This is a genomic window from Parasutterella sp. (assembly GCF_057870745.1).
The window spans coordinates 1-56,639 of sequence record NZ_DBMALT010000006.1; the positions used below are offsets into that span (position 1 = coordinate 1).

53 protein-coding genes and 1 other RNA gene (1 of these 54 running past the window's edge) are annotated in these 56,639 nt (G+C 51.9%); 36 read left to right on the top strand and 18 right to left on the bottom strand.

Features of this window, described 5'->3' with window-relative positions; translation table 11 throughout:
• Positions 1–233 precede the first annotated feature (233 nt).
• From ACZND6_RS02630 to lptG, 8 genes are all read left to right on the top strand, one after another.
• Positions 234–1,826, top strand: coding sequence for an ABC transporter substrate-binding protein (locus ACZND6_RS02630; protein WP_293737165.1), 1,593 nt, complete (start codon positions 234–236; stop codon positions 1,824–1,826).
• 60 nt (positions 1,827–1,886) lie between these two features.
• On the top strand, positions 1,887–2,867 hold the full coding sequence (locus ACZND6_RS02635; RefSeq protein WP_293737166.1) for an ABC transporter permease: 981 nt from the start codon (positions 1,887–1,889) through the stop codon (positions 2,865–2,867).
• Between the two features lie 3 nt (positions 2,868–2,870).
• The gene (locus ACZND6_RS02640) at positions 2,871–4,088 is read left to right on the top strand and encodes an amidohydrolase (RefSeq protein ID WP_293737167.1); all 1,218 of its coding nucleotides are present in this window, start codon (positions 2,871–2,873) and stop codon (positions 4,086–4,088) included.
• Positions 4,089–4,137: 49 nt separating this feature from the next.
• A complete protein-coding gene (locus ACZND6_RS02645; RefSeq protein ID WP_293737226.1) occupies positions 4,138–5,013 on the top strand; it encodes an ABC transporter permease in 876 nt (291 codons plus the stop codon).
• An 8-nt stretch (positions 5,014–5,021) separates the two neighbouring features.
• Positions 5,022–6,059, top strand: a complete 1,038-nt coding sequence (locus tag ACZND6_RS02650; RefSeq protein WP_300875728.1) for an ABC transporter ATP-binding protein — start codon at positions 5,022–5,024, stop codon at positions 6,057–6,059.
• Positions 6,053–7,081 carry an ABC transporter ATP-binding protein gene (locus ACZND6_RS02655; protein ID WP_489524373.1) on the top strand — a complete coding sequence of 343 codons (1,029 nt, stop codon included), beginning with the start codon at positions 6,053–6,055 and terminating at the stop codon, positions 7,079–7,081. The genes ACZND6_RS02650 and ACZND6_RS02655 overlap by 7 nt, the downstream gene beginning before the upstream one ends.
• Positions 7,082–7,201: 120 nt before the next feature.
• Positions 7,202–8,356, top strand: a complete 1,155-nt coding sequence (gene lptF, locus ACZND6_RS02660; protein WP_293737169.1) for an LPS export ABC transporter permease LptF — start codon at positions 7,202–7,204, stop codon at positions 8,354–8,356.
• Positions 8,353–9,489 (top strand): LPS export ABC transporter permease LptG, encoded by a 1,137-nt coding sequence (gene lptG, locus ACZND6_RS02665; protein ID WP_293737170.1) that lies wholly within the window; start codon positions 8,353–8,355, stop codon positions 9,487–9,489. The genes lptF and lptG overlap by 4 nt, the downstream gene beginning before the upstream one ends.
• 64 nt (positions 9,490–9,553) lie before the next feature.
• Here the strand turns inward: lptG and ACZND6_RS02670 are convergent, their stop codons facing one another.
• From ACZND6_RS02670 to ACZND6_RS02680, 3 genes are all read right to left on the bottom strand, one after another.
• Positions 9,554–10,069, bottom strand: coding sequence for a MarR family winged helix-turn-helix transcriptional regulator (locus ACZND6_RS02670; RefSeq protein ID WP_008864922.1), 516 nt, complete (start codon positions 10,067–10,069; stop codon positions 9,554–9,556).
• 125 nt (positions 10,070–10,194) lie between these two features.
• Positions 10,195–15,765 carry an excinuclease ABC subunit UvrA gene (uvrA, locus tag ACZND6_RS02675; protein ID WP_489524374.1) on the bottom strand — a complete coding sequence of 1,857 codons (5,571 nt, stop codon included), beginning with the start codon at positions 15,763–15,765 and terminating at the stop codon, positions 10,195–10,197.
• A 249-nt stretch (positions 15,766–16,014) separates the two neighbouring features.
• Positions 16,015–16,326, bottom strand: a complete 312-nt coding sequence (locus tag ACZND6_RS02680; RefSeq protein ID WP_008812244.1) for an HPF/RaiA family ribosome-associated protein — start codon at positions 16,324–16,326, stop codon at positions 16,015–16,017.
• A gap of 438 nt (positions 16,327–16,764) precedes the next feature.
• Here ACZND6_RS02680 and glpK point away from each other — a divergent pair, with 438 nt between their 5' ends.
• From glpK to argC, 5 genes are all read left to right on the top strand, one after another.
• Positions 16,765–18,264, top strand: a complete 1,500-nt coding sequence (glpK, locus tag ACZND6_RS02685) for a glycerol kinase GlpK (RefSeq protein WP_293737172.1) — start codon at positions 16,765–16,767, stop codon at positions 18,262–18,264.
• A gap of 2 nt (positions 18,265–18,266) precedes the next feature.
• Positions 18,267–19,733, top strand: a complete 1,467-nt coding sequence (locus ACZND6_RS02690) for a glycerol-3-phosphate dehydrogenase/oxidase (RefSeq protein WP_418941298.1) — start codon at positions 18,267–18,269, stop codon at positions 19,731–19,733.
• 230 nt (positions 19,734–19,963) lie between these two features.
• Entirely contained in the window at positions 19,964–20,392 is a 429-nt protein-coding gene (rplM, locus tag ACZND6_RS02695) for a 50S ribosomal protein L13 (protein ID WP_008812240.1), read from the top strand.
• Positions 20,393–20,395: 3 nt separating this feature from the next.
• A complete protein-coding gene (gene rpsI, locus ACZND6_RS02700; RefSeq protein WP_008812239.1) occupies positions 20,396–20,788 on the top strand; it encodes a 30S ribosomal protein S9 in 393 nt (130 codons plus the stop codon).
• A 174-nt stretch (positions 20,789–20,962) separates the two neighbouring features.
• The gene (gene argC / locus ACZND6_RS02705) at positions 20,963–22,021 is read left to right on the top strand and encodes an N-acetyl-gamma-glutamyl-phosphate reductase (RefSeq protein WP_489524375.1); all 1,059 of its coding nucleotides are present in this window, start codon (positions 20,963–20,965) and stop codon (positions 22,019–22,021) included.
• Between the two features lie 63 nt (positions 22,022–22,084).
• Here the strand turns inward: argC and ACZND6_RS02710 are convergent, their stop codons facing one another.
• Genes ACZND6_RS02710 through tyrS form a run of 3 tightly spaced genes read right to left on the bottom strand, consistent with a single transcriptional unit; the run spans position 22,085 to position 24,448 of the window.
• Positions 22,085–22,738: a YbhB/YbcL family Raf kinase inhibitor-like protein gene (locus tag ACZND6_RS02710; protein ID WP_370748116.1), complete on the bottom strand. Its 654-nt coding sequence runs from the start codon at positions 22,736–22,738 to the stop codon at positions 22,085–22,087.
• A 5-nt stretch (positions 22,739–22,743) separates the two neighbouring features.
• On the bottom strand, positions 22,744–23,196 hold the full coding sequence (gene dtd / locus ACZND6_RS02715) for a D-aminoacyl-tRNA deacylase (RefSeq protein ID WP_489524376.1): 453 nt from the start codon (positions 23,194–23,196) through the stop codon (positions 22,744–22,746).
• Between the two features lie 7 nt (positions 23,197–23,203).
• A complete protein-coding gene (gene tyrS / locus ACZND6_RS02720) occupies positions 23,204–24,448 on the bottom strand; it encodes a tyrosine--tRNA ligase (RefSeq protein WP_293737177.1) in 1,245 nt (414 codons plus the stop codon).
• Between the two features lie 184 nt (positions 24,449–24,632).
• On the opposite strand from tyrS, the gene ACZND6_RS02725 reads away from it, so the two are divergent.
• The gene (locus tag ACZND6_RS02725; protein WP_293737178.1) at positions 24,633–25,961 is read left to right on the top strand and encodes a peptidoglycan DD-metalloendopeptidase family protein; all 1,329 of its coding nucleotides are present in this window, start codon (positions 24,633–24,635) and stop codon (positions 25,959–25,961) included.
• 48 nt (positions 25,962–26,009) lie between these two features.
• Entirely contained in the window at positions 26,010–27,116 is a 1,107-nt protein-coding gene (locus ACZND6_RS02730; protein WP_293737179.1) for an anhydro-N-acetylmuramic acid kinase, read from the top strand.
• Between the two features lie 52 nt (positions 27,117–27,168).
• Here the strand turns inward: ACZND6_RS02730 and erpA are convergent, their stop codons facing one another.
• Positions 27,169–27,540: an iron-sulfur cluster insertion protein ErpA gene (gene erpA / locus ACZND6_RS02735; RefSeq protein WP_008812232.1), complete on the bottom strand. Its 372-nt coding sequence runs from the start codon at positions 27,538–27,540 to the stop codon at positions 27,169–27,171.
• 233 nt (positions 27,541–27,773) lie between these two features.
• On the opposite strand from erpA, the gene glyA reads away from it, so the two are divergent.
• The 10 genes from glyA to ACZND6_RS02785 all read left to right on the top strand — a co-directional run bounded on the left by glyA (position 27,774) and on the right by ACZND6_RS02785 (position 35,695).
• Positions 27,774–29,042, top strand: coding sequence for a serine hydroxymethyltransferase (glyA, locus tag ACZND6_RS02740; RefSeq protein WP_300875719.1), 1,269 nt, complete (start codon positions 27,774–27,776; stop codon positions 29,040–29,042).
• A gap of 21 nt (positions 29,043–29,063) precedes the next feature.
• A complete protein-coding gene (gene nrdR / locus ACZND6_RS02745; protein WP_300875716.1) occupies positions 29,064–29,537 on the top strand; it encodes a transcriptional regulator NrdR in 474 nt (157 codons plus the stop codon).
• Positions 29,534–30,625, top strand: coding sequence for a bifunctional diaminohydroxyphosphoribosylaminopyrimidine deaminase/5-amino-6-(5-phosphoribosylamino)uracil reductase RibD (ribD, locus tag ACZND6_RS02750; protein WP_373216120.1), 1,092 nt, complete (start codon positions 29,534–29,536; stop codon positions 30,623–30,625). The genes nrdR and ribD overlap by 4 nt, the downstream gene beginning before the upstream one ends.
• A gap of 17 nt (positions 30,626–30,642) precedes the next feature.
• The gene (locus ACZND6_RS02755; protein WP_022100506.1) at positions 30,643–31,251 is read left to right on the top strand and encodes a riboflavin synthase; all 609 of its coding nucleotides are present in this window, start codon (positions 30,643–30,645) and stop codon (positions 31,249–31,251) included.
• A 101-nt stretch (positions 31,252–31,352) separates the two neighbouring features.
• Entirely contained in the window at positions 31,353–31,853 is a 501-nt protein-coding gene (ribH, locus tag ACZND6_RS02760; RefSeq protein ID WP_149879759.1) for a 6,7-dimethyl-8-ribityllumazine synthase, read from the top strand.
• The gene (gene nusB / locus ACZND6_RS02765) at positions 31,843–32,322 is read left to right on the top strand and encodes a transcription antitermination factor NusB (protein WP_008864904.1); all 480 of its coding nucleotides are present in this window, start codon (positions 31,843–31,845) and stop codon (positions 32,320–32,322) included. The genes ribH and nusB overlap by 11 nt, the downstream gene beginning before the upstream one ends.
• A complete protein-coding gene (thiL, locus tag ACZND6_RS02770; protein ID WP_293737183.1) occupies positions 32,315–33,349 on the top strand; it encodes a thiamine-phosphate kinase in 1,035 nt (344 codons plus the stop codon). Before nusB ends, thiL begins: the two co-directional genes overlap by 8 nt.
• Positions 33,346–33,879 carry a phosphatidylglycerophosphatase A family protein gene (locus tag ACZND6_RS02775; protein ID WP_293737184.1) on the top strand — a complete coding sequence of 178 codons (534 nt, stop codon included), beginning with the start codon at positions 33,346–33,348 and terminating at the stop codon, positions 33,877–33,879. The genes thiL and ACZND6_RS02775 overlap by 4 nt, the downstream gene beginning before the upstream one ends.
• Complete coding sequence (locus tag ACZND6_RS02780) at positions 33,876–34,376, top strand: CinA family protein (protein ID WP_293737185.1); 501 nt, start codon at positions 33,876–33,878, stop codon at positions 34,374–34,376. The genes ACZND6_RS02775 and ACZND6_RS02780 overlap by 4 nt, the downstream gene beginning before the upstream one ends.
• Positions 34,373–35,695, top strand: coding sequence for a hemolysin family protein (locus tag ACZND6_RS02785; protein ID WP_293702445.1), 1,323 nt, complete (start codon positions 34,373–34,375; stop codon positions 35,693–35,695). The genes ACZND6_RS02780 and ACZND6_RS02785 overlap by 4 nt, the downstream gene beginning before the upstream one ends.
• A 91-nt stretch (positions 35,696–35,786) precedes the next feature.
• On the opposite strand, the gene ACZND6_RS02790 is transcribed toward ACZND6_RS02785, so the two are convergent.
• From ACZND6_RS02790 to dacB, 4 genes are read right to left on the bottom strand one after another with little or no spacing between them, the layout of a single operon-like run.
• Entirely contained in the window at positions 35,787–36,167 is a 381-nt protein-coding gene (locus ACZND6_RS02790) for a hypothetical protein (RefSeq protein WP_293737186.1), read from the bottom strand.
• On the bottom strand, positions 36,154–36,603 hold the full coding sequence (locus ACZND6_RS02795) for a phage holin family protein (protein ID WP_293737187.1): 450 nt from the start codon (positions 36,601–36,603) through the stop codon (positions 36,154–36,156). Before ACZND6_RS02795 ends, ACZND6_RS02790 begins: the two co-directional genes overlap by 14 nt.
• A 27-nt stretch (positions 36,604–36,630) precedes the next feature.
• The gene (locus ACZND6_RS02800) at positions 36,631–36,933 is read right to left on the bottom strand and encodes an ElaB/YgaM/YqjD family protein (protein ID WP_022100498.1); all 303 of its coding nucleotides are present in this window, start codon (positions 36,931–36,933) and stop codon (positions 36,631–36,633) included.
• Between the two features lie 47 nt (positions 36,934–36,980).
• Positions 36,981–38,408, bottom strand: coding sequence for a D-alanyl-D-alanine carboxypeptidase/D-alanyl-D-alanine endopeptidase (gene dacB / locus ACZND6_RS02805; RefSeq protein WP_293737189.1), 1,428 nt, complete (start codon positions 38,406–38,408; stop codon positions 36,981–36,983).
• A gap of 222 nt (positions 38,409–38,630) precedes the next feature.
• Between dacB and ACZND6_RS02810 the strand changes: the two genes are divergently transcribed.
• From ACZND6_RS02810 to pyrF, 4 genes are all read left to right on the top strand, one after another.
• Positions 38,631–38,918 (top strand): co-chaperone GroES, encoded by a 288-nt coding sequence (locus ACZND6_RS02810; protein ID WP_008812212.1) that lies wholly within the window; start codon positions 38,631–38,633, stop codon positions 38,916–38,918.
• 40 nt (positions 38,919–38,958) lie between these two features.
• Positions 38,959–40,602 carry a chaperonin GroEL gene (groL, locus tag ACZND6_RS02815; RefSeq protein WP_022100496.1) on the top strand — a complete coding sequence of 548 codons (1,644 nt, stop codon included), beginning with the start codon at positions 38,959–38,961 and terminating at the stop codon, positions 40,600–40,602.
• A 197-nt stretch (positions 40,603–40,799) separates the two neighbouring features.
• Positions 40,800–42,002, top strand: a complete 1,203-nt coding sequence (locus ACZND6_RS02820) for an MFS transporter (RefSeq protein ID WP_489524377.1) — start codon at positions 40,800–40,802, stop codon at positions 42,000–42,002.
• A 136-nt stretch (positions 42,003–42,138) separates the two neighbouring features.
• Entirely contained in the window at positions 42,139–42,954 is an 816-nt protein-coding gene (pyrF, locus tag ACZND6_RS02825) for an orotidine-5'-phosphate decarboxylase (protein WP_293737192.1), read from the top strand.
• Here the strand turns inward: pyrF and ACZND6_RS02830 are convergent.
• Positions 42,951–43,916 carry a LysR family transcriptional regulator gene (locus tag ACZND6_RS02830; RefSeq protein WP_293737193.1) on the bottom strand — a complete coding sequence of 322 codons (966 nt, stop codon included), beginning with the start codon at positions 43,914–43,916 and terminating at the stop codon, positions 42,951–42,953. The two genes, pyrF and ACZND6_RS02830, sit on opposite strands and share 4 nt — an antisense overlap.
• Positions 43,917–44,082: 166 nt before the next feature.
• Between ACZND6_RS02830 and ACZND6_RS02835 the strand changes: the two genes are divergently transcribed.
• From ACZND6_RS02835 to ACZND6_RS02845, 3 genes are read left to right on the top strand one after another with little or no spacing between them, the layout of a single operon-like run.
• Positions 44,083–45,513 carry a lyase family protein gene (locus ACZND6_RS02835; RefSeq protein WP_300875690.1) on the top strand — a complete coding sequence of 477 codons (1,431 nt, stop codon included), beginning with the start codon at positions 44,083–44,085 and terminating at the stop codon, positions 45,511–45,513.
• A gap of 2 nt (positions 45,514–45,515) precedes the next feature.
• A complete protein-coding gene (gene dcuC / locus ACZND6_RS02840; protein ID WP_293737195.1) occupies positions 45,516–46,886 on the top strand; it encodes a C4-dicarboxylate transporter DcuC in 1,371 nt (456 codons plus the stop codon).
• 45 nt (positions 46,887–46,931) lie between these two features.
• Positions 46,932–47,741, top strand: coding sequence for an SGNH/GDSL hydrolase family protein (locus ACZND6_RS02845; RefSeq protein WP_300875687.1), 810 nt, complete (start codon positions 46,932–46,934; stop codon positions 47,739–47,741).
• Positions 47,742–47,790: 49 nt separating this feature from the next.
• On the opposite strand, the gene ACZND6_RS02850 is transcribed toward ACZND6_RS02845, so the two are convergent.
• The 6 genes from ACZND6_RS02850 to ACZND6_RS02875 form a co-directional block, all read right to left on the bottom strand.
• Entirely contained in the window at positions 47,791–48,087 is a 297-nt protein-coding gene (locus tag ACZND6_RS02850; protein WP_293737197.1) for a hypothetical protein, read from the bottom strand.
• A gap of 76 nt (positions 48,088–48,163) precedes the next feature.
• Complete coding sequence (locus ACZND6_RS02855) at positions 48,164–48,859, bottom strand: serine/threonine protein kinase (RefSeq protein WP_370748109.1); 696 nt, start codon at positions 48,857–48,859, stop codon at positions 48,164–48,166.
• A gap of 102 nt (positions 48,860–48,961) precedes the next feature.
• Complete coding sequence (locus tag ACZND6_RS02860) at positions 48,962–51,040, bottom strand: protein-disulfide reductase DsbD family protein (RefSeq protein ID WP_293737199.1); 2,079 nt, start codon at positions 51,038–51,040, stop codon at positions 48,962–48,964.
• 25 nt (positions 51,041–51,065) lie between these two features.
• A complete protein-coding gene (gene hemL, locus ACZND6_RS02865; protein WP_293737200.1) occupies positions 51,066–52,358 on the bottom strand; it encodes a glutamate-1-semialdehyde 2,1-aminomutase in 1,293 nt (430 codons plus the stop codon).
• A 458-nt stretch (positions 52,359–52,816) separates the two neighbouring features.
• Positions 52,817–52,978 carry a hypothetical protein gene (locus tag ACZND6_RS02870; RefSeq protein ID WP_293737201.1) on the bottom strand — a complete coding sequence of 54 codons (162 nt, stop codon included), beginning with the start codon at positions 52,976–52,978 and terminating at the stop codon, positions 52,817–52,819.
• Positions 52,979–53,319: 341 nt separating this feature from the next.
• Entirely contained in the window at positions 53,320–54,492 is a 1,173-nt protein-coding gene (locus tag ACZND6_RS02875; protein WP_489524378.1) for an outer membrane beta-barrel protein, read from the bottom strand.
• A 181-nt stretch (positions 54,493–54,673) separates the two neighbouring features.
• Here ACZND6_RS02875 and rnpB point away from each other — a divergent pair.
• The 4 genes from rnpB to ftsL all read left to right on the top strand — a co-directional run.
• An RNA gene (gene rnpB / locus ACZND6_RS02880) (RNase P RNA component class A) lies at positions 54,674–54,978 on the top strand.
• A gap of 153 nt (positions 54,979–55,131) precedes the next feature.
• The gene (mraZ, locus tag ACZND6_RS02885; RefSeq protein ID WP_008812197.1) at positions 55,132–55,560 is read left to right on the top strand and encodes a division/cell wall cluster transcriptional repressor MraZ; all 429 of its coding nucleotides are present in this window, start codon (positions 55,132–55,134) and stop codon (positions 55,558–55,560) included.
• A 17-nt stretch (positions 55,561–55,577) separates the two neighbouring features.
• A complete protein-coding gene (gene rsmH / locus ACZND6_RS02890) occupies positions 55,578–56,546 on the top strand; it encodes a 16S rRNA (cytosine(1402)-N(4))-methyltransferase RsmH (RefSeq protein WP_300875484.1) in 969 nt (322 codons plus the stop codon).
• Positions 56,543–56,639: the start of a cell division protein FtsL gene (gene ftsL / locus ACZND6_RS02895; protein ID WP_293737204.1), read on the top strand. Its footprint extends 206 nt past the window's final position; the window shows 97 of its 303 coding nt (coding positions 1–97); it begins with the start codon at positions 56,543–56,545; the stop codon falls past the right edge of the window. The genes rsmH and ftsL overlap by 4 nt, the downstream gene beginning before the upstream one ends.

Sequence of the window (56,639 nt, forward strand, 5' to 3'; positions counted from 1 at the left end):
GAACAGGACAGTGAAACGCCTCCACGCCGATGATAGTGAGTTGTATTTCTTGCGAAAGTAGGTAGTCTCCGGGCTCTCCATAAAAGACAAACCTCTTGGACTTAACCGTTCAAGAGGTTTTGTTTTGTCCGGCGCAAGAAAACCCCCTTAAATTTCTTTCCTCAAAGCGGTTTTTGCGCCTGCCTCATGATATAAATTTTCTATTGTTGTCTACTTTTCATAGGAGATTTGTCATGAGACGACTCGTAGCAATTGCAATGACTTGTGCCGCAATGGGAATCGGTATTTCTTCAGGGGCTTACGCCGCTACTTTCAAATGGGCCAGCCAAGGGGACATATTAACTTTTGATCCTCATGCGCAAAACGAAGCATTTAACAATACCGCTAACTCTTACGTCTACGAAGCATTACTAAATCTCAACAAAGGAAAAGTACAGCCATGTCTGGCAGAAAGCTGGACTTCGGTTCCCGAAGGTTTTGTATTCAAGCTGCGCAAAGGTGTGAAATTTCATGAGGGAGAACCTCTGACAGCTGAAGACGTGGCCTTCTCAATCAATCGTGCCCTCCATCCGATTTCTCAGTTCAAAACATTTACCGCAGGTATTCTTGGCGCTGAAGCGCTGCCCAACGGCGATGTTTTGATCAGAACTATTAATCATTCTCCCGTACTTCTCAATCAGCTTGCCTACCTCAGAATTTTGAATAAAGCCTGGGCTGAAAAGCATGGTGCAGCAGCGCCGCAGAATTTTGTTGCTAAAGAAGAGGCTTATGCAGCAAAGCACGCAAACGGCACCGGTCCTTTCAAACTTCAGTCTCGTGAAGTCGATATCAAAACAGTTTTTGTTGAAAATCCTGATTGGTGGAATAAAGCCAATAAAGTCGGAAACGTCACAGAAGGGATATATACCCCGATTAAATCTGCGGCGACCCGCATGGCTGCTTTATTGTCCGGAGAAGTGGACTTTGTCCCAGACCCGGCAACACAAGATATTCAGCGTCTAAAGAACAATCCTAAGGTTAAGCTTCAGTCCGGTCCTGAGCTGCGCGTGCTCATGATCTCTTTGGACCAAATGCGCGACGAATCTCCTTACGTCTTCGTGGACGGTAAGAAAACAGATAAAAACCCGTTTAAAGACATCCGAGTTCGTCAGGCTTTGTATCAGGCCATTGACATTAAAACGCTCCAGCGTGCGGTGATGAGAGGCTTCTCTATTCCGAACGGATCCATTATTTCATCCGAGACGAACGGCTGGAGCGCTAAGGCAGCCGAGCGCCTTCCGTATGATCCTCAAGCAGCTAAAAAGCTCCTTGCTGAAGCCGGCTATCCTAACGGTTTTGAATTTACGCTTGACTGCCCGAATAACCGCTATATCAACGATGAGGCCATCGGTAAGGCTCTGGCCGGAATGTGGGCTAAGATCGGCGTGAAGGTAAAAGTAAACGCGATTCCACGCGCAAATTATTTCCCGAAAGTTCTGCGTTATGACTCCTCTGTCGGCATGGTTGGTTGGGGTGCATCTACTCAGGACGCTTTGTTCCCGCTTCAGTCTCTCGTCGAAACAGTTGACGTTAAAAAAGGCAATGGCCTCTCAAACATCGGTAGAGTCTCGGATCCTGAGCTGGATGCTTTGATTGAAAAGATCAAGCAAGAGGAAAATTTTGATAAGCGCAATGAACTGATTGAACAGGCTCTGCTCCGCGTCAATAAGAACATTTATGTGCTTCCTCTTCATACACAAGTCATCAACTGGGCTCTGAAGAAAAATATAGAAGCTCCCTTACGTGCGGACGATCGCTTGGAACTCGATAAAGTAATCGTGAAGTAATTCTCTTAGTGGCCGAGAATTACCTTCTCGGCCTTTCGACTCCCGAAAGGATGCCGACAGATGTTCTCGTTTGTTATAAAACGTCTGCTCCAGGCAATATTGGTCATGTTGATCGTGACCATGATTGCATTTCTGTTGTTCCAATTCGTAGGTGACCCTGTAACGCAAATGCTGGGCCAAGAGGCTACTGAGGCCGATCGGCTTGCCCTGACGCATGAGCTGGGGCTGGATCAGCCTATTTGGAAACAGTTCGGAGCGTTTATTGCTAATACTCTCCACGGTGACTTTGGAATGTCATTACGCCAAGGTACACCGGTTGTTGATTTATTTAAGGAAAAAATGCCTGCGACGCTCGAGCTCGCATTTTTCTCTGCCATGGTGGCTACGCTCATCGGAATTCCTCTGGGTGTGTTCGTCGCTTTGAAGAGAAATTCGATTTGGGCAAGCTGGCTAATGGGGCTTTCGCTCGTGGGGATCTCGCTGCCGACCTTTTTTATCGGTATTTTGCTGATCCTCGTATTCTCCGTTTGGCTCGGCTGGCTGCCGTCCTACGGACGAGGCGAAACGGTTGCCTTCGGATGGTGGACTACGGGACTGCTGACCGGGGACGGTCTTAAACATATCATCCTCCCTGCCGTGACATTGGCGATCTTTCAAATTGCCTTAGTCATGCGATTGGTACGCAGTGAAATGCTTGAAGTTATGCGTACGGATTACATCCGTTTTGCACGGGCCAGAGGCATACCGAAACGAAAAATCTTTTTTAGACATGCGTTGAAAAATACGCTGCTGCCGGTGATTACGATCACGGGACTTCAGATCGGCGGCATTATCGCCTTTTCGATCGTGACCGAAACCGTCTTCCAGTGGCCGGGTATGGGTCTGCTGTTTATACAGGCGGTTCAGTTTGCAGACATCCCGGTCATGGCGGCTTATCTCTGTCTAATCTCTCTTATTTTTGTCGTCATTAACCTCATTGTTGATTTGCTCTACTTGGCAGTAGATCCGAGGCTGAAATCAGACGCGGCAAGCAAGGAATAAAAAATGAACAGCGTTAACTTAGATAATTTTGCAGATCCTTTCTTCCTCGGAGAAACGAAGGAAGAATTGCGTCGCATTCGTCAGGATTTTCATGTCCATCCCGAAATCGGCCTAGTGACGCCGAGGACCTCACGAATCATTGCTGACTTATTGAGAAAGTATGGGGTTGATGAGGTGCATGAGGGCATCGGCGGGGACGGCGTAGTAGGCGTCATTTACGGAAAGCTTCCCGGAGACGCTGCAGTGGGGCTGCGGGCAGATATTGACGCACTTCCGTTAAAGGAATTGTCGGACCACGATCATGTTTCCCAAGTCGAGGGCGCAATGCATGCCTGCGGTCACGACGGACACGCGGCAGCACTGCTGGGTGCAGCCAAGAAACTCGCTTCTGAGAGAAATTTCGGAGGCAGAGTTGTCTTAGTGTTCCAGCCCGGAGAAGAGGGCTGGTCCGGCGCCAAACACATGATGGAAGACGGGCTTTTTGAACGTTTCCCGATGCAGGAAATCTACGCCTTCCATAACTCGTCTGCGATTGAACCGGGTCGAATCGCTTTGAACTACGGAGCAATGCAGGCGGCTGCCGATGCTTTCACAATCGTTGTGAAAGGCAAGGGAGGTCACGCTTCTCGTCCGAATCTGAATCATGATCCGGTGATAGCAGCTGCCCACATCATCCTTGCACTTCAAACGATTGTGTCTCGAGAAGTTGATCCTCTGGAGACTGCGGTGGTTTCGTGCTGTTCCCTTCAGGCCGGCGACCCGCGTGCGCAGAGTGTTTGTCCCGACTCTTGCCAAATCGTCGGAACCGCACGCACCTTCTCCCCGGAAGTTAGAGATTTAGTGGAAAAAAGAATCGGAGAGATCAGTGCCTCTATTGCCGCAGGCTTAGGCTGCACAGCCGAAACCGATTACGGCCGTTTCTATCCGCCCTGTATCAATACGCCGGAACAAGCAGCTTTTATGGCCGATGTCGCTGCCGGATTTGTCGGTGAAGAAAATGTGGATCGAAACTATCCGAGAATGGCCGGAGGCGAAGATTTCGCTTTCATGTTGGAAAGGGTCCCGGGTGCCTATATCCGGATCGGACAGGGCGGCGCTTCGGCTCACAATCCGTACTTTGATTTTAATGACGAGATTCTTCTGCTGGCAGCCAGCGTGATGGCGGCGACAGCTGAAAAGAGGCTCCGGAAATTAAACGGCGGAGGCGACGGTGTTAACTAAAAACAGCGGGCAGTCTTCAGCATTCAGGCGTTTTTTAGAAAGTGACTTGATGTGGAAGTTTCTGCACTCTCCGGCTGCGATCATCAGTTTTGTCATTTGTATCGGACTCTTGCTCTCTGCCTTTTTTGCGAGTTGGATCGCACCTTATGATCCTTTTGACCTGACTTCCTTTGACTTGTCGGATGCTTTTTTGCCTCCCGCTTGGATGGAGGGAGGAAAATGGCAGTTTTTGCTGGGAACCGACGACCAGGGAAGAGATCTGCTTTCAGCCATTTTGTACGGGCTTCGGGTCTCCTTAGAGATCGGTTTATCTTCGGTCTTTATTTCTGTCGCGCTGGGCGTGTCTCTCGGTTTGATTTCCGGATATGCGGGCGGAGTTACGGATGCCGTCATCATGCGTTTTTGCGACGTGATGCTGAGTTTTCCAGCGATTCTTCTGGCACTTCTGATTGACGGCATCATTCGCGTGATTCTGCCCGAGAGCCTGCATGATCAGGCTGCTTACGGCGTTCTTATCTTTGCCATCTCTCTTTCCGGCTGGGTACGTTATGCCCGTACGGTTAGAGGTGCGACGTTAAGTGAGAAGAAGCGTGATTATGTTCAGGCCGCAAAGCTTTTTGGCGTGAGCCCGACAAGAATCATGTTTACGCATATTCTGCCTAACGTTTTAGGCCCGGTCCTAGTTCTTGCGACGGTTCAAGTGGCCTTGGCAATCATTACGGAAGCCACTTTGTCGTTCCTGGGTGTCGGAGTTCCTCCGACGACACCGTCTTTGGGAACTCTGATTCGCATCGGAAATGAGTTTTTATTCTCGGGCGAATGGTGGATCACGATCTTCCCCGGTGTTGCACTTATTCTCTTTGTGCTGTCCGTCAATATGCTGGGCGACTGGCTGCGCGACGCACTTAATCCGAAACTTCAATGATGCTTCTTATGAATAATCAGCCGCTTTTAGAGGTTCGGAACCTCAAAGTAGAAATTCCGACAAGAAAAGGAACTCTGATTGCATTAGAAGATGTTTCTTTTAGCCTGAACCCCGGAGAGATATTGGGCGTGGTCGGAGAGTCCGGAGCCGGTAAGTCCATGGTCGGGAACTCCATCATCGGTCTTCTCGGAAAACCCGCTCATATCACTCACGGTGAGATTCTTTTGGAAGGGAAGCGCATCGATAACTTGTCCGATGATGAAATGGAGAAGATTCGAGGCAAAAGTATCGGAGCGATTTTCCAGGATCCGTTAACCAGTCTGAATCCTCTCTTTACGATCGGGGACCAGATAATCGAAACGATCCGCATTCACTCCGATCTGAGTGAGAAGGAGGCAAGGGAAAGAGCGATTCGTCTTTTGGAGGCGACCGGAGTGCCGGCTGCGGACAAGCGAATGGACAACTATCCTCATCAGTTCTCGGGAGGCATGCGCCAGCGCGTGGTCATTGCATTGGCGCTCAGCGCGGATCCTAAACTGATCATTGCTGATGAACCCACAACGGCGCTGGATGTTTCCGTGCAGGCTCAGATCATTGAACTTCTCAAAAAACTTTGTGAAGAAAACGGTACGGCAGTTATCTTGGTTACGCACGATATGGGTGTCATTGCCGAGACGGCGGACCGCGTGGCGGTGATGTATGCGGGACGCTTGGCAGAAATCGGCCCTATGGAAGAAATGATTCATGACGCCGAGCATCCCTATACGATCGGTCTGATGGGCTCTATTCCGAAAATCGGTGATGAACAGGATCGCCTGTCTCAAATCCCGGGGGCCATGCCGCATTTGAGCGAAGTACCTTCCGGATGCGCGTTTCATCCCCGCTGTCCTTTGGCCGAAGAAAAGTGCATTCGCGAGCGCCCGGGGCTGCAGCCTTGCGGCAATAAGCTGGTAGCCTGCTGGAAGGCAGGACGCCGCAATAAACAGATGCGGTTCCCGCAAGAGCCTTTCACCATCAGAGCGCCTGAGGACATGCCGAAATGCTGAACGATAACGTAAAGTGCACTCAGTCCGTACTGGTCAAGGTGCAGGATCTGAAGAAATATTTTGATGTGTCGCCTTCTTTGCTCACTCGAGTGGTCGAGAGAAAGCCTCGGACGCTGCTGAAAGCTGTCGACGGTGTTTCTTTTGAGATTCGTCGAGGCGAGACTCTGGCACTGGTAGGAGAGTCCGGGTGCGGAAAGTCCACCACTGCCCGAATGCTGGTAGGTCTGGATAAACCGACGTCCGGCACGGTCGAAGTGGATGGAAAAGATCTGTACGCTTCCAGAGGAAAAGACGAGAAGCTCGTGCGCGGCAAGATCCAGATGATTTGCCAGGATCCTTACGCGAGTCTCAATCCTCGCTGGAAAGTCGGACGAATTGTCGCGGAGCCGATCATTGCGCAAAAGATCATTAAAGATCCGAAAGAAATCGAAAACCGCGTGAATTCCGTTCTTCACCTCGTCAACCTATCAAAAGAGGACAAGGACAAATATCCGCACCAGTTTTCCGGCGGACAAAGGCAAAGGATCTCCATTGCGCGCGCAATTGCGATTCACCCAGAGTTTCTTGTCTGTGATGAGCCGACCAGCGCGCTGGACGTCTCCGTGCAGGCTCAGGTACTGAATTTGATGCAGAACCTGCAGCGGGAAGTGGGTTTAACTTATCTGTTCATTTCTCATAATCTTTCAGTGGTCCATCACATCAGCGATCGCGTCGGCGTGATGTATTTGGGACGCTTGGTTGAGCTTGCAGATAAGCGAACGCTTTTTAACGAGCCGCGTCATCCTTATACACGGATGCTTTTGGATGCTATTCCGGATTTGAGTCAGACGCATCGGAGACGTACACCGATTTCAGGCGAAGTACCCAATCCGCTCTCACCTCCTACAGGCTGCCCGTTTCATCCCCGCTGCCCGCTTGCCAACGAACGCTGCCGCAAAGAAATGCCGCTTCGGCAAATGATCGATTCACACGGATCTTTCTCGGAAGTGGCTTGTCACGCAGCAGAAGAAGGCAGGTTGTAATTTTTCATTGCGGCCGACTGCTCAGACGTAAAAAAGAGAAATCCACAGTTTTTCAAACTTGCTAAACTTAAAGTTTCAAATTTGCGTTTGTGCAGATTTTTATCGTCGTGTAAGCCTGTAATGATTTATCGTAAAGCACTCACATCCGAGTTATCCAATACCGCCGGAGGGGCCTTCACTGTGCTCTTCTCGATTGTCGTTACTATCGGGCTTGTACGAATTCTGAATCAGACCGCAGGCGGCCGTTACGACACAGGCTCTATCTTGGAAGTGGTTGCTTACACATCTTTGATCAACCTGCCGGCGCTCATTTCTTTGGCCTTGTTTTTAGCGGTTTTCATGACGCTGAACCGCTATTGGCGCGACAGCGAGATGTTCGTTTGGTTCTCCGCCGGCGGCTTGAGTTTGACTTCCTGGATTCGCCCGGTTCTCCGCTTTGCGATTCCCGTGGTTCTTGTTGTCGCTGCTTGCTCGATTGCCGTTTCTCCTTGGTCAAGGGCTCAGGTCCAGGCTTATCGCGACCGTTTTGCTCAGAAAGAAGACATCAGCAAATTGTCCTCCGGCCGATTCATTGAGGCAAAAAGCGGCCGTCAGGTCTTCTTCTTAGAAGGTGTCGACCAGGAAAAGGGCAAAGTTAAAACACTTCTGATGGTGGAGCTTAAAAAAGACGGCTCCCGCTCCGTGCTCGTTTCCGACCGCGGTCATATCGAAAACAAGCCTAACGGCGATCGCTATATCGTCTTAGAGGAGGGCCGTAAGTACGACACCAAGCCCTCGGGCCTCGGTGCGTCGGTTTCTGACTTTAGGGAGTATGAAGTCCGAATGGACAGCTCTCCGTCGGAAGTCGGTGCGAATAAAAAACTCAATGCAATGCCGATCGAGGAATTGATTAAGAGAACGGATAATCGTGCGGAATCCGAGTTGTTTTGGCGAATATCCTGGCCCCTTGTTGCTCTGAATTTGGCACTGCTCGCGATTCCGCTGTCCTATAACAATCCGCGTTCGATGAAGTATTACGGACAGACGGCGGCGGTACTGATCTTCATCCTTTACTTGAATGCCTTGTCGATTTTCCAGACTTGGATCACTCAGGGCAAGGTCGGTATTTTAGGTGCGACTTTGTACATGAATGTTCCTGTCGCTGTGCTGACTGCCTTCCTTTTCTACCGCCTGATGACGATCAATCGAGGGTATTTTGATGCGTTCATTTACTGGCTGATGAAACCTTTCAGAGCAGCGGCAGGTATATTTAAGCGCAAGAAGGAGACGCCATGAAAATCGTCTCCCGGATGGTCTTTGCCCAGATCATGAAGAGCTCTCTGTTCGTTCTTCTGACTCTGGTTGCCCTGTTCGCTTTCTTTGACCTTATCGGTCAGTCGGGAAATATCGGCACCTCCTATTCGATGGGGCAGGCCTTCCTGCTGACGGCGCTGATTTTGCCGACGCGCTGTTATGAAGTGCTGCCGATTGCCGTGATGCTCGGTTCCATTTTTACGCTCTCGCGTCTCGCCTCAACGAGCCAGTTCACGGTTCTTCGAGTTTCGGGCATCGGGCCATGGCGATTCTGCGGGATGCTTCTTATGCCGGGTCTTGTCCTGGTGATCTGCGCCTATCTCCTCGGAAATCTGGTTGCGCCTCCGGCTCAGCGTTTGGCCAAGGAATTCAAACTGGACATCAGCGGCTCTGCCTTTACCGGCAAAGAGCTGGATTCCGGCATTTGGGTTCGAGATGTTCAGCGCAATGAAGCGGGCGAGCCGAAGAAAATCAGTTTTGTGAATGTCCAGCGGCTTCGTCCCGGAGAGGCGGCATATGACTGGGTTATTTATGTCTTTGATCGTCCTGACCACCTGACTTCAATCGTCACTGCCAAGAGCGGTACTTACTCTGAACAGGACGGCTGGGTGCTTCACGATGTGGTGGAAGAGACCGTACCGACACTGCCCAAAGAGTCCAGAGAGCAGACTCAGGAGCGCGTAGAGCGAAAGGTTATGAAGTCGATGGTCTGGGGCAAGAGCTTAGACGGCAACATCTTCGGTCTGCTGATGATTAAGCCCGAGGATATGTCTCTGCAGGAACTCCATTACTACATCGAGTATTTGAAAGAAAACGGCCAGACTTACAAGCGTTTTGATACGGCATTCTGGTCTAAGGCCTTCTACCCGCTGGCGATCTTAGTCATGCTGCTGCTTTCGATGCCGTTTGCTTATCAGAATGCCCGAGCCGGCGGTATGGCGATCAAGATTTTCTGCGGCATCATGATCGGTATCTTCTACTATGCGCTGAACAATCTGTTCGCGTTTATGAGCGCGTTAGACAGTGTGCCGTCTATTATTTCGGCAATCCTGCCCTCGCTCATGATGACGCTCGCTGCCGTTATTGCCATGTGGTACGTGGAGCGAAGGTCCTGAACATAGAAACAGCACAGCAAAAGCGCCGATTCGGCGCTTTTACTGTTGCAGGAGACTGAAAAAATCAGTCTTTTTCTTCCTTTTCTTCCTCTTTTGTTCGTTCCTTGATGTCTTGAATAATTCGTTCTGCTGCGAGCATGTCTTCTTCTTTGCGGAGGTTCTCTGCGATGACGCAAAGCGACTTTTCAAGGTTATCCAGTTCTTCCTGACTCAAACCAACGAGCGCCCTGTCCTGCATGCGCTTCATATTGGTTTTGAGACCTCGTTCAATGTCGCAGCCCTTTTTCGTTAATTTGACATATTTGCAGCGAAAATCGGCGGGGCTGTTTTTACGCGTAATGAACCCTTTGGCCTCAAGACGCTTCATCAAACCGGTAATCGTGGGGTGAGACAACAGCAGCGCGGCCTGAACGCTTTGCTGGGTTACCTCATGTTTACGGTTTTTGAATAGAAACATCATGACGCTGGCCTGAGATGAAGTAATCCCCAATGCATCAAAATCTGCATTACGGCATCGCTCCATCTGGTTATAAACGTAACGAAGGACTTTCAAAACGCCTTTCTCGTATTGATCACTCACTTTTAACTCCCACCTTTAGAGCGAGAAAACTGCGTTCACTCACCCTTACGAATGAACAAATTATATGAATTAAAAAATAAGCGTCCTTTGCAGGACGCCTATAGTGGGAGAATGAAGAAATTAAATTACGCAGATTGAGTTTTCTTCAGTTTTGCCGTTTCTATGAACTCCTTCAAGGCTTCCGCAGTGTGGGTTGAAGCCTTGAGTAAACGCTGGGGTGGGCCTGCAAAGACATTTTTACCGCCTTGACTGCCCCCTTCAGGACCCATATCGATAATCCAGTCGGCTTCTGCGATCACATCCAGGTTGTGCTCAATGACAATAACCGTGTTGCCGGCATCCACAAGTCGATGCAAAACTTTTATCAATTTGTCGACATCAGCCATGTGGAGACCGACGGTCGGTTCGTCAAGAACGTACACCGTCTCCGGCAGCTTGCGGCCGCCCTTGCGGATGTCGTCCTTAACCTTAGAGAGTTCAGTGACCAGCTTGATACGCTGGGCTTCACCGCCTGAGAGCGTCGGGGAAGGCTGGCCGAGAGTCAGGTAGCCTAAGCCGACATCCTGCATCAGTTTCAGCGGATGAAGGATGGAAGGGACCGAGGCAAAGAATTCAACTGCTTCGTCGACCTCCATTTTGAGGACTTCACCGATGCTCTTGCCTTTCCACTTCACTTCCAATGTTTCATCGTTGAAACGCATGGAGTCGCAGACGTCACAGTGAACTTTCACATCCGGCAGGAAGCTCATTTCCAGAGTCTTCACACCTTGTCCTTCGCAGGCTTCGCAGCGTCCGCCCTTCACATTGAAGGAGAAGCGGGAGGCGGTATAACCGCGAGCCTTAGCTTCTTCGGACTGTGCGAAGAGTTTACGGATGTCATCCCAAAAACCGATGTAAGTGGCGGGGCAGGAACGAGGAGTTTTTCCGATCGGGGTTTGGTCCACTTCCAGGATGCGGTCCACGGTTTCCCAGCCGGAGATGCCCTTGCAGCCTTCGGGGGCCGGAACGGACTTTCCTTTTTCGCGAATCAAGGAGACCATGTTCTTTAAGAACACTTCGCGAGCCAGGGTCGACTTACCCGAGCCCGAGACGCCGGTCAGGACCGTTAAGCGTTTGAGCGGGAACGAAGCCGTTACGTCCTTGAGGTTGTGAGAGTTGGCCCCCTGGACGGTGATCATGGGATCGGACTTCAGCGTACGACGTTTGGCTTTGCACGTATGCATCAGCGGATGCTTTAAGTAGTATCCGGTCAAAGAGTTCTCAGCGGCCTCAATATCTTCCACGGAACCTTGGGCAATCAGACGTCCGCCTCGAGTGCCGGCGCCCGGACCGATATCGATCACGTGGTCGGCGCAGCGAATCGTTTCCTCATCGTGCTCTACCACCAGCAAAGAGTTGCCTTTGGAAGTGAGCTGCTCGAGCGCAGACAGCAGAATCTTGTTGTCGCGCGGATGCAAGCCGATGGTCGGTTCGTCTAAAACGTAGCAGACGCCCTGGAGGTTCGTGCCGAGCTGAGAAGCCAAGCGGATACGCTGTGCTTCCCCGCCGGAGAGTGTCGGCGCAGAACGATCAAGGTTCAGATAGGACAGCCCGACTTCTTTTAAGAACGACAAGCGAGAGCGGATTTCCTGAAGCGCATCGCGAGCGATATCGGCTTGACGTCCGGAGAGCTCAATCGTGTTGAAATAGTCAGCGGCCTGGTCAATTGTCATCGCTGCGACTTCGGCGATGGACTTGTCGTTAAAGCGAATATTAAGCGCAACCGGGTTGAGTCGCTGACCGTGGCAGTCCGGACAAATGACCAGTTCTTCGGACATGGCCTCAGCGGTTAACTCGCCGGTGTTTTCATCGACTGCAAGCGCATTTTGGAAAGGCTTAAAGCCGTTGCCCATACAGGTCGGGCACCAGCCGTGCTTGGAGTTGTAGGAGAACAAGCGCGGGTCGAGTTCCGGGAAGCTCTTCTGGCAGTTCGGGCAGTTGGAGGTCGACGAGAAAGTGCGTTTTTTGCCCTTTTGTTCGATATCCAGGATTCCTTTGCCGTAGTCCAATGTAACAGCGACGAGCTGTTTGATTTCTCCTTCGTTTTCGGGGACAACTTTGACGGTGCCGGTGGGCAGGTCAATGTTATGTTCCGTGAAACGGGACAACGAGGGGAAGCGGAGCGTGGAGACTTTCTCTCCGTCCACGATCAAATGCTCATATCCTTTGTTTCTCGCCCAAACCGCCAAATCTTTGTAGAAGCCCTTGCGGTTTTTGACTAACGGTGCAAGGAAGGTAATTTCCTTACCCTTGTAGGCCTTCATGATCGAGGCGAAAATCTGTTCCTTGGACTGCTTGATAACAGGCACGCTGCAGGTCGGACAGTACTGAGTACCGAGTTTCACGTAGAGCAGGCGGAGGAAATGGTAGATCTCCGTCATCGTCGCGACGGTGGATTTCTGACCGCCGCGGGAGGTGCGCTGTTCAATAGCGACAGTGGGCGGGATTCCGTAAATGGCGTCAACATCGGGTGCGCCTGCAGGCTGAACCATTGAGCGGGCAAAGGCGTTAAGGGACTCCAGATATCTGCGCTGACCTTCGTTGAAGATCAAATCAAAGGCCAAGGTGGACTTGCCGGAGCCGGAGACGCCCGTGACGACGGTGAATTTATTGCGCGGAATCTGGAGAGACAGGTTCTTCAAATTGTGCTCACGCGCATTGACAACCGTGATGGCATCTTTGGGGTAGGACAGAGCCTTCGGCTCTTCCTGAGGCTTAAAGTCCGTGAAATAAGCGCTCGGATTTTTCTCTTTGAGTGCCTTGTTGTAGGCGGCCAAAGCTAATCCGGTCGGTGTGTCCTTGATACGGAAATCTTTTGGCGTACCCGCAAAGAGTTCACGTCCGCCGCGCTCACCGCCTTCCGGTCCGAGCTCGATAATCCAGTCGGATGCGTTGATCACGTCAAGGTTGTGTTCAACCAAAAGGACGGAGTGTCCGGACTGAACCAGTTCCTGCAGCGATTTCATCAACTTGAAAACGTCGTCGAAGTGCAGGCCGGTCGTCGGTTCGTCAAAGATAAAGAGTGTGTGTTTGCTTTCGCCTTTGAGGGCGTCTGCAAGATGCTTGGCGAGTTTAAGACGCTGAGCTTCACCGCCGGACAAGGTCGGGATCGGCTGTCCGAGCTTGAGATAGTCCAAACCGACTTTAACGAGCGGTTCCAGATTGCGCACGATTTCCTTATTTTCTTTGAAGAACTCGAGGGCTTCGGCAATCGTCATGTCGAGCACTTCGGCAATGTTGGCCTCTTTGCCGTGACGGGACAGTTTGACTTCAAGGATCTCACTGCGATAGCGAGTGCCTTTGCATTCCGGGCAGCTTAAGTACACGTCGGACAAGAACTGCATTTCGATGTGTTCAAAACCGCTTCCGGAGCAGGCCGGGCAGCGGCCGGTGCCCGAGTTAAAGGAGAAAGTTCCGGCTTCGTACTTACGTTTTTTGGCCTCCGGGGAAGCAGCAAAAAGACGGCGAATAGTTTCGAACGCACCCATGAAAAGCGCAGGCGTGCTTCGAGTCGTTTTGCCGATCGGAGACTGATCGACGAAGGAGACGTCACTGATGTTTTCGGTGCCCAGCATCTTCTCAAATTTGCCCGGGGCCTCAGTGGACTTGCCCTTGGCTTTCATCAATGCCGGGACAAGGATATCCTGAACCAGCGTGGATTTGCCGGAACCCGAGACACCCGCAATACAAACCACAGAGTGCAGAGGAATACGGATGTCCAAGTTTTTGAGGTTGTGCTCGGACGCACCCAGCAGGACCAGCGCCGGGTTAGCCGGGTTGATTCGTTTGTGGGCGGAATGCGGGAAGGTTCTCTCGCCGCGCAGGTAAGAACCAGTGAGCGTACGTGCCTTCTTGAGCTCTTCCGGTGTGCCGTCAAATACGATTCTGCCGCCGTTGGCGCCGGGGCCGGGGCCCATATCAATAATGCGATCGGCTGCAAGCATCACCTGAGGGTCGTGTTCCACAACCACCAAGGTGTTGCCGGCGCGGCGCAGGCGCTTCATGACGGAGTTCACGCGATCCATATCCTGAGGATGCAGACCGATGGAAGGTTCATCGAGAACGAACAGCGTATTGACCAGCGAGGTACCGAGCGCCGTAGTCAGGTTGATACGCTGAACTTCTCCGCCGGAAAGCGTGCGGCTCTGGCGGTCAAGGTTGAGATAACCGAGACCGACTTCGGTTAGGTAACGCAGGCGCGAGCGGATTTCGTCGAGCAACATGCCGCAGCCTTCTTCGAGTGCCGGAGAAAGCTTGAGTTCATCAAAAAAGATTCTGAGCCTTTCGATCGGAAGCAGCATCAGATCACGGATGTTTAACCCGGGCAGATCACGAAGAATAGCTTCGGAGAAAGTCGCGTTGGCAGGGCGCCAGCGCTGATGACTGCCTAACGCATGATCGGCATTTTCTTTCGTTCCGATGCGCCAAAGGAGCGCGTCCGGTTTGAGGCGCGCGCCGTGGCAGTCCGGACAGGCCGTATAGCTGCGATAGCGGGAAAGCATGACACGGACGTGCATCTTGTAGGCTTTCGTTTCGAGCCATTCGAAGAAATGCTTAACGCCGTACCACTTCTTAGAGCGGAAGCTCGTCCATTTCGGATCGCCGAAGCAAATCCAATCCTTTTCTTCCTGAGTCAGATCGCGGTAAGGCTTGTTGACATCGAGTCCGTGTTCGGCAGCATAGCGCAGGAGGTCATCCTTGCATTCCGAATAACTTTCTGTATTCCATGGCTTGATTGCACCTTCTTTAATAGAGAGGCTTTCATCGGGGATGACTAAGCCGTAATCCACGCCGATAATTCTTCCGAATCCGCGGCACGTGTCGCAGGCGCCGAGCGGGGAATTGAAGCTGAAGGTCGAATCATGCGGACGAGCATAGGTAATTCCGCACTCAGGGCAGGTGAGCGCTGCAGAAAATTTCCAGACTTCTTCATCGGCGCCGGGAACGCGGACTTTGAGTTCCATCAGACCTTTGCCGAGACGAAGTGCGGTTTCAACGGCTTCCACGGCACGGCTGCGGGTGACAGACGGCTTAAAACGGTCGGCAATGACTTCAATGTCGGTTCCGTCTGTTTTGTCCTGAGAAACTACAGTGCAGCGAGTAAAGCCCTGAGCTTCCAAACCGGCAATTGCCGTTTCCGGCGGTAAAGAAGCAGGAACGTGCACATGGAAGCACACGCTCAGGCGTGCGTCCGGAGAAACGTTTTCCAGGCGCTCTGCGATGTCTTCCCAGATATCCTGAGGACTTTCTTCACGCACGGGGCGGCCGCAGCAGCGGCAGTAGAGTGAAGAAGCCTGAGAAAAGAGCATCTTCAGGTGGTCATTGATCTCCGTCATCGTGCCCACGGTAGAGCGGGAGTTCCTGACCGGATTAGTTTGATCAATCGCGATGGCCGGAGGCACGCCTTCGACTTTATCGACCTGCGGGCGATCCATACGGTCCATAAACTGGCGAACGTAGGGGCTGAAGGTTTCGACATAACGACGCTGGCCCTCGGCATAAAGGGTGTCAAAAACCAAAGAGGATTTGCCTGAGCCGGAGACGCCGGTGACGACGGTTAATTTGCCGTGTTCGAAAGAAACGTCGATATTTTTTAAGTTGTTTTGTTTTGCTCCGCGGACGGAGATGAATTCTTTTGCGTTGTTCTTAGTCTGCATGTTCTTCCAAGTTAACGGAGAGGGCCGCCTATAGTGGAATCCGAAGGTGATTTTTAAAGACGGCACCTTGGTAGCGTCAACTATACTCTCGTCAAGATTTCAAGAAAATCAATCAGTTGTGAGTGAATGTTTGAAATCGAAACGAAAAGAAACGCAAACGGCAGGCAAAAATAAACCCGCCTCGGCATTTGTCGGGCGGGGGCTCAGACTCAGCGAAGAGTCTGCGATTGCATCAAGCAGAAAAGAGGATTAATTGCCTCTGCGCTTTGCAGCATTGTCTTTGACCTGACGGGCCAAAGAGTCAAAAGCAGCGCGAACGGCTGCGTGGGCATCTTCGTTCTTCGTGTTCATGATGAATTCGTGGCCGGGAGCGTTGAGAGAAACGCGAACGCTGCATTCTCTGCCCTGGTTCTGGTGGCGGCCTTCGCTTTCAACGGCAACGCGGCAGCTGATCAGATCAGCGTCAAACTTGTGGAGTCCTTCGACTTCTTTTGCGATTAAATTTTCAAGAGCTTCGGAACGATCGATACCGTGGAAACTAACTTGCAGTGGAAGCTTCATATAATCCTCACTTTCTTTTTAAAACTTCTACCCCCAATTGTTTCATATTTTTCGAATAATTGTTAGGGATTTTTATTTTCGCTTTTTTGGCGCAAAATAGAAAAAGTTGTGTTTTCGCAGAATTTCTCTGAAAAATAACCGAAGTTAGTCGAAAATCGACATTTTCATAAGAGAAAACCCCTCCTTGCCAAATTCTCTGATTCTGACATTCGTCGTTAATAGTGCGTTTTAGGCGACAAAAAAGGACAGATATCAGCAATTTTTAGCTTTGTTTTGCTCAATACGACACAAAAGATGGCAACCTCAGCAGACTCTTTTACAGAGAAAGAAGAAAATTCGGCCATTAGTCGATCGGTTGTGCTAGTTTGACGTTACAAACCCGGCTTTTTAGCTCCAAGACCGGAAAATTGGTCAAAGTATTGAACGAGGCCCTCCTCAATGAATGGAACCACAGAATTAATTGCCTCTCTGGATTTGGGCACAACGAGCGCTCGTGCGATTATTTTTAACGCGGAGGGGCGTCCGCTGGCTGCATGCCAAAAACCTCTGACTCAGTATTTTCCGCACGACGGCTGGGTAGAGCAGGACGCTGAAGAGATTTGGCTCAAACAAAAGGAATGCCTGTTAGGCGCCTTGGCCGATCTTAAGCTGTCCGGATCTGCACTTCGGGCGCTCGGCATCACAAATCAAAGAGAGACCACGATCGTGTGGTCGAAGAAAACCGGAAAGCCGATTTATCGTGCGATTGTCTGGCAGGACAGACGCACTGCAGGTTTTTGCGAGAAGCTTCACGACAGCGGATTTGAACCTCTAATCCATGACAAAACCGGACTGTGTCTGGATCCTTATTTCTCGGCTTCGAAAGTTCGGTGGATTTTAGATAACGTTGAAGGCGCAAGAGAGAAGGCCGCGGCCCGCGAGCTTTTGTTCGGGACCGTCGACAGCTGGCTTATGTGGAATCTGACCGGCGGATTAGAGCACGTCACGGATGTCTCGAATGCCTCCCGCACACTCTTATTTAATATTCACAATTGCCGCTGGGATGAGGAGCTGCTGGATATCTTCGGCATACCCGCTTCCATGCTCCCTCGTGTGGTTCCGAGTTCGGGGCTGATCGGAAAGACGGCGCCGGCTATCCTCGGCGCACCGATCGATATCTGCGGGGCGGCCGGCGATCAGCAGGCGGCCACTTTCGGGCAGGCATGCTTCAAGCCCGGTATGACTAAAAATACTTACGGCACGGGCGGCTTTCTTCTTATGAACACGGGATCGACGCCCAAGTTATCCGACAACCGGCTTTTGAGCACCGTCGGCTGGAAGATTCCGGGCTCAACCACATATGCCTTGGAAGGAAGCGTCTTCGTAGCCGGCGCGGTCGTGCAGTGGCTCAGGGAAGGTATGGGACTGATTGAAACGAGCGCGGAAATCGAGAGCCTGGCACGACAAGTGAAAGACAACGGCGGCGTTTATTTGATTCCCGCTTTTGTCGGATTAGGTGCGCCTTACTGGGATCCTCATGCACGAGGATTAATGATCGGTCTGACTCGTGGAACGACACGCGCGCATATCGCCCGGGCTGCATTAGAATCAATAACATTCCAGTGCAATGACGTTCTTCGGGCAATGATGAACGATGCCGGCGCGCGGCTCACCGAGCTGCGGGTGGACGGGGGCGCCTCGGAAAATGATCTAATGATGCAGTTTCAGGCAGATATTTCCGGCGTTCCGGTTGTGCGTCCCGAAGTTGTTGAGACGACGGCTTTAGGAGCGGCTTACCTAGCGGGCCTCGGCTGCGGAGTATGGAAGAGCACGGAAGAAATTGAAAAATTATGGCGGCGGGAGCGGACCTTTGAGCCGACGATGTCGCAGGATCAACGCGAATTTTTAACGACACAATGGGGCCGTGCAGTGGCACGGTCTAAAGGATGGGAGCAGTAAGAATGGACTTCAACGCAAAGACTAATCCGGGGCGAGAAAGCCGTCTTCAGCAATTGGAAGAGGACAAAGTCTGGGATGTGCTCATCATCGGCGGCGGTGCGACCGGCGCCGGTATTGCGGTTGATGCCGCTGCTCGCGGTTTTTCCACGGTGTTGTTCGACACGCAGGACTTCTCCGAAGGCACCTCCAGCCGTTCTACCAAACTGATTCACGGCGGCGTTCGCTATATGAAGAATCCGCGCGACTGGAAACTGGTTCGCGAGGCGATGATCGAACGAAAACTTCTGTTGGGCAATGCGCCGCATATCGTTCATCCGGAACCGTTCATTCTTCCCTGCTATGAAAACTTCGAGCGCGAGTACTACATGGCCGGTCTTTGCCTTTACGGCGCCATGGCTTACGGCGGCTACGAGGTCGGCAAGACCGAATTCCTTTCTGCCGCCGAGACCATTCGTCGTCTTCCCGGTGTAAAGGCTGACGGCTTAAAGGGCGGTGTGCAGTTCTGGGATGCTCAGTTCGATGATTCCCGACTCAATATTGCCTTGATGAAAACGGCGGAAGCCCGCGGAGCACTTCTGCTGAACTATGTGCCTGTGGTCGGATTTGAAAGAGGCTGCGGCGGCGAAATTACCGTTGTGAAAGTCAAGGATAAATTCAGCGGCAAAGAATACAGCGTTAAGACCCGCATGGTCTTTAATGCGGCCGGTGTCTGGGCCGATGAAATCCGCCGTATGGTTTCTCCGGATGTGAAGCCGTTTATCCGCGCTTCAAGAGGCTCTCATATCGTTGTCAGCACGGATCATTTCGGCGGCAAGACCGGCATGTTTATTCCGAAAACTTCCGACGGACGGGTTCTCTTCTGCATTCCCTGGCACGGCGTTCTCGAAATCGGGACGACAGACAAGGAAGAAAAAGACATTTCCTTCAATCCGGAGCCGACGGAAGAAGAAATCGAATTCATGCTCGAGACGGCCCGCAAGTATCTTGCCTATCCGATCTCGCGCAAGGACGTGCTGGCTTCGTTTGCCGGGCTCCGTCCTTTGTTTAACCCGAATGCCGGCGGCTCGACCGCTGCGGTTTCCAGAGAGCACTCGGTGATTCCTGAATTCAAGAACATGATCACGGTCACTGGCGGCAAGTGGACGGCTTATCGCAAGATGGCCGAACACGCTATGTCTGTGGCTGTGGACCAGGGTTTAATTTACAAGCGTCCGTGTCCGACGAAATATATGTCGATTTATCGCGACAATGAGTTCAATCCTGATGAACTTGAAGCTGAGATTCTCAAAGGCACGCTGACGGATGAACAGCTGAAGGCCTACGCAGTGCACTGCCGCGACACGCAGTTTGCTATGACACCTGAGGACGTTCTTTATCGTCGTCTAAGAATCGGTCAGATGAATAAGGCTAAGACAGAAGAGCTTCTGCCTAAGATCAAAGACGTTTTTGAAGCCGAAGCCTCCGAATAAAAGTTTGGCCGAGCAAAGATTGCTCGGCCAAATTGCAAAAAACTTTATCAGCGTGTTATCAAGTTGAATTGACTTGATTTTTTACGTATAATCCTGTCCTCTCTGTTGGAGCGTTGTCCTTTCGTCATCGCTCGTCCGTTGTAAATAATGTCGTCTCGGGAATTAATCCGCCCGAGCTTAAAGATAATTTGCGGCGCATTTGTATGCGCCAAATTTATAGGTGAATAGTAATGAAAACCTTCTCGGCCAAGCCGCTTGAAGTGAAGCGTGAATGGTACGTGGTTGATGCAACCGATAAGGTTGTCGGCCGCCTTGCCGCTGAAATCGCTCTCAGACTCCGTGGCAAAGACAAGCCTGAATACACACCGCACGTCGACACGGGCGATTACATCATTGTTGTCAACGCTGACAAGCTCGTCATGACCGGTGCTAAAGCTGAAGACAAGAAATATTTCCGTCACTCCGGCTACCCCGGCGGCGTATACGAGACCACTTTCCGCAAGATGCAGGAAAAGCATCCCGGCCGTGCTCTCGAAATCGCAGTTAAAGGCATGCTTCCGAAGGGCCCGCTTGGCTATGCCATGTTCAAGAAGCTCTTCGTTTATGCCGGCAGCGACCATAAACACTCCGCCCAGCAACCCAAACAGCTTGAGATCTAAAAAATGATTGGAAATTACAACTACGGCACTGGCCGCCGCAAGAGCTCCGTTGCTCGCGTCTTCATGAAGCGCGGCACCGGCAAGATCGAAATCAACGGCCGTTCTCTTGATGAGTACATCCACCGCGAAACCGGCCGCATGGTCGTTCGTCAGCCGCTCATCCTCACCGACAACGTCGAAACATTCGACATCAAAGTCAATGTTCGCGGCGGCGGTGAATCCGGTCAGGCCGGCGCAATTCGTCACGGTATTACTCGCGCTCTGATCGATTACGATGCAGCACTCAAGTCTGTTCTGTCTCAGGCAGGTCTTGTTACACGTGACGCTCGTGAAGTCGAACGTAAGAAAGTCGGTCTTCGCAAGGCACGTCGTCGTAAACAGTTCTCCAAGCGTTAATTCGCTTCAGAATTGCGGGAACTGCCTCCGGGCAGTTTTCATCAAAAAGGTCGCTTCGGCGGCCTTTTGCTTTATATGCGGCTGAAAACTTTTTGCCGCAGACAGCCTCTCGGGTGCTACCGACGATATACTTTCCAAAAGTTTTTCAAATCCTCATTCCTAAAGGCTCTCAAAATGAAAAAAGTAAAAGTCGGCATTGTGGGCGGTTCCGGTTACACGGGCATTGAATTACTCCGCCTTTTGGCACAGCATCCGCATGCAGAGATCGTCACGATTACGGGTCGAAAGGACGCCGGAACGCATGTGGCTAAGATGTTTCCTTCGCTCAGAGGAAGAGTAGATTTGGTTTTTGAAGACCCTGCCTCTGCACCTCTAGATCAATGTGATGTTGTATTTTTTGCGACACCGCACGGCGTTGCGATGAGCATGGCCGAAGAGCTCACTTCTAAGGGTGTCAAAGTTATTGACCTTGCTGCCGATTTTCGTCTGAAAGACAAAGAAGTTTTTAAGAAGTGGTACAAGATGGACCACAAATGTCCCGAGATCTTGGCTAATGCCGTGTACAGCCAACCGGAAAGTATGCGGGACGAAATGAAGAAGGCGGACGTCCTCGGTATGGCCGGATGCTACCCGACTACGATTGAGCTTGGGCTCATGCCGCTGCTCAAACTGCATAAAGAAGTCGGCGATATTGTGAATCTTGATGTGTCGATTATTGCGGACAGCAAATCCGGCATCAGCGGCGCCGGCCGTAAAGCCGATATCAGTCTGAACTGCGCCGAATTTTCCGATAATTTCAAAGCCTACGGCGTTGCCGGACACCGTCATGAGCCGGAGATGGTGCAGCAGCTGAGCCTTTTTGCCGGAGAAACCGTTCCTCTGACGTTTATTCCTCACTTGCTGCCCAATATCCGCGGCATCTTCTCGACGATTTATGTGCGATTGAAAGAAAAGGGCAAGAGCATCGATTACCAGGCTCTTTATGAAAAAGCCTATGCTGATGAGCCTTTTGTCGACGTGCTGCCCGAAGGATCGCTGCCTGAGACGAGGATGGTGCGCGGCTCCAATATGGTTCGTATTGCGCTCTACCGCAAAGAACCTAATCTTTTGGTGATCTTGGTTGTGGAAGACAACCTGGTCAAAGGTTCAGCCGGACAGGCGGTGCAGGCCATGAACCTTGTCATGGGCCTTCCGGAAATCGAAGGTCTCGAACAGATTGCTTTGGTTCCCTAGAGACAACTGACCTGAAAATAAAAGCCGAAGGGCTGCGAATGCGGCCCTTCGTGCTAAATGCGACTAAGAATTTTTCAACAGTTTCGGATTCAGCGTATAAGTTCCTACGGTCGAGGCAGAGGCCAGAATGTGACCTTTCATGGCTTCTTTGACATCTCTGCCGTTGAAATTGCCTTTGAGCGGCAGCAGCGGGAAATCCACTGCGTAGACGGTGAAGACATAGCGATGGATGCGTTCATCATTCCACGGAGGGCAGGGACCGTCATATCCGTAATAATGTCCCTCGTTGTTCGGATCACCTTTGAAGGCGTCGGTATAGTCGTTGAGCCCCTGACGCATGCCGTTGGCGCAAGCCGGTCCTCTTTTGCCGCGAGGAGAAATTCCTTTAGAAAGCGCGGCTGCATCGATGCACGGCTCTTCCGGAACGATATCGACTAACACCCAATGAATAAAGCTTGTTCTCGGGGCGTCTGCCGGAATGGTTTCTCCTTCGACATTAGCTTTAGAGAAATCAGCAGGAACATCGTTGTCTTCGCAAATGACGATTAAAGACTTTGTTCCCAGAGGCGGGTTAGACCAGGCAATTTGAGGATTTCGGTTGCCTGCCGGCAGAGTGTGTTCTTTTCCCATCGGGTCGGGTTTTGCATAGGCGAAACCTTCAGGAATGGGCTTGCCATCTTCAAAAGAGTCGCTCCAAACGCGAAAAATCGTATCCATCATTTTCAGTCTTTCTTCTTCGGGTAACACAGGCGGAAAGTCACCGGACCGTCGTTTACCAGGCTGATTTGCATATGAGCGCCGAAAACTCCCGTCACCGGATTAAAACCGAGGGCCCGGAGCTTTTCCAGGAAACGCTCATAGAGCGCTTCTCCGAGGGCAGGATCTGCCGCCGGAGAAAAGCTCGGACGTGTACCGCTGTTGGTGTCTGCAGCCAGCGTGAACTGAGAAGCCACGAGGATTCCGCCGCCGACGGTTTTCAGGCTCAGGTTCATCTTGCCGTCGACGTCACTGAAAACTCTATAGCCAACGACTTTTTCTGCGAGGGCATCGGTGTACTCGAGCTTATCGTTTTTTTCTCCGCAGACTAAAACCATTAAGCCCTGTCCGATACTTCCGCGGAATTCGCCGTCGGCAGTAATTGACGCTTCCGAGACGCGTTGAATCAATGCAATCATGACAGGGTTACTTCAGTGTAACCTTAGCCCATTTTCTCTTGCCGACCTGAAGCGTATAGGTTCCGGGCTGGACCTGAAGGCCCTTATCCGTGACCTTTTCGCCGTTCAAATGAACACCGCCTTGGGTGACATTGCGGCCGGCTTCAGTGGTAGACGGTGCCAAACCGGCTTCTTTGATGAGCTTGAGGATGCCCATCGCTTCGCCTGCGTTTTCGAGTGTGACTTCAGGAATATTTTCAGGAACGGCACCCTTGCGGAAGCGGTTGATGAATTCCTGTTCAGCTGCGTCGGCAGCTTCTGCATTGTGGAAGCGCGTGACGATTTCTTTGGCCAGCATGACCTTGGCGTCGCGCGGATTACGGCCGGCTTCGCACTCTTTCTTGAGCTGCTGAATTTCTTCATTGCTTCTCATAGAGAGCAGGTCAAACCAGTTCCACATCAGGTCATCGGACAAGGACATGACTTTTCCGAACATTTCGTTCGGTTCTTCGGTGATGCCGATGTAGTTGTGTTTGGATTTGCTCATCTTGTTGACGCCGTCCAAACCGACAAGCAGAGGCATCGTAATGATGCACTGGGCCTCCTGGTTGTATTGACGCTGAAGCTCACGGCCGACCAAAAGGTTGAAACGCTGGTCGGAGCCGCCGAGTTCGACATCGGCTTCAAGCTCAACAGAGTCGTATCCCTGCATCAGCGGGTAGATCAGCTCGTGCATGGCAATCGGAGCCTGAGAAGCAAAACGCTTGGCGAAGTCGTCGCGTTCAAGCAGACGGGCGAGCGTATAGCGGGAGGCGAGTTTGATGAAGCCGGCCGAGCCTAATTTATTGCACCATTCGGAGTTAAAACGAACTTCGGTTTTGTCTTTGTCCAAAACTTTGTAGGCCTGATCGAGATAAGTCTTAGCATTGGCCTCGATCTGTTCACGAGTCAGCGGCGGACGAGTGGTGTTGCGGCCGGAAGGATCACCGATCGCGCTGGTGAAGTCGCCCACAAGGAAGATCACCGTATGACCGAGGTTTTGGAATTGACGAAGTTTGTTCAAGACGACGGTATGACCCAAATGAATGTCGGGAGCCGTGGGGTCAAGACCTAATTTAATTCTCAGAGGTTTACCGGTTGCTTTCGAACGAGCCAGCTTTTGTTCGAGCTCTTCTTCAACGAGGAGCGTGTCTGTGCCGCGTTTAATCAGCGCCATCGCTTCCTTAATATCTTCCGTTACCGGAAACTTTTTTGCCTGAGCAGTATCTGTCATTTTTAGAAAAATCCTGAATTATGTAGGTGGTACCCCGTGAAGACTTGAGAAAATTAATGTTTTATAATCAATCGACTCAAATCCGAAGGGCAGATTTCCAAAACAGCCCTTATTCTACTTTCTCTGCCCGACATTGTCAGATATCGGGGATGTGGGAGTGTTCGTTTTTAATAGAGAGATCAGAGTGAAGCCGTTTAGAACCAAATTTACGAAGATTTTGACAGGTCTGGGTGTGACTGCGGCTTTACTGTTTTCCATTCCTTCTTCGGCCGTTTCTCAGGAAACAGCTCTTCCCGGGAAAGGCGAAGTGGTATTAGAGAAAGCCGGCGAGATTGAACTCGGGGATTTGATTCAGCAGTGGGCCAGCGAGATGGATCACGTTTACGCCGAAACCCGCATCCAGGCAAAAGACTCGAACAAAAAGATTTTCGAAAGACTGGGCATTAACGACAAAGCATTTGTTCGTTATGTGAACTCCATCAAAGGTAAAGAGAATCCTTTTGCTCGCCTCCAGAAAGGACGTTTGATTCAGGCTCGCCTGACACCGACCGGAGAAGTCATTTCTTTGCGTGTTTTCCGTCCGATTGACTCCTTGTCTCGCGACGTCGCTTATTTCCAGGTCAGCAAAGAATCCGGAAAGTTTAAGCACGCCAATTTAAAGAGCGAGATCGATGCCTTCCCGATTGCCTCCTCCGCAGTGATTAAGACCTCGCTCGAGAGCGCAGCGGTTTCTGCAAATATTCCGGCCAATGTTTTGGCTCAAATTAAAGAAAGACTCAGCACGTCGATGGACGTGAATAAAGGTGTTGCTGCCGGCGATTCTTTCAGCGTCATTTATGAACGCCGCCAGATTGACGGAGCCGACCTCGGTTCCGGAAAACTTTTGGCAATTGAGTATTTCTCCAAAGGCAAGACCATTGATTCTTACTGGTACGAGGGCGAAGGCGTCGAAGGTTATTTCGACTCCGAGGGCAACAACACAGACATTACGTTCCTGCGTATGCCCTGCGAAGCCCGCGTAACCTCTACTTTTAACCGCGTTCGTAAGCATCCTGTGACAGGACGCCTGCGTCCGCACTGGGGTGTTGACCTCGGTGCACCGCGCGGAACACCGGTTTACGCAGCCGGCGACGGAGTGATTTCTTCCAAGAAATATCAACGCCGCGGCTACGGTTACTGGCTTGAGCTCACTCATGCCGGCGGTTATAAATCACTTTACGCTCACTTGAGCAAGTACGCAGCCGGCATGGCCGAAGGCGTCAAAGTGAAGAAAGGACAGCTGATCGGATATGTCGGTACTTCCGGTATGGTGACCGGTCCTCATCTTCACTATGAACTGAAGAAAGACGGTCAGCAAATCAATCCGCTCATCGCCGATCTTCGAACCGGAGAAAACCTGAAAGAGGATGCGCTGGAAGATTTCAAGCTTGCAATCTCTCCGATGCGCCGCCAGATCGCAATGCTGAGCCGACTTCAGCTTGCGCAGAATTCAGCCGCAACAGGTTCGGACTAAACGACTTGTTAGAATTTGAGGCCTCAGTTGTGTGAGGCCTTTGTTTTTATGTGCACTCCGAATATTCCTATTTACGTCGGCATGATGTCCGGCACCAGCATGGACGGTGTTGACGCTGTCGCATGCGTTTTTAATGAAAAAGGCTGTCAATTTATTGCCCGCAGTTTTGAGCCTTACTCGGACATGCTGCGCGAAAGCCTGCTTTCCTTGTGTCAGACCGGACCGGACGAAGTCTTCCGCATGCAGAACGGTGCCAACGAGATCGCAAAGATTTATGCTAAGGCTTTCAATAAGCTGCTGACAGACAGCGGACTGAATTACAAGAACATCCGGGCGATCGGTGCGCACGGCCAGACGATACGGCACAATCCGCAGATCGGCGCGAGCACTCAGCTGATCAACGGGGCTTTACTGGCGGAGCTCACAAAAACGGATGTGATTACGGATTTCAGAAGCCGTGACTTGGCTGCCGGCGGAGAAGGGGCACCGCTGGTTCCCGCCTTTCATAAGTGGGTGCTGAGCGGAGATGTGCCGCGCGGCATTTTAAATATCGGCGGCATCAGCAATCTTACCGTACTGCCCGAGCGCGGCAGCGACGACGAAGTTCTGGGTTTTGACTGCGGCCCAGGAAACGTGCTGATGGACGCATGGATCGAAAAGGTCAACCACGTTCGATATGATCAGGATGCCGTGTGGGCACGCAGCGGTAAAGTCATTCCGCAGCTGCTGGAGAGTTTGAAACAGGAGAAATTCTTTTCTCTGGTGCCTCCGAAGAGCACGGGACGCGAGCTTTTCAACCTGCCTTGGCTGGAAGCCCGATTAAACGGAGAAAAACCGGAGGACGTGCAGCGGACGCTGGTTTCCTTTACTGCAGAAACCGTCACGGATGCGATTCGCAATTTTGCGCCGCACATCAAAGAGCTGAGAGTCTGCGGCGGAGGCGCCAAGAATCCTCTGATGATTAGTGAGCTGGCACTGCTCAATCCCGAGTTGGTTGTCACGACAACTGCGGAGCTCGGCGTGGATCCGCAGGACGTTGAGGGGTTGGCGTTTGCGTGGCTGGCTTATCGTTTTGACCGCCGAGAGCCGGGAAATCTGCCGAGTGCCACCGGCGCATCCGGTTCTCGAATTCTGGGCTGCTTGTATCCCGCCTAAACGAAAAGACCTCCTTGCGGAGGTCTCTGACGATTTTGTCGTGTCTTAATGCTTAGACGGAGAAGCTGGAGCCGCAGCTGCAGGTTGTCGTCGCATTCGGGTTCTTAATCACGAACTGTGCGCCTTCGAGGTCTTCTTTGTAGTCGATCTCGGCACCGACGAGATACTGATAGCTCATGGAGTCGATCAGGAGGGTGACTCCGTTTCTGACCATCACAGCGTCGTCTTCGTTGGTGGTTTCATCAAAAGTGAAGCCGTACTGGAAACCGGAGCATCCTCCGCCCTGAACGAATACTCTGAGTTTGAGATTCGGGTTGCCTTCTTCGTCAATCAGTTCTTTAACTTTGAGGCTGGCGGCATCGGTGAAGATAATGGGGTCGGGAAGCTTGATCTGTTCCTGATCCTGAACATTGTTTTCAGCCATTATTTTTCCTTGCAATAAGTAAATTTAGTACTACGGATTATAGAGAATCCGTCAATAGCACAAGGCCGGATTAGGTCATAATTTGTGAAAACAAACGGATTCCGTCCAACAGATTAAGCCGTTTGATTTTAGGAAGCGATGCCGCGTTCAGCGGAGTTTCAAACTTATAATTCTTTGATAATCGCCTGCGGATCAACCCCCGCAGTTTTATGGCTTACTTATGGGAAAAGCACATGTTCAACAAGAATTCGACCATCGAAATATCTGACCCGGCTGTATGGGAAATCATTCAAAAAGAGGGCAAACGTCAGGAAGATCAGATTGAACTGATTGCCAGTGAGAACTACGCCTCTCCGGCCGTTATGGCGGCCCAAGGCTCGGTGTTGACCAATAAGTATGCCGAAGGATATCCCGGCAAACGCTACTACGGCGGCTGCGAGTATGTTGACGAGGCTGAAACGCTGGCCAAAGAACGTGCCCTCAAACTCTTCTGCGAACCGGTCGGCGTAGAAATGGCGGTTAACGTACAGCCGCACTCCGGAGCTCAGGCCAATATGTCCGTTTTCTTCGGCCTGCTCAATCCCGGCGACACGGTGATGGGTATGTCGCTTGCCGAAGGCGGCCACTTGTCTCACGGCATGAAGCTCAATATGTCCGGCAAGTGGTTCAACGTCGTAAGCTACGGCTTAAACGACAAAGAAGAAATTGACTACGACCAGGTAGAAAAGCTTGCTGAAGAAAACAAGCCCAAAATTATCATCGCCGGAGCTTCTGCTTATTCCTTATATATCGACTTCAAGCGTTTCAGCGAAATTGCGAAGAAAGTCGGCGCTTACCTTATGGTCGATATGGCGCACTATGCGGGGCTCGTTGCCGCCGGAGTTTATCCGAGTCCGTTCCCTTACGCCGATATCGTGACGACCACGACCCACAAGACGCTGCGCGGACCGAGAGGCGGCATGATCTTCTGCCGTCCCGATCTGGAAAAACAGATCAATATGGCGGTCTTCCCCGGTGTTCAAGGCGGTCCCCTGATGCATGTGATTGCCGCTAAGGCAGTCGCTTTCGGCGAAGCATTAAAACCGGAATACAAGGAATATCAGCAGCAGGTCATCAAGAATGCTGCTGCAATGGCTGACGCTCTGACGAAACGCGGCCTTCGTATTGTCTCCGGACGCACCCAGAGTCATGTGATGCTCGTGGACCTTCGTTCTAAGAATATCACCGGGAAAGAAGCTGAAACCGTTCTTCATGAAGTCGGTATTACGGTCAATAAGAATTCGATTCCGAACGACCCGCAGAAACCCTTCGTAACCAGCGGTATTCGCTTGGGTTCTCCTGCCATGACGACCCGCGGCTTCAAAGAAAATGAAGCGATCGAAGTCGCCAATCTCATCGCTGACGTGCTTGATGCACCTAAGAACGAACAGGTGCTCGCCAACGTAAAAGAACGTGTTGCAAGTCTCGTTGCCCGATTCCCTGTTTATTTGGCAACCGTGTAAGGCTGATTCAGGAGCGATCCTATGCTTTGTCCCTACTGCAAAGAACCCAACACTCAAGTTATTGACTCCCGCACCTGTGAAGAAGGTTCGGCCATTCGGCGCCGGAGAAAGTGTCCGAACTGCGGTGCCCGCTTCACGACGTACGAAAAGGCCGCACTGCAGATGCCGCTCATTATCAAGAAAAACGGCAGCGTTCGGGAGGCCTACAACAGCGAGAAGCTGCGCCGCTCCATGCAGATTGCGCTGCGCAAGCGCCCTGTGAAAGCAAGCGAGCTCGACTCGGCCATTTCACGCATTGAGAAGCAGCTTCAAGTGTCCGGGGAAAAGGAAGTGACCTCCAAACGCGTCGGAGATATGGTCATGCTCGAGTTGAAGAAACTCGATAACGTGGCCTATGTCCGCTACGGTTCGGTCTACTTTAACTGCGGGACGTTGGACGACATGATCAAGCTCGTTGAAAACGCCCGAGACGACCAAGGAAAGGATGAAAAATGAGTTTTTCCGATTGTTCATATATGCGCCGTGCGCTGGAGCTGGCGAAGAAAGCTCGTTTTAACTGTCCGCCGAATCCGGCCGTGGGCTGCGTGATTGTCAAAGACCGCCGCATCATCGGCGAAGGTTTTACTCAAAAGACCGGCGAGGCACATGCCGAAGTCATGGCCTTGCGCGACGCGGCCTCCCGCGGAGAAAGCGTAGAGGGCGCAACGGTTTACGTAACGCTCGAGCCGTGTTCACACTACGGCCGCACACCGCCCTGCGCCCTAGCGCTTAAAAATGCGAAGGTTGCCCGCGTGGTTGCAGCCCTGAAAGATCCCAATCCTTTGGTGGCAGGCAAGGGCCTCAAGATGCTGGAAGAAGCCGGCGTTAAAGTTGAGTGCGGGCTGGAAGCCGAAGAGGCCGAAGAGATCAACCGCGGATTTTTAAAGCGTCAAAGAGAAGGCATGCCCTGGGTCCGCACTAAGATGGCCATGAGTGTGGACGGCAACACAGCGCTTGCCAACGGCAAGAGCCAATGGATTACTTCGGAAGAAGCCCGTGCAGACGGGCACTTCTGGCGCGGTATCAGCGGCGCGGTGCTGACCGGGCTCGGGACCGTGCTGGCAGATAATCCTCAGATGACGGCGCGTTTCGAAGGTGTTACTCGCCAGCCTCTGAAAGTCGTCGTGGACTCCAATCTCAGTCTGAATCCGGATCTGAAGATTTTCCAGGGCGGAAAGACTCTGCTGGTGTGCGCGCACTACGACATAGTGCGGGCTGAGAACTTTGAGAGTCAGGGCGTTGAGGTGATTGAACTTCCCGGCAAAGACGGCAAGGTGGATCTCAGAGCTCTGATGCGCGAGCTTGCTAAGCGCGAAATCAATGATGTGCATGTAGAAGCAGGAGCTCGTCTGAACGGAGCCTTGGCGATGGAAGGTCTGATTGATGAATATCTGATCTACGTGGCGCCGGTTTTTTTAGGCGATGGACGCCGTCTGCTGGATTTACCATCTTTTAAAGACCTTTGTGAGGGTGTCGCGTTAGAATTCACCGATATTCAAAAAGTTGGTCCGGATGTGCGTCTGATGCTCCGTCCGGTGCGCTAAATAAGGAGACGATATTTATGTTTACAGGAATTATTCAGGCCGTCGGCCGTATTCGCGACAACGAAGAGATTGGTGACGGTCTGCGTATTCATGTTGAAGCCCCGGAACTTGGTTTGGACACGGTCAAGATCGGTGACTCGATCGCCATCAACGGCGCCTGCATGACAGTGGTCGAAGTCGATGAGAAGCGATTTAAAGTTGAAGTTTCTGCCGAGTCACTCAGCAAAACCGCCGGCTTGGACGGATGGGGCTATGTGAACCTGGAAAAGGCCATGCGTCTCGGCGATCGTTTAGACGGTCACATTGTGAGCGGCCATGTTGACGGCGTAGGCGAAGTCGACGCCTTCGATAAAGTTGCCGAATCCTATCGTTTGGTGGTTCGCTGCCCGATGAAACTTGCTAAGTTCCTGGCCTATAAAGGTTCGGTGGCCATCAACGGCGTTTCCCTGACGATCAACGAAGTGGAAGACACACCTGCCGGCACCCGCATCAGCATCAACTTAATTCCGCATACTTTCGAGCACACCGCTTTCAAGCACACCAAGAAGCGCGACCTGGTCAATGTCGAAGTGGATACGGTTGCCCGCTACATCGAAAGAATGTATTCGCTCACCGAGCATAAATAATTGAATTTTTGACGGCCTTTGAACCCAACGCGGAGCGATTCGCGGAGGATTTCAAAGGCCGTTTTGTTAGAATTCCGCCTATCAATTTAACGGAGAAGAATGTGTCCATTGAATTCATTAAACCGAATGCAGACGGCAGTGATTTGAAAATCGGTATTGTTTCCGCCCGCTTCAACGACTGGGCCTGCGATGCCATGTTTGCATCCTGCTACGAAGAGCTCAAAGCTCATGGGGTAAAAGACGAGAACATCGTGGTAACCACGGTTCCCGGCGCTTTGGAAATCCCCGGAGCACTTGTCATGCTCTACGAAGGCTATCCGGATTTGGACGCCTTAGTTGCAATCGGCTGCGTGATCAGAGGAGAAACCTATCACTTTGAACTGGTCGCCAATGAGTCTTCCCGTGGCGTGACAAACTTCGTTATGACCGAAGGCATCTCTGTGGCCAACTGCATTCTGACAGTTGAAAACGAAGAACAGGCCAAAGCCCGCGTCCAGGAAAAAGGTGCCGACGCCGCTCGCGTGGCTCTGGAAATGGGCAATCTGCGCCGCTTCTGCGGACAGCGCGTTATGGAAAATTTCGGAGAAGATGATGGACAGTAATCATACGGGAGCCAAGAGCCCCGCAAAGAAGCGCGGAGGCCGGAGCGCCCGTCGCCGTTCACGCGAATTCGCTCTTCAGGGCGTTTATCAGTGGCTGATGAGTCATACCGACCCGGAAGCAATTGATGCTGCAGCTTTGGAAGCTGAAGATTTTGACAAAGCCGATCAGGCTTTCTACCGTGAACTGCTTCACGGCGTTACCGAAGAGTTCCCGTCTCTTGAGGCGAGCTACGCTCCTCATATCGACCGTGAAGTGACTTCGTTGTCTCCGATTGAAAGAGCCATTCTTTTAATCGGCACGTACGAACTTAAAAACACGACGACGCCTTATCGCGTTGTGATCAACGAGGCAGTGGAACTGGCTAAGAGCTTCGGCGGTTCCGACGGCTTTAAATATGTCAACGGAGTTTTGGACAAGATGGTTCCGGAACTTCGTCCCTACGAGGTTGTGAAAGGCAAAAATGCCTGAGCACCCTGCCTGTACGGTGACTCCGAATCCGCTTGATGAATTCGGAGTCATATCTCGTTTTTTTACGGACCGCTCTTTTTATCCGTCTGCGTGGCCTTCACAAGGCGCAGGGGACGACTGTGCGTTTCTTGACGTCGGACCGATGCGTTTAGCCGTGACGGCCGACATGATGGCCCTCGGGTCCCATTTCCTAGAAAATGCCGATCCTTATACGGTAGGCCGCAAAGCGCTTGCCGTGAACTTATCTGATCTTGCCGCTGCCGGCTCTGAACCGAAAGCGTTTTTTCTCTCTATTTCTCTGCCTCGCATCGACCAGTGTTGGCTGGATGGTTTTTCCAAAGGTCTTTTGGAAGAGGCGCGCCGTTTTAATTGTCCGCTTCGCGGCGGAGATACTGTCAAATCCTTTGCAAAACCGGGACAGCCCCCTTACACCGCGATTTCCATCACTGCGATGGGCGAACTGCCTGCCGGCAAAGGACTGACCCGAGCCGGTGCTCGAGTCGGCTATGATATTTGGGTCTCCGGCACGCCGGGAGACGCGTTTGCAGCGCTCGGTCAGATCTTCGGATACTGGACGTTTGCCGAGCCGCTTTTCGGATATTTCCGTTCCCGCATGGATTTGCCTGAACCTCGGGTGGCGCTCGGCCGCGGATTGCTCAATGTCGCCACGGCCTGCTGCGATATTTCCGATGGTTTGGTTGGAGATCTGAAGCATATCCTGGAGCGATCGGGGGTTTCAGCTCGCCTTTTCTGGCCGGCTTTTCCGAAGTCCGACGCAATGAAACTTCTTCCCGAAGCCATCCAACAGCGCTGTATTTTGTCCGGCGGAGATGATTACGAATTGCTCTTTACCGCACCTTCTCATTGCCGCGGAGAAGTCGAACGAATCGCTGAGCGTGCAGGTACTCGTGTGTCCCGCATCGGCGAGATTGTTCCGGCAGGGGATCCCTTAAAAATTATTGATGCAAACGGTGCGGAGGTCGCGTGCGGGGCCTCATTTAACCATTTCGGAGAGGCCGGCTCATGAAATCCTATAAAACGACACCGCCTTCTTTTAAGACAGTGCTTGAACACCCTTGGCTTTGGATCTCAACATTCTTCGGATCCGGCTGCATTACGCCGGCGCCGGGAACTTGGGGTTCCTTTGCGGCGTGGGGCGCCTTCTGGCTTTTGGATATGTGGCTCGGACGGAGCTTCATCTGGGCCGCGGCATTGGTTTTATTTGTGCTCGGATGTGTCTCGGTCGGTAAAAGTACTGCTTATTTAAATAAAGTCGATCACGGCTCCATCGTGGTCGATGAAGTCGTCGCGGTATGGGTGGTTCTGCTTCTGACGCCTTTGGGTTTCTGGTGGCAGCTCTCATCCGTAATCGCGTTTCGTTTTTTTGACATCGTTAAGCTTCCGCCCGCATCGGTGGTGGACAGAGGCCGTCAGAACGGCTTTACTGTCATGCTTGACGATATATTCGCGGCTGTTTATGCCATTCTGGTTATTAATTCGATGGCCTGGGTGGCAGGGTTCTACGGAGCCGCTTCACCTTTTTGGATTTTGCGATGAATAAAGAAATAGAAGATAAAGTCAAAGAACTCAGCCGCCGCATTGTCGGTACCGGTCAGATCGTGGTTGCCGCCGAGTCCCTCACCGGCGGAATGATCAGTTCAGCCCTGACGTCGATTCCCGGCGCGAGCGAATGGTTCGAGCGTGGTTTCGTGACTTACACCAATCAAGCGAAGCACGAGATGCTGGACGTTCCGCAGTCTATTCTTGACCGCTTCTCTGCCGTGAGCACTCAAACCGTATCGCAGATGCTTGAAGGCGCGATTCGTCACTCCAACGCTACCATGGCCGTGGCCGTCAGCGGTATTGCAGGTCCGGACGGTGCAATGCCGGGCAGACCCGTCGGTACTGTGTTTATCGGCTGGAAGCGCAAAGATGAGATGGCCGAAGTCGGCCGCTATGCATTCAAGGGCGACCGTCAGAGCGTGCGCGAGCAGACGGTTGCCGTCGCTATCCAAGGGTTAATCGAAATGCTCGACGAAAGGCAGCCATCATGAGTATCTGGCTCGATATTCTCTGTTTAATTCTGCTGATTCTCCTCAACGGTTTTTTTGCCATGAGCGAGATCTCCATCGTTACAGCTCGCCGCAGCAAGCTGCAAATGCTGGCAGATCAAGGCGCGAGCGGTGCAGAGCTTGCTTTGTCTCTGTCTGAAAACCCGACAAGAGCGCTTTCTACCATCCAGGTCGGCATTACTTCTATCGGCATTCTTTCCGGTATCGTCGGTGAGTCGGCATTGGTGGATCCGCTTTCTAATTTTCTTGTAGACACCATTCACATTCCGGCTGCGACCGCTCGCGGTGCTTCAATGGCAGTGGTGGTTATTCTGATCACGTACTTCTCCATTGTGATCGGTGAATTGGTTCCGAAACGTATCGGTCAGATGGGCGCTGACGCGATCTCCCGTTTGGTTGCTAAGCCCATCCACTGGCTGGCTATCCTGGCCATGCCTTTCGTGAAGCTGCTCTCTTTCTCCACAGAGCTGCTTCTTAAGATCCTCGGCATTAAGCAGGACGATCAAAAGATCACGGAAGAAGAAATTCATTCCATGATCGACGAAGGCGGAGAGGCCGGCGTGATTGACGCGCAGGAACACACGATGGTCAAAAATGTTTTCCGTTTGGATGACCGTGCCGTTGCGTCCCTGATGGTTCCGCGTTCCGAAGTCCAGTACTTGGACTTGGAAGATACACGCGAAGTCAATATGGAAAAAGTTCTCAACTCTCAGCATTCTCGTCTTCCGGTTTGCTACGGAGGTCTGGACGACATCCGAGGTGTGGTCACCACACGTCTGCTTTTAAAGCAGATGGTCAATGACGGTAAACCCAACTTCAAGGTGAACTACGAGCCCGTACTCTACGTTCCGGAATCTATTTCCGGTATGGAGCTGTTAGACACCTTCAGAAAGAGCGACGCAGCGTTGGCGATGGTAGTTGACGAATACGGCGCAATCTTAGGTCTGGTGACGCCGCACGATGTGCTGGAAGCTATTGCCGGCGAATTTAAGCCGGATGCTCCGGAAGACGCTCAGATCATTCAGAAGGGCGAGAACTGCTATGAAGTCGACGGCTTGCTGCCGATTCCCGAACTGAAAGACTTGCTCGACATTGATGAGGTGCCGGACGAAGATAAGGACCGCTATACGACGGTTGCAGGCATGGTGATCTTCCTTCTGGAGCGCCTGCCCCGTACCGGAGATCGAGTCAAATGGGACGGCTGGGAATTCCGTGTTATGGTTATGGACGGACGCCGTCTGGACCGTATCCTGATTACCAAACTGCCGTCTGCAGATGACGTTAAGGAAAAAGAGAGCTAGACAATTTCGGGCCGGCCGTGAGCCGGCCTTAAAGAAGCACTCAAAACAAAAGACCGCTGTCCCGGCGGTCTTCTCGTATGCGGAGAGGAAGCTACTTAGACGAAGGGTTCTTAGGATCCTTCTTCACAATCGGGTGCTTCTCATCGTATTCGATACCTTTGAAGATACCGAAAGAGCTTGCGGCAATCAATGCCGCGCCAAGGTAGCGCCTGGGGCTGCCGTTTTTAAGGACCAATCTTGCAATTGCCACCGCAGCCGGAATAAACACCGTTCGAGCCAAGGGGATGGCAACTTTCGGATTAGTTAAACCTAGGGCCTGCATGGTTTTAACCGCGTCGACTCCGATGTTTTTGACAGCGGATGCGGGTTTGCTGCGCATATAGGTCAACTCATCTTGAATCTGAGCTCTTTGTTCACCTGCCTTGACGGTCAGTTGTGCAAGCTTACGAGCAACGTCTTCATTTGCCTGCATTGTTGTTCTCCCCTTCGGTAGGATCGACCGGCTGTTGGGCGGCGACGCCTGCTTTCTTATTGCAGGAAGCACGGAAAGCGGCTACGTCGGCAGCCAAAATCTGACGAGATTCCTCAAACGCATAAGGCATATTAGCCGCAAGGTTGCGGGCTTTGCCTAAGAAGAAAAGGAACAGGAGCAGATAGACGCCTGCTATGCAGCAGGAAACGAAAATGCGGTGATCTTCCCAGAAAATAACAAGAAGTGCGACCGATATAAAAACGAGCGCAAAGAGGCCGAAAAGGGCGGCAAGAACAGCATAAATTGCTGTCTTTGCCGCGTTGTTTTTGGCGACGGAGAGCTCGATAGAAGCAATTTGAAGACGCGTCGCCAAACCGTCAACCACCTGATTAAGGATGGTGAAGAGTCCGGGGTCGGCGTTATTTCTATCTGACATATCTATCTCCGAAAGCCTCGGGAAGAATTACTTGCGAGCAACCAAGAGACCGAGCAGGAGGCCGCCGACAGCAGCGATACCGACAGCACGCCAAGGATTGGAGCGAACGCAGTCGTTAACTTCACCGGCAATTTCTCTGCCTTCTTCAGAAGTCTTCTCGTAGAAGCTCTTCATGTTTCTGCTTGCACGTGCCAGGCATTCTTTAGCTTTTGCCTGGAGCTCTTTAGCTTCTTCGCCGGTAGCGGCGGAGGCCTGCTTCAGGAATTCGTCAGCCTGTTCGAGGGCAGTGTCAACATTTTCACGAACTACGGCTTCAATTTTGTTTTCCATACTGAAATTACCTCCCTTTAAGGATATCTATATGTTTGAAAAGTCTATCACCTGCCGTAAACCCAGCTGATTACAGCGTCCATAACGGGTATGGAATTGATCGCGGAAGGTCCGTTGACGATGGCCGCGACGGCATAGCGTTCGCCGCTTTTCGTCTGAACATACCCCGCAATCGAACGGACGTTTTGGATATATCCCGTTTTGACGTGTGCGCTGCCCTGAGCGACATGTCTTTTTCTCATGGTCCCGTCAACGCCGGAGATCGGCAGCGAGGAGACGAATTCAGGCATCTGCGGAGAGTTCCACATATGTTTCAGGACCGTCACGAAGGCATCTGTAGAAACGGACGTGGTACGAGAAAGACCGCTGCCGTTGTCGATTTTGAGCGAGGAGGCAGGAATCTTTAGGGAAGCGGCCCATTCATAGACGGCGGCTCGGGCCCCCTCTAAGTTTTTGGGTTCGTCTTTCTGAGTTTTGGCTAACGCGAGGAAGAGCTGACGAGCGATGATGTTGTCGCTGTACTTATTCATGTTGTAGACAAGTTTCGTCAAAGGCTCGGAGTACGAAGAAGCAAGCACTTTGTAATCCTCAGAGTCTTCGGGGAGTTTGCCTTGAACGACTTTGCCTTTCCAGGAGCCTCCGGCTTTTTTCCACATGTCGGCAAAGACGACCTGAAGATACTGGTCGGCTGAGAGGCTGGTGTAGAAGTAGTCCTTAGGGCCGCACTTCAGCGGGAATTTTCCTTTGAAGGCAGGTTTAAGCGGATTGGAGAAATCCGGATTGATCTGCTTTCTCCATGCTCCGCAGCCTTCTTTGCTTAAAGGAATGCTTTCGGGAAGCTTCACACCGGCGATTCTCGGCTCGGGATAAAGGTAGGCGACGCCGGCTTCTTTATCAGGGCGGATTCTAATGAAGAAAGAGCGGGAGTTCACCATCAAGGCGTCAGGTCCCAGGTTGTAAGGACGGTTGCCTTCTCCGTCGAATGCAAAAGGATCAATAGGCGTCACATCAAAGTGTGAGCGGTCGGCAATGATATTTCCTTTGATTTCTTTGACGCCGCGGGCGCGGAGATTGTCGACCAGAAGCCAGAAGCGCTCGATAGTCAAGGAGGGCGCACCGTGCCCGACTAAATAAAGATCTCCGTTGAGCACTCCTTTTTTATCCGGTTCCTCAGAGGAAACGAATCGGGTCGTCCAGACTTTTGCGGGTCCCAGAAGCTGCAGCGCCGCAGCTGAAGTAATGACTTTGGCACTGGACGCCGGCACTCGAGGTGTAGAACCGTTGAACTTTAAGGTGGTTCCTTTGTCGCTGAGCGGAATGACGGAGAGCGAAAAATCGCTTTTAGGGACTTTGCATGAGTTCAGGGCCTTCTGAATGGGCGCCGGAAGGGAGGGTGCTGATTTTTGGGAGGCTGCCTGACCGGAAGGGGAGAAAAAAATGAAAAAAGACAGGGCGACGACGCTAAATTTAACCACTTCAATCCTCACAAAACATCAGTAAAACTCGAGCAAAGATGCCATTTTTACGCGACATTACATGTTGTTAACAAAACGTCGCATTTGAAACACATTTGTTTACAGAGTTTGTTAGTATAAACACCTATTTGAGAACGGCCTTGAAAAAAGACTGCATAGCCTCATATAAGGAAATATTGGTAAAGCCTAGCGCTTTGATAAACACAAATAGGAGTTTTAAAGATGAAGATTCGTCCTTTGCACGACCGCGTTATTGTTAAACGCGTTGACGCCGAAACACGTACAGCCAGCGGTATTTATATCCCTGAAGCAGCCGGTGAAAAACCTGACCAGGGTGTTGTCCTCGCTGTCGGTCCCGGCAAGCGTGACGAAGCAGGCAAGCTCATCCCTATGGATGTTAAAGTAGGCGACCGCATTCTGTTCGGCAAATATTCCGGCCAGAACGTGAAGGTCGACGGGGACGAATACCTCGTAATGCGTGAAGAAGACATTATGGGTGTCCTCGAGTAAGACGACCTAGTACAGAATTTAGAAATAGGAGATTAAGTAAATGACAGCAAAACAGGTTTTGTTCGGCAATGACGCTCGTTCCCGTATGGTCAACGGCGTTAACGTTCTTGCCGATGCCGTTAAAGTAACTCTCGGACCGAAAGGCCGCAACGTTGTTCTCGAACGCGCTTTCGGCGGCCCGACTATCACCAAAGACGGTGTTTCTGTTGCAAAAGAAGTTGAACTGAAAGACAAGTTTGAAAACATGGGAGCTCAGATGGTTAAGGAAGTGGCTTCCAAGACCAGCGACAACGCCGGTGACGGTACGACGACAGCTACCGTTTTGGCTCAGGCTATCGTTGACGAAGGCATGAAGTATGTTGCCGCCGGTATGAGCCCGATGGATCTGAAGCGCGGTATCGACAAAGCTGTTGCTGCTGCCATCGAACAGCTCCACTCCCTCAGCAAGCCGACAACTACCAGCAAGGAAGTTGCTCAGGTCGGCGCTATTTCCGCTAACTCCGATCATGAAATCGGCGACATCATTGCCGAAGCCATGGAAAAAGTCGGTAAGGAAGGCGTTATCACTGTCGAAGACGGCAAGAGCCTGCACAACGAACTCGAAGTTGTTGAAGGTATGCAGTTTGACCGCGGCTACCTCTCTCCGTACTTCATCAACAACCCTGACAAGCAGGTAGCTCTCCTTGAGAACCCCTACCTCCTCTTGGTTGAGAAGAAGATCAGCAACATTCGCGATCTTCTCCCGATCCTTGAACAGGTTGCTAAGTCCGGCCGTCCTCTGCTCATCATTGCAGAAGACATCGAAGGCGAAGCTCTGGCCACATTGGTTGTCAACAGCATCCGCGGTGTTCTGAAGACTGTTGCCGTTAAGGCTCCGGGCTTCGGTGATCGCCGTAAGGCCATGCTCGAAGATATCGCTATTCTGACAGGCGGTACCGTCATTTCCAGCGACGTCGGTCTGACCCTTGAAAAGGCCACACTTGCCGAACTCGGTTCTGCTAAGAAGGTTGAAGTCAACAAAGAAAGCACCACGATCATCGACGGCGCCGGCAAGGAAGATCAGATCGAAGCTCGTGTTAAACAGATCCGTGCTCAGATGGAAGAAACTTCCAGCGACTACGATCGTGAAAAACTTCAGGAACGCGTTGCCAAACTGGCAGGCGGTGTTGCTCTGATCAAGGTCGGTGCTGCTACTGAAGTTGAAATGAAGGAAAAGAAAGCCCGTGTTGAAGATGCTCTGCATGCCACACGTGCTGCTGTTGAAGAAGGCGTTGTTGCCGGCGGCGGCGTTGCTCTGATCCGTGCAAAACAGTCCATCAAAGACATCAAGGGCGACAACCCCGAACAGGACGCCGGCATCAAGATCGTTCTCCGCGCTATGGAAGAACCGATGCGTCAGATCGTCCGCAACGCCGGTGACGAACCCAGCGTCGTTGTTGACCGTGTCGCTAACGGCAAGGGCAACTTCGGCTTCAACGCTCAGACCGGTGAATACGGCGACATGATCGAAATGGGCGTTCTGGATCCGACTAAGGTTACCCGTACAGCTCTGCAGAATGCAGCTTCCGTTGCCAGCCTGATCCTGACAACCGAATGCATGATTGCTGACATGCCTGAAGACAAGCCTGCAATGCCCCCGATGGGCATGGGCGGCGGAATGGGCGGAATGCCCGGCATGATGTAATCATCCGCTGAGTTAAGCTAACAAAACACCCGGAGGTCTCGCACCGACGGGTGTTTTTCTTATGTACAGACGGCGAAAAGTCTTCTTTTCGAGGTGGCTTATTGAGTCGCCGCCTAGCGGTAAACCGCATTCTCTGTAGAAAGATATTTGGCATACAATCCAAAGGAAGACGAATAAGAAGGACAGGAAGTGTAGATATGCGATGGAAGTTCATACTCGGTCTTCTGACCACATGCGCCGTTTTAATGTCCATGAGCTATACGATGCTCATTCCCTTCCTGCCCATGTATCTCATTCAGGATTTAGGTGTCGTAAAAGCCGACGTGGACATGTGGTCGGGAGCGATATTTGCCATCACATTCCTTGTCAGCGGCATCATGGCGCCCATCTGGGGGGCGCTGGCCGATAAGAAAAGCCGCAAGCTCATGGCGCTTCGCGCCGGCTTTTGCCTGGCGATCACTTACTTCCTAGGCGCCCTGGTATCCAATCCGTGGGAGCTGCTCGGCGTTCGTTTTATTCAGGGCCTGTCCGCAGGGCTGTGGCCGGCACTGCTTGCGATCATTTCTGTTGAATCCCCGAAACTTAAGCTCGGTTTCTGCATGGGCGTCATGCAGGGCGGCATGACAGCCGGCGGCGTGCTCGGACCATTATTCGGCGGCTTGCTGGCGGATCAATTCGGCATGCGTATGGCGTTCTTTATCGCGGCCGCCGCTTTGTTCCTGATCACGTTGGCTTTGTTCTTCTTCGTTAAAGAAGAGCCGAGAAAACCGGATCCGAATGCCAAACCGGTCAAGATTTGGGACTTTTCTTTGTGCAAGATTCCGGCCGTTAAGCGCATGCTGATCTGCGCCGGCGTGGTTCAGCTGACGATTTTGATGCAGCAGCCGATCATGCCGCTGTATGTGGCGGAGCTGCAGGGGTCGATGGAACGCATCGTTTTGATTTCCGGCATCGTGTTTTCCGTGACAGGTATTTCCGGAGTCCTCGCTTCTCCGGTCTGGGGCATCCTGGGACAGAACTGGGGTTACCGTCCCGTGCTTTATTTGTCGCTGCTCGGTGCCGGAATATTCGGAATTGTGCAGGTGTTTCCGAACTCGCTTGAGTGGTTCACGATTTGGCGCTTTGTCGGCGGTTTAGCCTTTGCCGGCATTTTCCCGGCCATCAACGCGGTGCTGACGGTTTCTACGAATGCCAATGACAAGGGACGCGTTTTCGGACTTTCGTATTTGGCTCAGCAGTTGGGCGCGGTGATGGGCCCGATTGTCGGCGGTGCAATGACTGCGTACTTCTCTTATAAGTTTATCATCGGAATGTCCGGCTTTATCTGTCTGCCGCTCGTCCTTTATCTGTTCCTCAAGAGACCGGCTAAGACGGAAGGTACCGGAACACCGCTGGTGTAGGAATACTTCTCAAGTTCGTGTGGCTTTTTGCAAAACGTCCGCCAGCTAAACATGCGACGGACGTTTTCATCATTTTCAGCGAGCGGATTGCTAAAATTCGTGCTCAAACACAATTCGAACGTTTGGAGAAAGCCATATGAAATTCACCGATATGCTTCAGCACTGCTGGGATGTCAACCAATCATTACTTTGTGTCGGTTTAGACCCCGATCCCAAACGTTTTCCGAAGCAGTTTGAAGGCAATAAGCACGCCATTCTGGATTTCTGCTGGGACATCGTTAAATCGACCGGAGATCTGGTCTGCGCGTTTAAGCCGCAGATTGCTTACTTTGCGTCTTCCGGCGCCGAAGATCAGCTCAAAGAACTGATCGCTCGAATCCACAGCGAATATCCGGAGGTTCCCGTGATTCTTGATGCGAAACGCGGGGATATCGGTTCGACCGCTAAGCATTATGCGAAGGAAGCTTTCGAGCGTTTCGGCGCCGACTGCGTCACGCTTTCTCCTTACATGGGTTTCGACTCTGTCGAGCCTTATCTCGAATATCCGGACAAGGGAGCCTTCATTCTTTGCCGCACCAGCAACAAAGGCGGCGATGACTTCCAGATGCTCGACTGCGGCGGCCAGCCTCTTTATCACGTAGTCGCGAAAAAAGTAGAGCAGTGGAACACCACTGGTCAGCTCGGCCTTGTGATCGGAGGCACTTATCCGAAAGAACTCGCGAGCGTCCGTGCTCTGACCCCGGAATTGAATTTCCTCGTTCCCGGCATCGGCGCACAGGGCGGAGATATCAATGCCTGTGTACAGAGCGGCATGAATGCGCAGAAGACCGGTATGGTGATCAATTCCAGCCGCGCCATTCTCTATGCGTCTTCCGGAGAGGACTTTAAGGAAAAAGCCAGAGCAGTCGCGATACAGACCCGCGATGCGATCAACGCTGCAAGAGGACTCTAAATTTCATTGACGATGGTGCGCTGCGGGATGTCCCAGAAAGGCGCCACCATGTCTTCTTTGCTTTGGAAAAATTGAACCAGGCGCGATTGGAACCACTGCAGGAATACGCGGTGGCGCCGAATGCGCCAGTTGGTTTTTGAGGTGCACACAAAGCACTCCACCGGCGGGTGGACCCAACCGGGGAGAATCGGCACCAAAGTGCCGGAAGCGATTTCCTGTGCACAATGAAAAAGCGGCAAATCCACCGAGATGCCTAGCCCGTCAATGACAGACTTTTTAATCGCGAGAATATTGGAAACTCTGAGTACTTGTTTCCACTTCACTTCTTCGCGTTTATCTCCGTTTTCTAAATAACGCGTCGCGGAACGCACTGAACCGTCATAGACCAAAACTGTGTGGGCAGCTAAATCCTTGGGATGCAGAGGCATTCCGTGCTCTTCGATGTATCGGCGCGAAGCCACAGGAACATAGACGTTGCGCCCTCTTGAATAGGACACAATCCGCGGGTCCTTGGATTTAAAGCTAGCTACGGAGATATCTGCTTTGTACTGAAGAATGTCCTGGACGTTTCCGCCGCCGACGATATCAAAGACAATCTCAGGGTACTGAGAGTTGAATTCCATCAGCATCGGGATGTAGACCGCGACGGATCCGGGCGCGAGCGACAGTCGGATCTTTCCTGCCATACCTGCTGAGCTCTGCGTCAGCTCTTTGACCATTTCTTCATGCTGAAGAAGGATGTTGGATGCGTGTTCATAGGCGATCTGGCCTGATTCCGTGAGCTGCAGCGGCCGCGTTACGCGAAGAATGAGCGTCTGCCCCAAAGCATTTTCTAAAGAAGTTAAAGCTCGGGAGACGGTTGAGACTTCTACATCAAATTCCCCGGCGGTGTCGGAGAAGTTTCGGGTATTGCACAAACTGCAAAAAAGGCGCCAGGCACTTAGGTCGTCTAGTTTTGACATGATGCGAAAAAGGAATCGAGGATCTGTACATACTTTCTAACAAAAACGACAAATACGCAAGTACTTTGCGCAAAACGCAAAATAGCGTTTCCGATTTTGCCTGTCGGTTTTGAGGCCGGCCAATCAAAATAACGAAAAACAACCTCAAAACATAGGAGAAAAACAGATGACAGTCAGAGACGAGTTCTTCTGGTTGGGCGAAATCAATAAAGCCACCCTCGTGATCAACTCTCGTCAAGGTCTTTTGCCGATGCCGATCGCCGAAGAAGCGGCCAAGGCACTTCGTGAAGTTTTAGCCGACGGAGAGGCTGATCCGACAAAGAGAGCTAAAACCTACATCACGTTTGAACCTTTAATGCTCAAGAAGGCTGATCCCGTGATCACGCTGATGCATGCAGGACGCTCCAGCCAAGACATGCACGCCACCTATCGTTCCGCCATCCTCCGCGACCATGTTCTTGAAGTCGGCGATGCGTTAAACGCCGTGCTGGAAACCATGACAGACTTGGCAGATAAAAACCGCGAAACGGTTGTCCCCAATTACACCAACGGTGTCGCTGCTCAGCCGAACAGCCTCGCACATTATCTTCTCGCGTTCTTAGCCGGCTTCAGCCGTGATGCTCAGAAGCTTCGTCAGTTCTACGTTCGTCTCGACCGCTGCCCGATGGGAAGTACCGTTCTGAACGGGACCTGCTGGCCGCTGGACCGCGAAGCTATGTGCAAACGTTTGGGCTTTGAAGCGATTGCAGAAAATGCTTACGACGCAACACAGATCGGTCAAAGCGATCTGCCCGTCGAGTTTGCTTCGATCCTTACCGGCATTTGCCTGCACATCAATGTGTTCCTGGAAGACCTGATGGTTCAGTATGCTCAGGCCCGTCCTTGGATTCTTCTGCAGGAAGGCGGCGACAACACCTATGTTTCTTCCGCCATGCCGCAGAAACGCAATCCCGGTCTGGTCAACAACTGCAGAACGGAATCTTCTTCCGTGATCGGCGAAGCCCAGGCAGAATTCTTCCGCGCTCATAACCTGCAGAGCGGCATGATCGACCCGAAGAACCAAACGCTCAATAGCGCTTTGGCCCTGCATGCCGTCAAGGTTCTCACCATGTTCAATCGAGTTCTCAAGGCACTTGTCATTAACAAGGACCGCGCACTGGAAGAACTCAACAGCGACTGGACAGCCAGCCAGGAAGTTGCCGATCGCCTGATGAAGGAATACGGTGTTCCGTTCCGCATCGGCCATCACGCTGCCAGCCACATCGTTTCTTATGCTCGCGCTCACAACATCCTTCCGCTCGACTTCCCGTACGCCAAGATGCAGGAAATCTACAAGGAAGTAATCGAAAAAGAATTCCCGGAAGGCGATCCGAAGTTCCCGATGAGCGAAGAAGAGTTCAGAGAAGCCTTAAATCCTGTCTCTATCGTTCACAACCGTAAGACGCTTGGCGGACCTCAGCCGGCTGAGCTGGAAAGAATGCTCAAAGAGCAGACTGCCGAAAACCACCTCAACGAACAATGGGTGGCCGATAAGAAAGCTTTCATCCAATCTTCCCTCGATAAATTAAATAAAGAATTTGAAACCTTAGGAGAATAATCATGACAGTACTTCTGCCTTGGTTTGCCCTGGTCGTCACTATTCTGGCGGGCTGGGCAATCATTAAAAGATTGTCTACCTCTATGGTCCTGCTGTTTGCCGGCTTGGCCATGATCAGCTTTGCCGTGATCTGCGGTGTTCACGGCTTCCTGCCGAAAGGCGTCAAACCTTCCGGATTCGTATGGTTTGATATTTTTGAACTGCTGCGTTCGATCGCAACTAAACAGACTTCCGGCATCGGTCTTCTGATTATGGTTGCCGGCGGCTACGCTGCTTACATGGACAGAATCGGCGCTGCTCACGCTCTGGTTCGTGTCTGCGTTAAACCTTTGGACGCTTTGTCTTCTCCGTACCTCGTCCTGGTGATGGGCTATCTCATCGGTCAGGCTCTGGTTACAGTGATTCCGAGTGCCGCAGGTTTAGCTATGCTGCTGTTGGTTGCTCTCTTCCCGATTCTCCGTGCTGTCGGATGTTCCGCCGCTGCTTCTGCCGCTGTTATCGGTACATCTGCCGGTATGACGTTAGGGCCGGCCTCCGGTACTGCTAACCTTGCTGCTCAGACAGCCGGCTTAGAACCGATTATCTACTTCGTTCAGTGCCAGCTGCCGGTTGCTATTCCGACATTGATTGTTGTCGCCATCTGCCACTACTTCGTTCAGAAGTACTACGACAAGAAGAATGACGACGTTTATTCCGACGCTATCCTGACCAAGAAAGACGACCTTCGCAATGTTCCTGCCTGGTACGCCATTCTCCCGGTTCTGCCGATCGCTTTAATGATCGTCTTCAGTAAGCTCGTTTACTCTGCCGTCAAACTCAACACCATTAGCGCTCTTCTTCTCGTTTGGGTCTTCACAATCATCGTTGAACTCATCAGACGCCGTGACTTTAAGCCGGTTCTTGCCGACGGTGCTTTCATCTTCAAAGCCATGGGCGGTATGTTCTCCTCCATCGTTGCTCTGATTATCTGCGCTGAATTCTTCGCCACCGGTCTGAAAGTTACAGGTTTGATCTCCGCACTGATTACACACGCTCAGGGCATGGGCTTAGGCCTCAACGGTATGACTGCTGTTCTTACAGGTGTTGTCGGTATCGTTACCTTCCTGACCGGTTCCGGTGTCGGTGCCTTCTCCAGCTTCGCTGCCCTGGCTCCTGAAGTTGCCAACGGTCTCGGCGGTACAGCTGCAGCCTTCGTTACTCCGATGCAGTTTGCCTCCGGTATGCTCCGCGCCATGTCTCCTGTCGCAGGCGTCATCATTGCAGTTGCCGGTGCAGCCGGTGTCTCTCCGATGGCTATCGTCCGCCGTACATGGATTCCGATGATTGCCGGCATGATCACCGTCCTTATCGCCAACGTTGTCTTCTTAGGCTAATCCTTATGAACACACGGGCCCCTTGCGGGCCCGTCGGAGAATCAAATGAAAAAAATCCTCATCCCCGCTTTAACAGCGGCGCTGTTGTGTTCTTCCGCCTTTGCTTTGGAAACTTCGGTTGCTCCGAAAGTGACCGATATCAAAAATCACTCCCCTAAAACCGGCCTGATCGTCGGCAACTCCTACAGCTTCTATAACTGCGGTGTCCACAGCTATTTAAGAGGCCTGACACGCGAAAACAAACAGGATTGGAAAGCTCGCATCATTACGATCAGTTCCGGCCGCCTTTCTTATCATGATGTCGAACAGTACATGGGTCCGCACGAAATGGATCCCTATGCTAAAAAGGACGAGAAGGGCAACCTGATCAATCCGATGTTTGATGTCGTCATTCTGCAGGGTATGTCTACCGAACCGATCGCAGAAAAGAGCATTCCGACATTCAAGAAGTTCTTAAAGCAACACGTCGCCACTGTTAAGGCTAAAGGCGCCGAACCGATTGTTGTTGATACCTGGGCTCGTCAAAACAAGCCTGAGGACACAAAGAAACTGGCAGACGCCATTATTACGGCTGCTAATGAAAATGATGCGATTGTGCTTCCTGTCGGTTTGGCCTTTGCAGAAAGCCTGAAACAGCGCCCGGACCTTCTGATGCATCAGAAGGACAAGAGCCACCCGACAGCGGCCGGCTCTTATCTCTACGGTGCGATGCTGTACGGTCTGCTCTTTAAAAAGAGCCCAGAAGGCATGACTTATTTAGGTGAATGCGAAAAGCCGCTGAAACCCGAGGATGCCAAATTCCTTCAGAAACTTGCCTGGGATGTTCTCACAGACTTCTATGGCTGGAAAAAATAAGTAAGTAAGAAATCGAATTCTTTACCTCTTGCGGTCTTCGTTAACTAGCTTAGCGAAGGCCGTTTTTTAATGCCTCCTGCGGAAGATCGACTTTCTCCGGCAGGGGCTGCTTAAAGGATAGGGCAAGGTGCAGAAGGCTCACGGCGATCGAGGGCCAGACGAGGTCGAGCCATTTTGGTGCGCCGCTGTGAAACACTGCTTCATAATCTTTGAGCGCGCTTTTTACGCCGTGCTTGCTGTTGTCGGAGGTATATCCGTTTTGCTGCAGGAGTTTTTGCAGGAGGGTGCTGTAATCCAAGCCGGAGGAAGACCGGTTGGCCAGCGGATCCATTTCGATGTCAGACATTTTCTTATCCCAAAAATAAAGCCTCCGCGACGGACGGAGGCTTACTACTATAGGCTCTTAAAAAGCCTGAAATGAATTACTGCTGTGCAGACTGGGGAGCCGGAGCCTGGGCAGGGGCCTGAGCAGGAGCTTGGGCCGGAGCCTGTGCAGGAGCTGCGGCAGGAGCCTGGCCGGTAGCGCCGACTTCAGGAGCGTAAATCATCATCGGGGCATTGCCCATCATTTGACCGTTGCCCATCATCATGCCGTTAGGAACGATTTCGATCGGCTGTGCCTGAACTGCTCCCGGAGGAAGCTGGTTGTTGGCTTGAGGGGCAGGCTGAGGAGCGGCCGGAGCTGCTTGGGGAACCGGCAGAGGTGCGGGCTGAGGTGCAGCCTTCGGAGCTGCCTGAGGAGCAGGAACAGCCTGCAGTGTCGGGCCTAAGTCATCATCGGGAGCCTGCTGCTGGCCGTTGCCCTGGAGCTGCATGAAGACGCCGAGCTGGCCGGCGATGTAGCCTAAAGCAACGAGAGACTGGTCACGTGTGATGGTCTTGCCGGTCTGGGCGGCGCGAGCCTGAACGAATTCAGAAGCTCTGTCGAGTTCGGTCTGTGTGACCGGGAAGTCACCAAACTGCATATGGCCCATCGTAGCTAACTTGCCGATGACTTCACCGGCAGGGTTTGTAGGAGCCTGTTGTTCGGGCTGAGGTGCAGCTTGCTGGGCGAATGCGGATACAGAAAAGCTCAGTGCGACTGTACTGAGAGCAAGGGTTAATTTTCTAAGAATCATGTAATTTCTCCACTTCAAAAGCTAGAGAAACTATACTCCGTAAAAACCCTTAGTACTGTACTTAACTTATTGATTCTTACTCAATATGGTGAGGTTTAATGCCTACTTTGACGCGCTTTTCGGAAGGGCTTTCAGCGCGTCGATCACGATGTCCTGTGTCAGAAGCTCGGGGAGAATTTTTGCCGTTCCGTCCGGGGCGTAAAGCAGGTAAAGCGGGACGCCCGTTCTTCCGAAGGATTCCAATGTTTTAGATATCTCTGCGTTCCGATTCGTCCAGTCGGCAATGAGGAATTTAACGTTGTGTTCTTTAAAGGCCTGCTGCACATTTTCTCTATCCAGTACCGCCAGCTTATTTGCCTGACAGGTGACACACCACGAGGCAGTGAAGTCAACAAAGACCGGGCGTCCTTCATCAAGAGCAGTTTGAACTGCTGCAGGAGACCAAGCGTCGGCAGTGCTCACTTCAACAGGAGCACGCTCAAGCAGCGGAGAAGCCGCGACGGCATATGCGCCTGCGCCGAGGATAAAGGCAAGGGTCATGATTCCTTTGGAGGCTGCTTTACCGAACTGAAGGCGACCGTACAAAATCAAAGCTAAAGCCAAAAGCGCAGCGGCGCAGAGATAGACACCGAGGGCTGAGAGCGAAACTTGCTGCCAAAGAATCCAGAAGAGCCAAAGTGCAGTAAGCGCCATCGGAACTGCCATGACCGTTCTGAAGATGCCCATCCAGCGTCCCGGACGCGGCAGCCACGCGGTAAGACATGGAAAGAGGGCAAGCAGGAGCCAGGGGAGACTCATGCCTAGCCCAAGGCAGATAAAGACAACGAAAGATTCTAGTGCAGAGGCAGAGAGCGCGTAGCCTAAGGCAGCGCCCATGAACGGTGCCGTGCATGGAGAGGCAACGACGACGGCCAAGATGCCGGTGGCAAAACTGCCGGCCAGCGATGCACTGGACGTCTGACCTGTAGAGGAGATTCTTACGCCGGAAAATTCAAAGGCTCCGGCTAAGTTCATGGTGATTGTGACAAAGAGCAGCGCCAGTAATGCGACAAACCACGGAGACTGCAGCTGGAAGCCCCAGCCGACGGAAGCGCCTGCAGCCTTAACAGCAATTAAGGCGCCGGCTAAAACCGTCATGGAAATGAGGACGCCGAGAGTAAAAGAAAGACCGTGCAGTGCCAGCTTTCCGTCTCTGCGATGCTCAACGAGGCTGAGCATTTTAAGAGAGAGCACAGGGAAGACACACGGCATCAAATTCAGGATCAGTCCGCCGAGGAAAGACATGCCGGCTGCGAGCCAAACGGTTAAGTTGACGTCCGTGTTATCAGAGGAAGCCGACGGGGGTGTCACGGTCCCCTTGACTAAAACATGAGAGAAACTGCCGGACCAGCCGCCTTTAGCGGGGCCGCCGTCAGCGGCAAAGACGCCGGATAACGTGTCACCGACTTTCAGTTCTTCCGTGCCTTGAAGGCGAACGGTGACTTCATCGCCGGTTTTAGATACAGATTGAGGTGCTTTGTAGTCAACAGCTCCTTCGCCTTCGGTAAATACATAAAAATGATTGAACGGTTCTGAAGTTTTAAATGTGACGGATAAAGCGTGATTGGAGGTGTCGAGCTTTGCGGAAACCGTTGTTAAAGGGGCAGGCGTTAAGCCGTCATTTGTTTGGAAGAGTCCGGCGTTCGAAGAAGCTGCCGGCTCGGCATTCGAGACTTTAACAGGAACGTCAAACGAAGCGCTTCCCGGAATGCATTGTTCTGCGCACATCAGCCAGGAGACATTTGCCTTTGCGACGTATTCACCTTCCTTAGCAGATGCCGGGACGGAAATTGAAACCGGAAGAAGAACGGAGTCTTCGTATCCGAAGTTGGTGAGATCGCCGACGACATAAAGATTCGGCGTGGGCCATTGAATCTGGCCTGCTTTCCAGCCTTCGGGGAGCGTCCAGTCAATGGCAGTCGGAAGCCCGGTGTCTCCGGGCGTTTTCCAATAAGTGTGCCAGCCGGGCTCTTGGGTCAGCAGCACGCCTAGGCGGATGTAGCTTCCGGGCCGGACCGAAGTCGTTTGAGAGATAAGCTCGGCTCTGACCGCTTCGGTTTTCTTCCATGGAAGAGCCTGTGCGTTTAGAGCAAAGACGGCAAAGAAAAGTAAAAGGAAGCGCAAAAGCCAAGCAAATCTCATAACAAAAAGTTTCTAACTAAACAAATTAACCATGTACGCGTTTGACTTCGGCAAAAGCCTTGTCAGCCGCTTCGAGCGTGCGTGCGATGACGGAGTCGTCATGAGTAATAGAGACGAAACCGGCTTCGTAAATGCTCGGAGCCAGATAAACACCGTTATCGAGCATGGCATGGAAGAAAGTCTTGAAGCGATCGGCATCGCATTCCATGACTTCTTTGAAGGAAGTCGGGCATTTGCCGCGGAAGTAAATGCCGAACATGCCGCCGATGCTTTGGGCAGAGAAGGCCACGCCGTGTTTCTTGGCCATCGCGCCTAAGCCTTTGACGAGCTTGGCAGTCTGTTCGGAAAGACGCTTGTAGAAACCGGGCTGCTGAATCTCATGAAGAGTAGCCAGACCGCAGGCAACGGCGACCGGGTTGCCGGAGAGGGTACCCGCCTGATAGACGGGGCCCAAAGGAGCAACGCAGTTCATGATGTCGCGTTTGCCGCCGAAAGCTGCAACGGGCATACCGCCGCCGATGACTTTACCGAACATCGTGATGTCCGGATCGATGTGATACAGAGACTGGGCTCCCCCGAGTGCAACACGGAAACCGGTCATGACTTCGTCAACAATGAGGACGGTACCGTGCTTAGCGGTTTCTTCTCTCATGGTTTCGAGGAATTCCTGGGTAGCGGGAACCATGTTCATATTGCCGGCAACTGCTTCAACGATCACGCAGGCGATTTCGTCGCCTTCTTTGTCAAAGAGTTCTTTGAGCTGCTTGGGATTGTTGTATTCCAGAACGATCGTGTCATTTGTGACAGCTGCGGGAACACCGGCAGAGCTCGGTGTACCGAAGGTCAGCAAGCCTGAACCGCCTTTGACCAACAAGGAATCGCTGTGGCCGTGGTAGCAGCCTTCAAACTTCACAATCTTGTTGCGGCCGGTGTAGCCGCGAGCCAAACGGATGGCACTCATGCCGGCTTCGGTGCCGGAGGAAACGAGACGGACTTCTTCAACGGAAGGAATGAGACGCTTAATTTCTTCGGCAATATCAATTTCACCGACAGTCGGAGCACCGAAGCTTAGGCCGTTGTCGACGGCTTCTTTAACGGCTTCAATGACGTGAGGATTGTTGTGACCGAGGATCATAGGACCCCAAGATCCGATGTAGTCGATGTACTGCTTACCTTCGACGTCGTACATATGCGGCCCTAATGCTTTTTTGATAAAACGGGGAGCGCCGCCGACAGAACGGAAGGCACGAACCGGGGAGTTCACACCGCCGGGGATGGACTTCTGGGCTCTGTCAAAAAGTACTTCATTCTGATCCATGAAAAGAACTCCTAGAAATGAATTAAATAGTAATTTCAAGCGGGATAGGTTAATCCGCTCATGCTAAAGGAAAAAACTAAAGGATAGATTAATTCGCAGAATGCAGACGAGGCTGTGCGAAGGATGACTGAAAGAGGCGCGGAAAATAGAGGCAAAACCTCTTCGTTTAAGAAGGAAGGATTATGTTGGAGGACTAACAAACTGAGATTCGAGAAGATTTCTCCGACGATATCTGCGAATTACGAGAATTGGTTTTTGGAGGATATATTAAGAAAAGCAGAGAGCTTTGTGAAAAGCTCCCCGCGATAAAGGCTGGTTTCAGTCATTCAAAAAAGACCGAGGCGACAGAACACAAATTTTTTTGCCGAAGATAAGGAGGATTGAAACCGCAGACGTATGCGGTGCATGCATCTGTGCCAAGTTCAAGATGCAGCGATTTCGTGGTTCCTAGACGATTATTAGTTTTCCGCAGTGGAAATTTTCTTGACGAAGGACGTCAAGAGCTGGCCGAAATCCTGGGATTCCGCATTGCCGGCAGACGTGGCGAGCAGCGCGCCATAGAGTGTTGCCAAAACCCAAGCTGTTAGGACCGAAATCCAGGCAATTTTTCCGAAGTTCATACGTTCTCCTTATAAGTGAACCTTACTTTATACAGGGTTTTTACTTATCAAAACGAGAAGCTCGCATAATTTGAGTAGTTAACTGCCCATTGTGCGTCTAAACAATTTGTGATCCCATCGGTTGTTACTTCTCTTAGGACCCTTCTAAAAAGTGGTCGTCCTCAGGGATCTCAAAGTCCCTACAGATGAGATTGCTAGCTTTAAATAATTGCTGAACTTAATTCCTGAACGAGGCAGTCTTCTCTCCTTGGATAAGCAGAACAATCCAGTATTCGAGTCGGAACAATAGACAAAAGAGCCGCACCTAAAAGATGCGGCTCTCCAAGAGCAGATGCCGAAAATTAGAAGGCCAAGCCAAGCGCCAGCTTGAAGGTCACCGGAGACGGGCGCATCGAGAAGCTGTCGTCCGTCGGGCTGTGCGCTTTGTAGCGCGGGAAGCCTAAATCCATACCGCCGGTCACATGAAGATTACGTGTGACGGCGACCGTTCCGCCGGCCTGAATAACCGGAGTGAAAATGTCCTTCTTGGCACCCCAGCCTTCTTTGAAGTCCTGCTGGTCGCTTCTGAAGTATCCTGCACCGACACCGGCGTAAAGCTTCACGCGTTCGGCGGCTCTGAAGTGATACTGCACGGCAAGGCTGTAGCTCGTAAGTTTGTAGCTTCCGACCTTGCTGCCGTTGGCATGAATACTGTGTGTTCCGGAGCGGTTGACGGAGAAATCCAAGGCCCATTCCGGCGTGACAAAGTAGCGAACACCGGCAGAGTAAGAGCCGTCAGAAGAAATAGAAGAAGGTTTCGGCGTGCCTTTCAGCGTTGTCTTCTGCCATCCGCCGCCTGCATAAATCAGCACTTTATTGGAGAAGAGCGACTTCGGCGTATCCGGCATATGACGAGTCTTACGATCGTCAAACGTCATGTTGGCGAAGAAGAAAAAGATGTCGGAGAACGGGACATAGGTTCCGTAGATGCTGAAGTTGTCCGTGCCGACACCGAGCAGAGGCAGCGGCGCCGGGAACGGAATCCACTTGTAGTCGCCGCGGGCCGTCAAACCGATGGTGTAGCCGGCTTCAGCATAGAAGGGTGTGCTGCCGAGTCGCCAGCGGGACAGCCAGCCGTAGCCCAAGAACGGTTCAAAGTTATTGTGGGAATCGGAGAACGCCATGGCGTACATGATTCTGCGGTTTCCGCGGCTGTCGATAAAGTTGCGCGAAATACCACCGCCCCACGTATAACCGTTTTCGTTGTGGCGTTTTTCAGTTTTGTATGCATATCCCGGATGAATCGTGTAGGCGGGGAGGAGCAATCCGGAAGAGCCTTCCGAAATAATGGTCTTCATTCCGACCCAGGTGTCGGAGAGGTAGCTTCCGGAAGAATCTTCCTCGGAAACCATGCCGGCGGGGAGGGTATCGACAATTGCATCCCAAACCGAACGACCGGAGTCTTCAGCAGAAGCAGACGAGGCGATCGCGATAAGTCCAGCCCCGAAAATAGTTCTAATGATCTTATTTTTCACGACTTTTTCAATGGAGTGCAAAGCTTGAAAAATTCTACAGAAAAAGATCTCCTTTTTATTCCGTTTGATCATTAGAACGAGCTCAATTAACGCAATTTTGATACCTGTTTTGTGTAACGAGGCTTTTTAGCAAGCTCGCGGAACTTGCGGAATCGTTGGAATCTAATTAAAGTTGCACCGCGAAGTTCGTCGGACAATCGCCGGGGAGAAAGACCTCGGAGGAAAGTCCGGACTCCACAGAGCACCGTAGGAGGTAACACCTCTCCGCCGAAAGGCGAGGACTAGAGCAACAGAGACGAGCCGATTCAGTTCGGTTGAAACGGGCAATCTCTACGGGGAGCAACATCAAATAGGCAGCTAGTGAACCTGCTCGGCGAGGCTGCGGGTAGATGGCTCGAACCCGGAAGTGATTCCGGGTCTAGATGAATGATTGTCATGCTGCTTTTTTGCGGCACACAGAATCCGGCTTACAGATGGACTTCGCCCTTCTATCTTTTCTATTAAATTCAAATAATTAAGTAAAGCGAAAACTAAAGAACAAGAATAAGTTTCGCTCAATGTGAGAGTCGGTGGAGGAAAGTGGAAAAAAGTGGCTAAAATTGAGACTTAGAAAAGGTAGATTTTTGTCTCGTTTTAGTCGTGTTCCAAGGCTCTCCGCACATCAATCTTGACGCCAAAGGGCGTCTATCAGTGCCTTCTCGTTATCGAGAGGCACTGGCGCAGTTGTGCTCCGGCCAAATGACCTTTACCCGGCATCCTGACGGGTGTGCTTTGCTTTACCCGCGCAATGTCTGGGAAACAAAGAGAACCGAATTGATGGCACTTCCATACTCGGCCAGAGTCTTTCAAAGAATCGTGATGGGTTCTGCCGTGGATGTGGATATGGATGCCAGCGGCAGACTGCTGGTGCCTGCAGAGTTAAGAAAAGCATGCGGTCTTTCCAAAGAGATCGTTCTTGTAGGATTGGGCTCGCACTTTGAGCTGTGGGACGCAGAGAAGCTTGCGGAAAGCGAAGCTAAAGCAATGACAGAAAACCTATCGGATATCGCCGCCCAATTCAATTTTTAAAAATAAGGTAGTTTTCTGTGCAGGCAGAAGTCTTGGTTCATCGCCCGGTACTTGCTGAAGAGTCTCCCCGACTCCTGGTAACCGATCCGAATGGTGTCTATGTCGACGGTACTTTCGGCCGTGGAGGGCACTCGCGCCTGATACTGGAAAAACTCTCTCCTCAAGGGCGCTTGATCGCGTTTGACCGAGACGAAGAAGCCGTTAAGGCCGCGGCACAAATCAAAGATCCGAGGTTTCAGATTATCCATGCTCCTTTTGCCTCCATGAAAGAGGAATTGGCAAAGATCGGCATTGATAAAGTCAACGGCATTTTTCTTGATATCGGAGTCTCCAGCCCTCAGATCGATGACCCGGAGCGCGGATTTTCGTTCCGTTTCGACGGTCCATTGGACATGCGCATGGACACGAGCACGGGAGAAACGGCGGCAGAATGGATTGCCCGCGCCGATGCTGCCGAGATGGCCAAGGTTTTTAAAGATCTCGGAGAAGAGCGCTTTGCCATGAAAGCCGCTAAGGCGATTGAGAAGGCCCGAGCCAAGGAACCGATTCTCCGCACGAAGCAGCTCGCAGATTTGATTGCAGCGACTTTGCCGCGCAATAAAAAAGACAGCGCACAGCATCCGGCGACCCGCATTTTCCAGGCGATTCGAATTCATGTGAATCAAGAGCTCGAGCAGCTGAAACGTGCGCTTGAGTCTGCCGGCTCCCTGCTGCTTCCCGGCGGCATGCTGGCGGTTATTTCCTTCCATTCACTGGAAGACCGCATCGTAAAGAAATTCTTTGAAGCCGCGGCAAACCCTGCCTCCGGTATCGATCCGCGTCTGCCGCTGCTGCCTTCGCAGCTGCCGCAGCCGCTGTTTAATCGTGCCGTTCGTATTCTTCCCTCGGAAAAAGAATGCGAGGAAAATCCTCGCGCCAGAAGTTCGGTGCTTCGCGGCGCTTCCAGGACGGATGCGCCTTGGCCTGAACAGGGAGTGCGGGTATGAATGAGTTCCGCTTCCTGGTCGGGATAATTGTGATCTTGGAGCTGGTTCTTTTTGCATGCGGGCTTAAAGTCGTAGAGAACCGCCACAACGCCC

What these genes read in the sequence shown, in the direction of transcription:
- ACZND6_RS02630 (WP_293737165.1), top strand. Translation starts at nt 234, where the DNA reads ATGAGACGACTCGTAGCAATTGCAATGACTTGTGCCGCAATGGGAATC.
- ACZND6_RS02635 (WP_293737166.1), top strand. Translation starts at nt 1,887, where the DNA reads ATGTTCTCGTTTGTTATAAAACGTCTGCTCCAGGCAATATTGGTCATG.
- ACZND6_RS02640 (WP_293737167.1), top strand. Translation starts at nt 2,871, where the DNA reads ATGAACAGCGTTAACTTAGATAATTTTGCAGATCCTTTCTTCCTCGGA.
- ACZND6_RS02645 (WP_293737226.1), top strand. Translation starts at nt 4,138, where the DNA reads ATGTGGAAGTTTCTGCACTCTCCGGCTGCGATCATCAGTTTTGTCATT.
- ACZND6_RS02650 (WP_300875728.1), top strand. Translation starts at nt 5,022, where the DNA reads ATGAATAATCAGCCGCTTTTAGAGGTTCGGAACCTCAAAGTAGAAATT.
- ACZND6_RS02655 (WP_489524373.1), top strand. Translation starts at nt 6,053, where the DNA reads ATGCTGAACGATAACGTAAAGTGCACTCAGTCCGTACTGGTCAAGGTG.
- lptF (WP_293737169.1), top strand. Translation starts at nt 7,202, where the DNA reads ATGATTTATCGTAAAGCACTCACATCCGAGTTATCCAATACCGCCGGA.
- lptG (WP_293737170.1), top strand. Translation starts at nt 8,353, where the DNA reads ATGAAAATCGTCTCCCGGATGGTCTTTGCCCAGATCATGAAGAGCTCT.
- uvrA (WP_489524374.1), bottom strand. Translation starts at nt 15,765, where the DNA reads ATGCAGACTAAGAACAACGCAAAAGAATTCATCTCCGTCCGCGGAGCA.
- ACZND6_RS02680 (WP_008812244.1), bottom strand. Translation starts at nt 16,326, where the DNA reads ATGAAGCTTCCACTGCAAGTTAGTTTCCACGGTATCGATCGTTCCGAA.
- glpK (WP_293737172.1), top strand. Translation starts at nt 16,765, where the DNA reads ATGAATGGAACCACAGAATTAATTGCCTCTCTGGATTTGGGCACAACG.
- ACZND6_RS02690 (WP_418941298.1), top strand. Translation starts at nt 18,267, where the DNA reads ATGGACTTCAACGCAAAGACTAATCCGGGGCGAGAAAGCCGTCTTCAG.
- rplM (WP_008812240.1), top strand. Translation starts at nt 19,964, where the DNA reads ATGAAAACCTTCTCGGCCAAGCCGCTTGAAGTGAAGCGTGAATGGTAC.
- rpsI (WP_008812239.1), top strand. Translation starts at nt 20,396, where the DNA reads ATGATTGGAAATTACAACTACGGCACTGGCCGCCGCAAGAGCTCCGTT.
- argC (WP_489524375.1), top strand. Translation starts at nt 20,963, where the DNA reads ATGAAAAAAGTAAAAGTCGGCATTGTGGGCGGTTCCGGTTACACGGGC.
- ACZND6_RS02710 (WP_370748116.1), bottom strand. Translation starts at nt 22,738, where the DNA reads ATGGATACGATTTTTCGCGTTTGGAGCGACTCTTTTGAAGATGGCAAG.
- dtd (WP_489524376.1), bottom strand. Translation starts at nt 23,196, where the DNA reads ATGATTGCATTGATTCAACGCGTCTCGGAAGCGTCAATTACTGCCGAC.
- tyrS (WP_293737177.1), bottom strand. Translation starts at nt 24,448, where the DNA reads ATGACAGATACTGCTCAGGCAAAAAAGTTTCCGGTAACGGAAGATATT.
- ACZND6_RS02730 (WP_293737179.1), top strand. Translation starts at nt 26,010, where the DNA reads ATGTGCACTCCGAATATTCCTATTTACGTCGGCATGATGTCCGGCACC.
- erpA (WP_008812232.1), bottom strand. Translation starts at nt 27,540, where the DNA reads ATGGCTGAAAACAATGTTCAGGATCAGGAACAGATCAAGCTTCCCGAC.
- glyA (WP_300875719.1), top strand. Translation starts at nt 27,774, where the DNA reads ATGTTCAACAAGAATTCGACCATCGAAATATCTGACCCGGCTGTATGG.
- nrdR (WP_300875716.1), top strand. Translation starts at nt 29,064, where the DNA reads ATGCTTTGTCCCTACTGCAAAGAACCCAACACTCAAGTTATTGACTCC.
- ribD (WP_373216120.1), top strand. Translation starts at nt 29,534, where the DNA reads ATGAGTTTTTCCGATTGTTCATATATGCGCCGTGCGCTGGAGCTGGCG.
- ACZND6_RS02755 (WP_022100506.1), top strand. Translation starts at nt 30,643, where the DNA reads ATGTTTACAGGAATTATTCAGGCCGTCGGCCGTATTCGCGACAACGAA.
- nusB (WP_008864904.1), top strand. Translation starts at nt 31,843, where the DNA reads ATGGACAGTAATCATACGGGAGCCAAGAGCCCCGCAAAGAAGCGCGGA.
- thiL (WP_293737183.1), top strand. Translation starts at nt 32,315, where the DNA reads ATGCCTGAGCACCCTGCCTGTACGGTGACTCCGAATCCGCTTGATGAA.
- ACZND6_RS02775 (WP_293737184.1), top strand. Translation starts at nt 33,346, where the DNA reads ATGAAATCCTATAAAACGACACCGCCTTCTTTTAAGACAGTGCTTGAA.
- ACZND6_RS02780 (WP_293737185.1), top strand. Translation starts at nt 33,876, where the DNA reads ATGAATAAAGAAATAGAAGATAAAGTCAAAGAACTCAGCCGCCGCATT.
- ACZND6_RS02785 (WP_293702445.1), top strand. Translation starts at nt 34,373, where the DNA reads ATGAGTATCTGGCTCGATATTCTCTGTTTAATTCTGCTGATTCTCCTC.
- ACZND6_RS02790 (WP_293737186.1), bottom strand. Translation starts at nt 36,167, where the DNA reads ATGCAGGCAAATGAAGACGTTGCTCGTAAGCTTGCACAACTGACCGTC.
- ACZND6_RS02795 (WP_293737187.1), bottom strand. Translation starts at nt 36,603, where the DNA reads ATGTCAGATAGAAATAACGCCGACCCCGGACTCTTCACCATCCTTAAT.
- ACZND6_RS02800 (WP_022100498.1), bottom strand. Translation starts at nt 36,933, where the DNA reads ATGGAAAACAAAATTGAAGCCGTAGTTCGTGAAAATGTTGACACTGCC.
- ACZND6_RS02810 (WP_008812212.1), top strand. Translation starts at nt 38,631, where the DNA reads ATGAAGATTCGTCCTTTGCACGACCGCGTTATTGTTAAACGCGTTGAC.
- groL (WP_022100496.1), top strand. Translation starts at nt 38,959, where the DNA reads ATGACAGCAAAACAGGTTTTGTTCGGCAATGACGCTCGTTCCCGTATG.
- ACZND6_RS02820 (WP_489524377.1), top strand. Translation starts at nt 40,800, where the DNA reads ATGCGATGGAAGTTCATACTCGGTCTTCTGACCACATGCGCCGTTTTA.
- pyrF (WP_293737192.1), top strand. Translation starts at nt 42,139, where the DNA reads ATGAAATTCACCGATATGCTTCAGCACTGCTGGGATGTCAACCAATCA.
- ACZND6_RS02830 (WP_293737193.1), bottom strand. Translation starts at nt 43,916, where the DNA reads ATGTCAAAACTAGACGACCTAAGTGCCTGGCGCCTTTTTTGCAGTTTG.
- ACZND6_RS02835 (WP_300875690.1), top strand. Translation starts at nt 44,083, where the DNA reads ATGACAGTCAGAGACGAGTTCTTCTGGTTGGGCGAAATCAATAAAGCC.
- dcuC (WP_293737195.1), top strand. Translation starts at nt 45,516, where the DNA reads ATGACAGTACTTCTGCCTTGGTTTGCCCTGGTCGTCACTATTCTGGCG.
- ACZND6_RS02845 (WP_300875687.1), top strand. Translation starts at nt 46,932, where the DNA reads ATGAAAAAAATCCTCATCCCCGCTTTAACAGCGGCGCTGTTGTGTTCT.
- ACZND6_RS02850 (WP_293737197.1), bottom strand. Translation starts at nt 48,087, where the DNA reads ATGTCTGACATCGAAATGGATCCGCTGGCCAACCGGTCTTCCTCCGGC.
- ACZND6_RS02855 (WP_370748109.1), bottom strand. Translation starts at nt 48,859, where the DNA reads ATGATTCTTAGAAAATTAACCCTTGCTCTCAGTACAGTCGCACTGAGC.
- ACZND6_RS02860 (WP_293737199.1), bottom strand. Translation starts at nt 51,040, where the DNA reads ATGAGATTTGCTTGGCTTTTGCGCTTCCTTTTACTTTTCTTTGCCGTC.
- hemL (WP_293737200.1), bottom strand. Translation starts at nt 52,358, where the DNA reads ATGGATCAGAATGAAGTACTTTTTGACAGAGCCCAGAAGTCCATCCCC.
- ACZND6_RS02870 (WP_293737201.1), bottom strand. Translation starts at nt 52,978, where the DNA reads ATGAACTTCGGAAAAATTGCCTGGATTTCGGTCCTAACAGCTTGGGTT.